Genomic DNA, 54600 nt, shown 5'->3' on the forward strand with positions numbered 1-54600 from the left:
GGCCGCGCGGCTGCTGCCCGGGGTCGACGACGTCCTCGTGTACGACGCGCCGTGGGTCGGCCTGGAACCGCCCCCCGTGACCCGGAGCGGCACCGACGCGCTGGTCGAGGCCGTCGCCGCGGGCCGGTTCGACCGGGCGCTGGTCCTGGCCTCGTACCACCAGAGCCCGCTGCCCGCCGCCCTGCTGCTGCGGATGGCGGGCGTCCCCTGGATCGCCGCCGACAGCGAGCACTACCCCGGGGCGCTGCTCGACCTGCGCCACCGGCGGGCCCCGGAACAGCACGAGGCGCGTGCCGCGCTGGCGCTCGCGGAGGCCGCCGGCTTCGCCCTGCCACCCGGCGACGACGGAGCCCTGCGGGTGCGCGACGCCGCCGACACCACCCACTTGACCGGCGAGGATCCGTACCTCGTGATCCATCCTGGAGCCGCCGTGCCGGCCCGTGCCTGGAGCCCCGAGCGGGCCGCGCGCGCCGTGGCGGCCCTCGACGCGGCCGGGCACCGGGTGGTCGTCACCGGAGGCCCGGGGGAGAAGGAACTCACGGCGGCCGTCGCGGGGGAGTGCGGGCTCGACCTCGGCGGCCGTACGGACCTGCCCGAACTGGCCGGGGTCCTGGCCCGCGCCCGGGTGGTGGTCACCGGCAACACCGGACCCTCGCACCTGGCGGCGGCTGTCGGCGCGCCCGTCGTCTGCCTGTTCGCACCGGTCGTGCCCGCCGGGCGCTGGGCGCCGTACCGGGTGCCGCACATGCTGCTGGGACGGCAGGACGCGCCGTGCGCCGGGACCCGGGCCCGCGAGTGCCCCGTGGCGGGGCATCCGTGCCTGGACTCGGTGACGGACGCCGAACTGCTGTCCGCCGTGGGTGCGTTGACGGAAGGCCCGGCGCGCCCGGGGCCGGCGGCGGCGTCCCGGCCGGCGGCCGCACCGGAGCCCGCCCCGGCCCCGGCCGCCCCGGCCCGTGCACCCGCCCCGTCCCGCGACCCCGCGGCGCCGCCCGTACCCGCCGCGCCGCACCGCCCCACGGCATCGACCGCCTGCCCGGCCGGGCCGACCGCACCGGCCACCGGAGACCCGGAGTGGAGGACCGCATGAACATCCTGCTCTGGCATGTGCACGGCTCCTGGACAACGGCGTTCGTCCAGGGACCGCACACCTATCTGGTGCCCGTCCTGCCCGGCCGCGGACCCGACGGCCTCGGCCGCGCCCGCACCTGGACCTGGCCGGACTCCGTCCTCGAACGCACCCCGGAGCAGCTGCGCGACGAGCCCGTGGACCTCGTCGTCCTGCAGCGGCCGCACGAGGCGGACCTGGCCGAACGCTGGCTCGGCGGGCGGCGCCCCGGCCGCGACGTCCCCGCCGTCTACCTGGAGCACAACGCGCCCGACGGCGACGTGCCCCGTACCCGCCACCCCGCCGCCGGCCGGGACGATCTGACCCTCGTCCACGTCACCCACTTCAACCGGCTGTTCTGGGACAACGGCTCCACCCCCACCGCCGTGATCGAACACGGCATCGTCGACCCCGGCCATCTCTACACCGGCGAGGTGGAACGGGCGGCCGTCGTCGTCAACGAGCCCGTCCGCCGCGGCCGCACCACCGGCACCGACCTGCTGCCGCACCTGAGCGCCGCCGCCCCCCTGGACGTCTTCGGCATGCGCACCGAGGGACTCGCCGCCCACCTCGGCCTGGACGAGGACCGCTGCCGCGCGCGGGACCTGCCGCAGAGTGAACTCCACACCGCCCTGGCACGGCGGCGCCTCTACCTCCACCCGGTCCGCTGGACCTCCCTCGGCCTGTCCCTGCTGGAGGCCATGCACCTCGGGATGCCGGTGGTGGCCCTCGCCACCACCGAGGCCGTCGAGGCCGTCCCCGCAGGAGCCGGGGTCGTCTCGACGAGACCGGAGGAACTCGCCCGCGCCGCCCGCGCCTATCTGAACGACCCCGCGGCGGCCGCCGAGGACGGGGCACGGGCCCGCACCGCGGCCCTCGAACGCTACGGCCTCAAGCGCTTCCTGAGTGACTGGGAGCACCTGATCGAGGAGGTGACCCGATGACGGCCACGGTGCGGCACGGCGCCCTCGCCATCGCCCTCATATCCGAGCACGCCAGCCCGCTGGCCGTCCTCGGCGGAGTCGACGCGGGCGGACAGAACGTCCATGTGGCGCACCTCGCCGGCGCCCTCGCGGACCGCGGCCACCAGGTCACCGTCCACACCCGGCGCGACGCGCCCGGCCTGCCCGACCGGGTGCCGCTGCGCCCCGGCGTCGAGGTGTGCCACGTGCCGGCCGGGCCCGCGCGGGAGATCCCCAAGGACGAACTGCTGCCCTACATGCCCGAGTTCGGCCGCCACCTCGCCCGGCAGTGGGAACTGGCGCCGCCCGACCTGGCGCACTCGCACTTCTGGATGTCCGGGCTGGCCACACTCCAGGCCGCCCGCGAACTCGGCGTGCCGGTGACCCACACATACCACGCCCTCGGTGCCGTCAAGAAGCGCCACCAGGGCAGCGCCGACACCAGCCCGCCGGAGCGGATCCTGCTGGAGACGGAGATCGGCGAGAGCAGCGACCGGATCATCGCCACCTGCCGCGACGAGGTCGCGGAACTGGCCGCCCTGGGCATCCCGGCCGGGCGGATCTCCGTCGTCCCCTGCGGCGTCGACACCGAGCGGTTCACGCCCGACGGCCCCGCCGCGCCCCGCGGACCGCTGCCGCACCGGCTGCTGCAGATCGGGCGGCTGGTCCCGCGCAAGGGTGCGGCCGTGTCGATCGCCGCGCTCGCCCTGCTGCCCGACGCCGAACTCGTCATCGCGGGCGGCCCGCCGCCGGACCGCATCGGCGCGGACCCGGAGGTGCGCCGGCTGCGCGCGCTGGCCCGGAAGGCGGGCGTGGCCGACCGGGTGCGCTTCACCGGCGGAGTGCCGCCGGAGGACGTTCCCGCGCTGCTGCGCAGCGCCGACCTCGTCCTCTGCCCGGCCGACTACGAGCCGTTCGGCATCGTGCCGCTGGAGGCCATGGCCTGCGGGACACCCGTGGTGGCGAGCGCCGTCGGCGGCCAGATGGACTCCGTGGCCGACCCGGGCACCGGGCGGCTCGTCCCGCCCGGCGACCCGGCGGCCCTCGCGGCGGCCGCCTCGGGGCTGCTGCGCAACCCGCAGCTGCGCGAGACGTGCGGGCTCGCCGGGCGCCGCCGCGCCCTGCTCCGCTACGGCTGGAACCGGGTCGCGGCCGCCACCGAGACCGTCTACCGGGACGTGCTCGCCCTGCGTCCCGCCGCCGTCAGCGGAGCGGCCTGAACCGCGCCGCTCCCAGGGCCGCGCGACCGAACTCTTGTTCTTCCAGGAGGACGAACCATGTCTGACACGCTGCGGGCAGCACACGAGCACTGCCAGTCGCTCCAGGACGCCCTCGGCCGGCTCCGCGACCGGGAGCTCGGCCTGATCACCGCCTGGGGCGAGCACCTCGCCGCCGTCCTCCCCGTGGGCGGCCGGCTGCTGGCCGCGGGCAACGGCGGCAGCGCCGCGCAGGCCCAGCACCTCACCGCCGAACTCGTCGGCCGCTTCCAGCGCGAACGCCCGGCCTACTCGGCGATAGCCCTGCACGCCGAGACCTCCACCGTCACCGCCATCGGCAACGACTACGGCTTCGACGAGCTGTACGCACGGCAGGTCGCCGCGCACGGGCGGCCGGGCGACGTCCTCGTCCTGATGTCCACGTCCGGGCGCAGCCCCAACCTGCTCGCCGCCGCCGACACCGCGCGCGCCGCCGAGCTGCGGGTCTGGGCGATGACCGGGCCCCGGCCGAACCCGCTGGCCGCCCGGGCCGACGAGGCCCTGTGCGTCGACGCGGACAGCACGGCGACGGTGCAGGAGGCGCACCTGGTGGCGCTGCACCTGCTGTGCGCGGCGTTCGACTCGGCCGCGGCGGTGCCGGCGACGGCCCCCGCCGCCGCTGTGCCCGCCGCACCGGCACCGGCCGCCCGCGCCGCGCGGAACGGGAACGGGGACAGGCACGGGAACGGCTACGTGAACGGTGTCCGCACGGCGGCGGTGCGCCCCTGGCGGGACATCGCGTGAGCCGCCCCGCCGCCCCGGGGACCGACAGCGCAGCTGCGAGGTGATCATGAACCACCGTCAACCCCTCGTCGTCGTCGGTGACGTCCTGCTCGACCGGGACATCGACGGCACGGCGGAGCGCCTGGCCCCCGACGCGCCCGCGCCCGTCGTGGACGTCACCGGCGACCGCAGCCGCCCCGGCGGCGCCGGACTGGCCGCCGTCCTCGCCGCGGCGGACGGACGCGAGGTCGTGCTCGTCACCGCCCTCGGCGACGACCCGGCGAGCCGCACCGTCCGCGCCGCGCTCGCCCCGCGCGTCCGGCTCGTCGAACTGCCGCTCCACGGCACGCTGCCCGAGAAGATCCGGGTCCGCGCCGACGGCCGTCCGCTGGTCCGCGTCGACCGGGGCGGCGGCCGTCCCGGCGAGCCGGACGAGGCCGTACGGGCCGTGCTGCGCGCGGCGGGCACGATCCTCGTCGCCGACTACGGGCGCGGAACGGCCACCGCCGTACGGCCCTGGCTCGCGGAGGCCGCCCGGCGCGTACCGCTGGTGTGGGACCCGCATCCGCGCGGGGACGAGCCCGTGCCCGGCGCCCGGCTGGCCACACCCAACGCCGCCGAGGCCCGCGCCCTGGCGTCCGGCGGGGCGGAATCCGGTCCGGGGCGGCCAACTGATCCTGCGGACTGGCTTGTTGACGGCACCGGCCGTGACGGTACGGACCGGCCCGGTGCGGACGCCCCGGCCGGAACCGCCGGCCCGCGGGGCACGAGCGGCACGCACGGCGAGGACACCGGCCCGGACACCGCCCGCGCCGCCTCCCCCCACACCGCCACCGGTGACGACTCCCTCCGCGCCCACGGGCTGCGCGGCGCCCGCCTCGCCGGACGCTGGCGGGCCGCCGGCGTGGCCGTCACGCTCGGCGCCCGCGGCGCCCTCCTGACCCGCTCCGGCAGCGACAGCCCGATGCTCGTCCCGGCACCGCAGACGTCCGGCGGCGACCCGTGCGGCGCGGGCGACCGCTTCGCGGCGGCGGCCGCCGCCGCGCTCGCCGACGGCGCGCTCCCCGAGGAGGCCGTCCAGCGCGCGGTCGCCGAGGCCGCCGGGTTCGTCGCGGCGGGCGGCGCCGGAAACCCCGCGCTGTGGCGCGGCCGCCCGGCCGCCGCCGGCCGCCCGGCCCGCCCCGACGACCCGTTCGCGCTCGCCGCGGCCGTTCGCGCCCGCGGCGGTACCGTCGTCGCCACCGGCGGCTGCTTCGACCTCCTCCACGCCGGCCACGTCGGCCTGCTGGAGAACGCCCGCCGCGTCGGCGACTGCCTCATCGTCTGCGTCAACTCCGACGACTCCGTCCGCCGCCTCAAGGGCCCCGGACGGCCGCTCAACCACCAGGCCGACCGGGTCCGGGTGCTGGCCGGACTGGGCTGCGTGGACGCGGTGGCCGTGTTCGACGAGGACACCCCCGAGGCGCTGCTGCGCGCCCTGCGCCCCGACATCTGGGTCAAGGGCGGCGACTACAGCGTCGACGCGCTCCCCGAGGCGGCGGTCCTGCGCCGGTGGGGCGGGCAGGCGCTCGTCCTGCCCTACCTGGACGGCCGCTCCACCACCGAGATCGCGCGGCGCGCCGCGCTCGCACCCACAGCGCCCACAGCTCCCGGAGCCGCCGGATGACCTCCCGCGACATCATCGACATCACGGCCCCGCCCGGCACCCCCTCCCTGCTGGTGCTGCGCGCCCTGGGCCTCGGGGACCTGCTGACCGCCGTGCCGGCCCTGCGTGCCCTGCGCCGCGCCCACCCGGCGCACGAACTGGTGCTCGCCGCGCCGGCCCGGCTCGCCGAGGCCGCCTTCGCCACCGGTGCCGTCGACCGTCTGCTGCCCGCCGCCGCGCCGGGGCGCGCGGTCCCCGAACGCATCGCCTGGACGGGCCCGCCCCCCGGCATCGCCGTCGACCTGCACGGCAACGGGCCGGAGAGCCACCTGCCGCTGCGGGACCTGCGCCCGGACCGCCTGATGGCGTACGCCCACCCGGACACCCCCGGCATCCCGGGGCCGCAGTGGCGGGAGGACGAGCACGAACGCGTCCGCTGGTGCCGCCTCCTGGACTGGTACGGCATCCCCGCCGACCCGGACGACCTGCGCATCCCCCTCCCCGGCAGACCCTCGCCGGCCCCCGGCGCCGTGGTCCTCCACCCCGGCGCGGACGCCGGCGCGCGCTGCTGGCCCGCCGACCGGTACGCGGCCGTGGCCCGCGCGCTGCTCGCCGCCGGGCACCGGGTGGTCGTCACCGCCGGAGCGGGCGAGGGCGCGCTCGCCCGGTCGGTCGCCGGACGCGCGGGGCTGCCCGCCTCCGCCGTGCTGGGAGGCGACGCCGACGTGCCGTTCCAGGACCTGGCCGCGCTCGTCGCCCGGGCCCGCGCGGTCGTCGTCGGAGACACCGGCCTGGCGCATCTGGCCACCGCCCTGGGCACCCCCTCCGTCGTGCTGTTCGGGCCCGTCGCCCCCCGGCTGTGGGGCCCGCCGGACGACCCGCGCCACCGGGTGCTGTGGCACCCCGACGGCCCCGGCGCCCGGCCCGGCGACGCCCACGGGGAACGGCCCGACGAGCGGCTGCTGCGCATCACCGCGGACGAGGTGCTGGCAGCCCTGGCGGCGCTGCCCGAACCGGTGGCGGGTTCCCTGCCCGGCAGCGGACCACGGCCCCCGGCGGCCGCGGCGGCGGTGAGCGGATGACGGACCGATGCGGGCGGGTGTGACCGGTGCGGGCGGGCGAGGCCGGTGCCGGAGGGTGGCCCGGGCAGCCCGGCCCGTCCGCACCGGGCGGCCCGGCGCGGCCGGTCCTCGGCTCGGGCTGCTCCTTCCGGGCGGCCCGGCCGTCCTCCGCCGGACGGACGGCCTCCGTTCGGGGCGTCCGCGACGGACCGGGCGGGGCAATCGTCGTGAAACGGCGGTTTCGGGGCACCTGCATCTGTGGGCCCGCCGTCATCGGGCACACCCCGCCGGAATCCCGGCGGGCCACCGGCGCACCGCCCGCCCCGGCGCCCCGCCGGCCCGGGCACCCGGGCCGGCGAACGGAAGGAGACCGGACGATGAGCGACACCTACACCACCCCGTCGCAGGCCGAGGGCGACCGGGACGACGACCCGCTGGAGCAGCAGCACGAGATGACCCCGCGCACCACGCCCTCCCAGGCGGAGGGCGAACGGGACGACGAGGACGAGGAGTAGCCCGGGGGAGGCCGGCCCGGGCCGGCCCCGGCCGGGAGTCACCGCCCTCCGCCGGGACGCCCGTCGCCCGCCGGGACGCCCGCCGGGCGGCAGGCGGGCGCCCACCGCTGCCGTCGCACCCCCGGCGGCACTGAGCGGCAGGACACGGCGGAGCACCGCGGGAACGGGCCGCGAAACCGCACGAGCGGCGGATGCCGGAGCAGAGGGAGCCGACCATGACGCGCCACACCACACCACCGGGCCCGCCGGGCGCCGCCCACGAGGCCCGGGGCCGGGGGCTGCGCATCGTCGTCACCGGCGCCACCGGCAACATCGGCACCGGGCTGCTGGAGCTGCTCCGCGAGGACGACCGGGTCGGCTCGGTCCTGGCCATCGCCCGCAGACCGCCCGGCACCCCGCGGGAACGCCGGCCGGCCGGGTCCGGAGGCACGCACGGCTCGGAGGAACGGGCGGGAGACGGGGAGGGCCCGGCCGGCGCGACGGCCCGGGACGACAAGATCACCTGGCTGCGGGCCGACGTCTGCCAGGCCGACCTGGTCGACCACTTCGAGGGCGCCGACGCAGTCGTCCACCTCGCCTGGCTGTTCCACCCCTCCCACCGGCCGTCCGTGACCTGGCGGACCAACGTCCTGGGCAGCACCCGGGTGTTCCGCGCGGCGGCCGCCGCCGGGGTGTCCGTCCTCGTCCACGCCTCGTCCGTGGCCGCCTACTCGCCCGGCCCCAAGGAGCGCGCGGTCGACGAGAGCTGGCCCACGCACGGCTGGCCGGCCTCCGCCTACTGCCTCGAAAAGGCTTATGTGGAACGGGTCCTGGACGCCTTCGAACAGGACCACCCCGCGATGCGGGTGGTCCGGCTCCGCCCCGGCATCGTGTTCCGGCGCGAGTCGGCGGCCCAGCAGCGCCGGATCTTCGCCGGTCCGCTGCTGTCGCGCCGTATGGTGCGCCCCTCGCGCTACCCGGCGATGCCCGATGTGCCCGGGCTGCGCTTCCAGACCCTGCACACCGACGACACGGCCGACGCCTTCCGCCGCGCCGTCCTGACGCCCGTACGCGGCCCGTTCAACCTCGCCGCAGACCCGCCCGTCGACGCGGAGATGCTCGCCCGGGTGTTCGGGACCCGGACCGTGCGCGTCCCGGCCCGGCCCGTGCTGGCCGCCGTGGCCGCCGCCTGGCGGCTCCATCTGGTTCCCACCCCCGACGGACTCCTGGAGGCCGTGCTCCGGATGCCGCTGATGGACACCACCCGTGCCCGGACCGAACTCGGCTGGCAGCCGCGGCACTCGGCGGAGGAGACCGTCGAGGAGTTCGCCGCCGGGCTGCGCCGGGGCGCCGGCGGCCCGACCCCGGCCCTCGCCGCCCGCCTCCCCGGCGGGGGCCGCGCCCGGGAACTCGCCACCGGCGTGGGGGAACGCACATGACGCCCGGCGGGACGGACCGGCCCGCATGGCGGAGCGAGCCGCCCCCGGACACCGCCCGGGCCCCGTGCCCGACCGGGACGGCGCCCACGGCCGCGGCGGCGCACCCGCGCCCCGCCACGGCCGGCGACGCCGACGCCGACGCCGTGGTGATCGGCGCCGGACCCAACGGCCTCGTCGCCGCGAACGTCCTGGCCGACGCGGGCTGGCGGGTCCTCGTCCTCGAAACGCAGCCCGCGCCCGGCGGCGCCGTCCGCAGCGACCGGGGCGTCCACCCCGACTACGTCAGCGACCTGTTCAGCTCGTTCCACCCGCTGGCCGTCGCCTCCCCGGCCATCGGCGCGCTCGGCCTGGAGCGGTACGGACTGCGCTGGAGCCACGCGCCCGCCGTCCTCGCCCATCCGCTGCCCGACGGCAGCTGCCCCGTCCTCCACCGGGACGCCGAACGCACCGCCGAGAGCCTGGAGGAGACCGGCGCGGGGGACGGCGAGGCGTATCTGCGGCTGGTCGGCCTCTGGGACCGCCTCGGCCCCGAACTGATCCGGGCCCTCTTCACGCCCTTCCCGCCGGTGCGCTCCGCGGCCGTGCTCGCCGCCCGGCTCCGCGGGGCGGGCGGTCTGCGGCTGATGCGCACCCTGCTGCTGCCCGTACGGCGGCTGGGGGAGGAGGAGTTCACCGGCAGCGGCGGCCCGATGCTGCTCGCCGGCTGCGCGCTGCACGCCGACTTCCAGCCCGAGTCGCCCGCCTCCACCGCCTTCGGCTGGCTGCTGGCGATGATCGGCCAGCGGCACGGCTGGCCGGTGCCCGAGGGCGGCGCCCAGGCCCTCACCGACGCCCTCGTCCGGCGGCTGGAGGCCAAGGGCGGCACCGTGCGGTGCGGCACCGAGGTCCGCCGGGTGGTGGTCCGCGAGGGGCGGGCGCTGGGGGTGCTCACCGCGGACGGCGAACCGGTACGGGCCCGGCGGGCCGTCCTCGCCGACGTACCGGCGCCCGCCCTCTACGGCGGCCTCGTCGGCTGGGAGCACCTGCCCGCCCGGCTCCGCGACGACATGCGCCGCTTCCAGTGGGACCACGCCACGTTCAAGGTCGACTGGGCCCTGTCCGGGCCGATCCCCTGGGCGTCACCCGCCGCGGCCGGCGCCGGCACCGTGCACCTGGCCGACGGCATGGACCATCTCACCCGCCACACCGCCCAGTTGGCCACCGGCCACCTCCCCGACCGGCCGTTCACCCTGCTCGGCCAGATGACGACGGCCGACCCCGGCCGGTCACCCGCCGGCACGGAGTCGGCCTGGGCGTACACGCACGTACCGCACCAGGTGCGGGGCGACGCGGGCGGCGAGGGACTGGACGGGGACTGGGGCCCGGCCGCGGCGGAGACGATGGCGCGGCGCGTCGAGGCCGAGGTCGAACGGCGCGCGCCGGGCTTCCGGGACCGCATCGCCGCCCGCCGCATCCTCGCCCCGCCCGATCTGGAGCGCCGCGACCAGAACCTGTGGCACGGAGCCGTCAACGGCGGCACCGCCGGCATCCACCAGCAGCTCTTCCTCCGCCCGGTACCGGGCAGCGGCCGCCCCGAGACCCCCGTCGGCGGCCTCTACCTGGCCTCCGCCTCCGCGCACCCCGGCGGCGGCGTCCACGGAGCCTGCGGCGCGAACGCCGCGCGGGCCGCGCTCCGTGGCCGGGGCGGTGCCGTCCGCCAGGCCCTGGCACCGGCGCTGTCCGCCCTCCAGCGGTCGCTGACGGGCGGCGGCGGAGCGGCGGGAAGCCGCCCGGGCGGCACCTGAGCGGCCGCCGGCGACCCGGGCGGACGCCCGGGCGGCCCCCTCGGCCGCCGGCAGCGCCCGGCGCCCCTGGCCCGTAACCCGTCCCGTCCCCACCCACCACCCCAACCAACTGATCCGACCCGGACCCCGACCCGGCCGGAAGCCCGATCCGGCCCGGCACGCAGAGAGTGGAGAGTTCCATGGCCGTTCGGTACGCGCTGATCCGCCGCCCGCCCGAGGCGGTGTGGGCCGTCCTGTGCGACGGCGCCAAGTACGAGGACTGGGTCATCGGCACCGACGAGACCGAGGAGGTCGACGCGCGCTGGCCCGCCCCGGGCTCGGAGATCCGGTACACCGTGCGCCTGGGCCGCCTGACGCTCGGGGGCCGCACGATCGTCCGGGTCTCCGAGCGGAACGAGCGGCTTGAACTGGAGGCCAAGGCCGGGCCGCTGGGCTCCGCGCGCGTCGCGATCGAACTGCGCCCCTGGGGCGAGGACTGCCTGGTGATCGTGGACGAGCATCCGCTGACCGGGCCGGGCGCCAAACTGCACGGCTTCGCCACCGAGGCGTTCCTCAAGCTCCGCCACCGCCGGATGCTCCACCGGCTGGCCGGTGTCGTGGAGGCCGGCGAGAGCGCCGGGCGGACGGCCCCGGCCTGACCCGCGGCCCGGCCCGCGCGGCCCGCCGCCGGGCCACACCCCGGCCGGAGTGCCGCCCCGCCCCGCCGTCCCCGCCCCGGCTCGGCTGTGCGTCACGGGGCGGGGACGGCGGGGCGGTGGGGGCGGCGAGGCGGGGCCGGACACGCCACCGGCGGCCGGTCCGGTGACCGGCCGCCGGTGGCGGTCCGTGGTCCGGAGCGGGCGCGGGCCCCGGTGGGTGGTACCCGGCGCGCCCCTCCGGCCAGCCCGGCCAGACGGTCAGATGCGGTCGTCGTCGACGATGTGCACCGCGTCCTCCTCGGCCGAGAGCCCGTGCGTCGACCCCTCCTGCGAGTAGACGTCCTGCTCGCGGGGCCGGTCGGGGTCGGGCTCGTCGTAGAGCAGGCCCGCGCGCGGGTCCTCCTCGCCGTTCTCGTCCTCGTCCAGCGGCCGCTGGTCCGCCTCCGGGTCCTCCCAGGCGGCGGCCCTGCGCGGCTCGGCGAGCTCCGCCGGGTCGGGTTCCGGCACCTCGTCGGAGAGCCGCTCGTCGAGCGTCTCGCCCTCGCGGACCTCGTTCGGGGTCGTCTCGCGGAACTCGGCGAACGTCGGCCGGTCGCCCGGCACCGGCATCTGCTGCGGATCGGACGCCCGCTGCTGCTGAGGGGTGCCGTCCTGCAGGTCGGGGATGCCCTCATCCTCGGGATCCACCGCAGGGTCGTGTGGCGTTGTCACGGCACCGGCTCCTTCCATCGTCTGTCCGTCCCCCGGTCTCCCCCCACGCCGCTCGGGTGCCCGCGCGAGCGGTGGTCATGCGGCGCGGCCCGTCCGGGACGGCGCGGGGAACAGCGGCAACGGGCCCGCGGGGACGGGAGGACGGGGGGGGACGGCGGCGGCCCCGCCGGGCCGGGGCGCGGACGTCCTGCGCCCGGTCCCGGCGGGGCCCCGCACCGGCCCGGCCGGGACCGGCCACGCCCGCCACCCCGGGCCGCGCGGCCGGGCCCGCCCCGACGGAGGGGCCGCGCACGGCGGCTCCGCGCCCGGGGCCGGGCGCCTTCGTCCCGGCTCCTCCGCGCCGTGCCGCCGTCCGCGCCGCCGTCCGGGCCCGGGCCGGGCCCGGATGGGGTCGTTCAGGTGAACCGGTCGTCCCGGCCGCCTCGGCCGGTCCGTCCGGGCGTCTCCTCGGAGCCCTTCCCCCGGCCGCTGTCGTAGTCGACCTGCTCCTTGCGGACCTTGGTGCTCACCTCTTCCTCCTCGGTGACCTTCTCGGCCTCCAGCCGGACCCGCTCGACGGGGACGGTCTCCTTGCGGACGACGGGACGCTCCTCGTGGAGGGTGAGCTCCACCTGCGCCTCCTCGATCGGGGAGGCCGAGGAACGGGTGCGCTCCTCGGGGCCGACGGGCTCCCGGGTGACCCGGACCTCCTCGTGGCTGACCGGGACCGTGGTGCGCACGTCCTCGGTCACCACGTGCTTGCGCAGCCGGGCGCGTCCGCTTTCGTGCTGCTCGGTGTCGATGTACGCGCGCTCCTCGGAGCGCGTGATCTCCGGCGTGCCGCGGACGCGGGCGGTCTCCCGCTCGCGGGCGGCTGGTGCCGGGGCTCCGGCCGGGGCGGGCGTGCCGGCCGAACGCGAGGGTTCGGCGGTCCGCGGGGCGCCGGCGGTGTCCTCGGGGCGCCGCCCGGTGCGGCCTCCCGACGCGCTCATGTCGTAGTGCCGGTAGAGGTTCTCCTCCTCGGCGGGGTCCAGATGGCCGCCGGCCTCGATGCGCGGGGCTTCCTTGATGTCCTCCTTGCCGTACGGGACCTGCAGCCGGTCCGGGGAGATCTGCGCTCCGCCCAGCGGCACGAAGGTCTCCTTCGTCCCGAACATGCCGGTGCGCACCGTGACCCACTCCGGCTCACCGGAGGCGTCGTCGAGGTACACCTGCTGGACCGAGCCGACCTTCTGGCCGTCCTTGTCGTACAGGGAGCGGCCGGACAGTTCCTGCGGGCTTGTGCTGTGGGGTGCGGTCATCGCTGACTGCTCCTTCCGTGTGATGGCGAGACGAGCAGGCGTGCTCCTCTCCATTGCGCCTCGCCTCGCACACCCCTGCGACCGCTGCAAGCGGCCGTCGCCGTACCGCATCCCCACACCGGCATGCCCGTGGGCGGATACGGCTTCGGGTTCTCCGGCGGCATTGCGCCATACGGGTGAAGCGGCCGTCCCGGAGCCGTCCCCGCCCCGCCCCGTCCCGGGCCCGTCCCGCCGCCGGACGCTCCGCCGCCGGACGCCCCGCCGACCTCAGCCGACCTGTCCCTTCACCGCCGTCAGCAGGGCCAGCGGAGCGGCGGCGGCCCAGGCCTGCGGCCGGCAGGAGTGCGGATACGGCACCGGGGCCGGCTGGTCACCCCGGGCATAGCCCGCCATGACCTCCGGCAGCCGCCAGCCGTGGGCCGCCGCGGCGTCCACCAGCCCCCGGGTCACCTGGAGCACCTGTTCGGTCAGCCCGTACTGCGCCAGCCCCAGGACGGCCAGCGCGTTGTCGTGCGGCCGCACGGCGCCCTTGTGGTACGAGAGCGGGTGGTAGGCGGGCTGGTCCGCCGCGAGCGTCCGGATGCCCCAGCCGCTGAAGAAGTCCGGCTCCAGCAGGCGCCGCCCGACCGCCTTGCCCCGCTCGCGGTCCAGGATCCCGGACCACAGCAGATGCCCCGCCTCCGATCCCAGGGCCTCGGCCCGCCGCCCCGCCGAGTCCACGGCCTGCGCCGGGAAGTTCCGCCCGTCCATCCAGAACTCCCGGTGGAAGCGCTCGCGCAGCGCGGCCGCCGCGGTCTCCAGGCGCCCGGCGAGGCCGGGGTCCTCCCAGACGGTGCGGGCCAGGGCGGCCGTGCGGACCAGCGCGTCATAGGCGTACCCCTGAACCTCGGCCACCGCCACCGGGCCCTTCGTCCGCACCTCCCGGCCGAAGCAGAGCGCGCCGGGGGTGTCCTTCCAGCTCCGGCCGGCCGCGGCGGTGCCCTCCACCCCGCCGGGCGCGGCGCAGGCGAGCCACCCGAGTCCGGACAGGCCGCCGTCGCGGAACATCCAGTCGACCGCGGACCGCGCCGGCTTCTCCAGCGCCACCGCGAGACCGGTGTCCGAGGTGCGCTCGGTGTAGGCGTGCAGCAGGACGAGGAACAGCGGGGTGGAGTCGACGGCCCCGTAGTAGCGCCCGTACGGCACCTGCCGGAAGCAGGACAGCTCACCGTGGCGCAGCTCGTGCACGATCCGGCCGGGCTGCTCCTGCCGTTCGGGGTCGTAGGTACCGCCCTGCGCGGCGGCGAGCGCCGGGAGGGTGGCGGCGGCGAGCCCGGGCCGGTACGGCAGCGCGAAGAGGGAGGTCAGCAGGGCGTCCCGGCCGACCAGGGCCAGATACCAGGGGATGCCCGCGGCGGGAACCCGCAGCGGCTCGCCGTCCGGCCCGGTGGCCGGGGCGCGCAGCCCCGCCAGATCGGCCAGCCCCTGCTCGCAGGCGCGGGCCAGTTCGGTCCAGCCGATGACGTCCCGGGGCCGCGGATAGGTGCCGGCGAAGGACTCGTTGTCGGCGGCGACGCGCGCCAGCGCGTCGCCCGGCGGCCGGATGTGCGGGGGAGAGGAGGGGGTCGTACCGGACGGCAGGGCACAGGCCTGGACGAGGATCTCGGCCTCCCCGTGCGGCGGGAGCTCCATCCGCCACTCCAGGATCCGCGCGGTGCCCTCGCCGGGCCGGGCCACCGCCTCCGGCGAGGGCACCGCGCGGACCACGGTCCGGGAGTGCCAGGAGGGCTCGCCGGAGGGCGCCACCCGCTCGTAGCCGAACTCCACGCCGTCGGGGCGCTCCAGCGCGGAGCGGACGGCGCCCGGCTTCTCGTAGACGCGGTTCTCGAAGCGCAGCTCGAACTGGTCGGCGAAGTCGGCGTCCACGGTGAGCGCGATCCGGGCGACGGTGCGCGCGGGACGGTTGCTCGTCACCCGCAGCAGCTCCAGCAACGACCGCTCGGCGACGGCCTGTTCGCGGAAGACCGTGTACGCCGGCGGTTCGGCGCGGCTGCCGGGCGGGGCGAGGACCGCGGCCAGCGGCCGGTCGGGCCCGGCCTGCCCGGCGGGGACGAGCACCTCCGGGGCGGCGCCCTCCAGGGCGAGCCGCCAGCGGCTGAGATGGCGCGCGTCCCGGGCGAACAGCCCGCCGGGTGAGGCGCCGCGCGCCTCCGTGATGTCGCCGGAGTCGTTCACCGCGGCGAACGTGCCGTCGTGTACGAGGAGATGGTGTCCGGTCATCGGGGGAACTGCCCTTCGTCGGGCTCCCTGCGGAGCGGGTTCCAGGAGGCCGGGGGCGCGGACCCCGCCGCGGTGGGGATCGGCCGGGGTCTCGCGGGAAATCGGTATCACAGGCGGGGTCCGGCACCCGGTGGCGCGCGAGCCGCGCCGCGCGAGTTCGCCGTACCGGTCCAGCCCCCGCCGCGGACCGCCGGGCACCGGGGCCGGCAGCCGCCGAACCGGGGTGCGGGGCGCGGGATACGCCACCGGGAACGGGGCACGCGGGGAGGGGGCCGCCCGTGTGCCGTCCGGCTGATCCGAACCGGTGGCACGCGTCACGGCCCCTGCGGGTCGGGCGGTGTCCGCGCGCACCGGCGCCCCGCGTCTCCTACGGTTCGCAGGACGGACCCGCAGCAAGCACACCCCGACGGGCAGAGGAGCGCCGCCGATGAGTACCGAGCAGAGGCCGACCCATGTCAGCGTCCAGCTCACCGACTGTGCCCGGGACGACGCGCAGGCGGTGTTCGCCGCCCTCGGACGGGCCTTCCCGCTCGTCGTCGAACCGGCCGGACACGGTGCCGGGGCCACGGACGGCCGTCCCACGGTGTGGTCGACGACCGTGGACGTGGCGCGGTCGGGCGGCCATGCGGACGGCGGCCCGCTGACGGCTGCCGTGATCGCGGACCTCTCCGGCGGCTACCAGGCGGTCGGCAAGGTGCGCGAGGCGCTGGAGGAGTGCTTCCACGCGGAGGACAAGGGCAGCGCCTCCGGCGACCAGGAGATGGAGATCCGGCTGCGCATCACCCCGCGCGACTGAGCGGCGGGAGGCTGCCCGGGAAGGTGGGTCCGATGGGGAAGGGAAGCATCGCTGATTCGTGGTTAAACTATTTACAGCGCCGTTGACCGAACACGGATACGGTTCCGCCGCCATGAGGCGGTCGCGCTGACGGCGCTCCCCATACGGTCCCGGCCAGGTCCCCCCGTCCTGGCCGGGACCTTTCCGTGTCCCGGACGGCGCCCGCGCCCGGAGCGCTCCGCAGAACCGACCGGGCACCCGGGTGGAGCCCTGACGGCCGGGAGGGTGCACCATCGGCAGATGGAAGCTGAACGACAGCAGGAGGGCGGCGACCCGGCGTGCTGGCTCGACCGGGTCTGTGACGAGTGCGGCCGGATGCGCGAGGGGCCGGACCCCACGGTCTGCGAGAACTGCGGCGCGACCGACGGGGCCCCGGCGGACGCGCCCGCGCCTCTCCCGGGCGGGTCCGGCGGCGGCACCGGACGCGCGGGCGGTGACGGAGACGTGAGCGGTGACGGAAACGCGGGAGGTGACGGAAACGCGGGTGGCGACAGCGGTGCCGCGGGAGCCGGCCGCGACCGCGACGAGGCCGGCCGCGACCGCGACGAGGAGGGACGGGCGCGCAACGCCCGTCCGCGCGACGGGCTCGGCAGGCCGCTGCCCTATGGCGCACCGGGCGTCGAACGCCAGCCGGAGGGGATCCCCCGCACACCCGGCCAGACGCTGGAGGAGGCGCAGCGGCTCCTCGACGACGGCAGGCCCTTCCACGCCCACGAGGTTCTGGAGGACGCCTGGAAGGCGGCCCTGGAGAAGCCCGAGCGGCCGCTGTGGCGGGCCATGGCCCAGCTGGCCGTCGGCGTGACCCACGCGGCCCGCGGCAACACCAAGGGGGCGGTGGCCCTGCTGGAGCGGGCGGCGGACGGCATCGAACCCTTCGCTGCCGCACCGCCGTTCGGTATCGATGCGGCCGGACTCACCGCCTGGGCCCGCCGTTTCGCCGCCGGTCTGGCCTCGGAGGGGACGGCACCGGAGGCCGGCCGGCCCCCGCGCCTCCGCGTGACCGGTGCGACCGACCCGGCCGGCGAGGGATCCGGGCAGTCCGAGGACACCGGGGAAACCGGCCGCTGAGCCCCGCGCCGGCTCCGCCCCCGGGCACACGGAAGGGCCGCGGCAGGGAAACCGCGGCCCTTTCACCGGCTCCTCCCCGCGGGTCGCCCACCCGCGGGGAGCCGGCCTCGGCTCAGCTCAGCTCCGCCAGGATCTTCTCCAGGAAGGGCACCGTGCTGCTCGGCTGGTCCGCCTCCGCGCAGAGCCGGTCCATGACGGCGAGGTAGTTGTCCAGGTCCTCCTGCTTGTCCAGGTACAGCGCGCTGGTCAGCTGCTCCAGGTACACGATGTCCGGCAGGTCCGGCTCCAGGAACCGCAGGATGGTGATGGGGCCGCCCGCGGCGGAGACGCCGCCGATGCTGAACGGCGCCACCTGCAGCACGATGTTGGGCCGCTGCGACATCTCGATGAGGTGCTCGATCTGCTCCCTCATCACGGCGTTGCCGCCGAGCGGCCTGCGCAGCGAGGCCTCGTCGAGCACCGCCCACAGCCGGGGCGCGCCCGGCCGGTGCAGCAGTTCCTGACGGGTCATCCGCAGCCGGACGCGGCGCTCGATCTCCGAGGCGGCGGCACGCGGGTGCCCGAGGTAGGTGACGGCGCGGGCGTAGCCCTCCGTCTGCAACAGGCCCGGCACGAACTGGTTCTCGTAGGTGCGGATGACGGAGGCGGCCTCTTCCAGGCCGAGGTGTGTCTCGAACCAGCCCGGCAGGATGTCGCTGTACTGGTGCCACCAGCCGGGCTCGGTGGCCCGGCGCGCGAGGGCGAGGAAGTCCTGCCGCTCGCTCTCGTCCGTGACGTCGTAGAGCGTCAGGAGGTCGGCCACATCGCGCTCCTTGCAGCCCACGCGCCCCAGCTCCAGCCGGCTGATCTTGGCGTGCGAGCCGCGGATCGCCTCGGCGGCGGCCTTCACGGAGACGCCACGCGCCTCGCGCAGCTTGCGGAGTTGTGTGCCGAGGACGATCCGCAGGACGGTCGGTCCACCCTGCGGATGCTCGAGAAAGCGCCTTATCGATGGTTCAAGGCCCGGCCGAGCGGCGGTCATGCTGGCTCCCCTGAGTGAATGGGCGAGTGCCCAGTGTTCCACCACCGGGGCCGTCCCGTACAGCAACAGAGAGTCACCGCGCGGCGGGCCGTCACCTCTCGCCGACCATGCCGTCGAACTCGCCGTCCTTGGCGCCGAGGAGGAAGACGGCGATCTCGTCGGGCGTGTAGACGAGGGCGGGGCCCTCGGGGTCACGCGAGTTGCGCAGGGCGATGCTCCCTCCCGGGAGCCTGGCCAACTCCACGCAGTTGCCGCTGGGGTTGCTGTAACGGCTCTTCTGCCAGGCCGCCCCCACCAAGCGCGCCGCCGACACGCCGTTCTCGTACTGCTGTTGCACCATTCGCCTCTTCTCTTGATTTTTCCGGCACAGGCGTGACCTACCGTCACCCCGTACTGAAGTCGCCCGTGAATGCAATTGCAAGTGTTCTTGCAGATGTACTTGCAGTGACTGCGCGACTCCCGCGATAGTGAGAGCGGACACGGTCGCGCCGCTCGCCGGGAAGGCGGGCGGGGGACGCCGGCGGCGCGGCCGTGTCCGAGCACGCCCCTAGCAGGCAGTCGCCGGCGCGCGGACACGTCCGGCGGAGCACAGAGGAGTGGTGAGCGTCAGCAGCAACCGCAAGCCCGCTTCGAGCTGCGCCATCGGCGAGCTCGCCCTGGACGCCAGGCAGGGGCGGGTAGGAGTCGTCATGGACACCCAGGGCGGTCGCATGTATCTGCGCCGGCCCGAGGGGGGCCGCGAGTGGGAGGCGGCACCCCAGGACGTCCGGCCAGCCACCCCCCACGAAGCGGCGGAGGGCGCGGCCTACAGCGCGTACCCGCAGCAGAGAGGTTCCGTATGAGCGCGGAGACCATCCACCGCCACGCCGACTGGGTGCTGCGCAGAGAGCCGGCCCCCGAGGCGCCGCCCGCCGTCTACGAGGTCGAGTGCACCGGCTGCACCCACTCCTCCGGCGCCGCCGACGAGTCCGGCGCCGTCTACGAGTGGGCGGCCCGGCACGCCGTCCTCGGCCCCGGGCACACCGGCTTCCGGGAGATCGTCCACCACTTCTGGCGGGCCTTTCCCACCTCCTGACCTGCGCCCGGACCCGGGGCCCCGCACCGCACGGGCCCCCGGACCGGCCGTTACGACCCGTTCTCCCCGGGTACGCGGGTGGCAGCCCGCCCACCACGTGCCAGGAGGCGAACGATGCACGATCCACAGCCCGAGGCCGGTCCCGCGGAGCCCGTGGAGACCCGGCAGCGCGCGGACGCGGAGCGGCGCGAGGAGCAGCACATCCGCCCCGAGGGCACCCCGGAACAGGACGGCGCCGCCGCCCCGGGAGACCTCCCGCTCGGCAAGGCCGACACGCCCAACGTCGCCGGCAGCGACGAACAGCAGCCCGAGATCGCCCAGGGGCCGGTGCCGGGCGTGCAGCCCGGCGAGAAGGAGCACGCCGAGTGGCGGCCGCCCCTGGGGGAGGACCCGCCGCCCCGGGGCGCCGCCCCGGCCTCCGGCGACTACGAGGCCGTCCGCCGCCAGAAGAAGGAAGGCGGTCCCTGACGGGCGCACCGCCCCCGCTGAACGCTCCGCCCGGGGCCCCGGCCGTCGTCACGGCCGGGGCCCCGGGCGCGCCGCGTTCCCCCGAGCGGACGCACTTCCCCGCCCCGTCCGCCGGGTCGCCGCCCCCCGGTGCCTCCTCCGGGTCAGGATCGTCCGGTCCGTCACGGCCGTCCGCCCCCGGACGTCCGCCCAGAACCGGGCATCAGGAGGCGTCATGAAGATTCTGCTGGTCGCGAGCGCGTTCAACAGCCTGGCGCAGAGGCTGTTCACCGAGCTCCGGGAACACGGCCACACGGTGGAACGGCCGGCGGCCGACGGTGACGAATCCGTACGCCGTGCCGTGCACCGCTGCGCCCCGCAGCTCGTCATCGTGCCGGACCCCGCCCCGCCGCTCCCCGAGGACATCCGCTCCTCCCACACCTGTCTGCTGGTCCGCACCGCCCCGCCGGGCGACCACGGCCCGTCCCCGCTGGACTGGGCGCTGCGGGAGGGCGCCGACCGGTGGGGCGTCACCGTGCTGCGGGCGGCGGGGGAGCCGGACGAGGGCGACATCTGGGCCTCGGTCCCGTGCGAGGTTCCGCCGGCCGGCAAGGGGGACTTCCTGCGCGGTGAGATCGCCGACGCGGCCGCCGAGGCGGTGCTGCTCGCCGTGGCGAGATTCGCCTCCGGGACGTACCGCCCCGTACCGCAGGCGTCCCTGGAGACCCGGGTCGTCCGCCGTCCCCCGTTCACCCAGGAACTCCGCCGGATCGACTGGGAACGGGACTCCACCGCCACCGTGCTCGCCAAGCTCCGCGGCGCGGACTCCCGCCCCGGCGTCCTGGACGAACTCCTCGGCGGCGAGTGGTTCCTGCACGGCGGCCACCCCGAGGACCGGCTCGCCGGGCGCCCCGGCCATCTGCTCGCCACCCGCGCCGGCGCGATCTGCCGCGCCACCGCCGACGGGGCCGTGTGGATCCCCGAACTCCGCCCCAAGCGGCGCCCCGGCGCCCCCGCGGCCGTCCGGCGGCCCGCCACCCTGGCGCTCGGCGGTCTCCTCCCCGACCTCCCCGAGGTGCACGCACCGCTGCGGCTCCCCGCCCAGCGCCGCACCTGGACCGACATCCAGTACGCGGAGCGCGGCCCCGTCGGCCACCTGCGGTTCTCCTTCCCGGGCGGTGCGATGAGCACCTCGCACTGCCGGCGGCTCCTCGCCGCCTTCCGCTTCGCCCGCAACCGGCCCACCTCCGTCATCGTCCTCGGCGGGGCCCGGGACTTCTTCTCCACCGGCCTGCACCTCCACGTCATCGAGGGCGCGGACGACCCGGCGAAGGAGTCCTGGACCAACCTCACCGCGCTCAACGACCTCGTGGAGGCCGTGCTCACCACCACCGACCGGCTGGTGGTGGCCGCCCTCGGTGGCAACGCCGCGGCGGGCGGCGCGATGCTGGCCCTGGCGGCCGACGAGGTGTGGTGCCGCTCCGGCTCCGTCCTCAACCCGCACTACGGGCGCACGGGGCTGTACGGCTCCGCGTTCTGGACGTACGTGCTGCCCCGGCGCGCCGGGGCCGACCGCGCCGCCGCACTCATGGCGGAAGGGCTGCCGGTCGGCGCGGCCGAGGCCCGGCGGACCGGACTCGCCGACCGCGTCCTGGCCTGCGCGCCGAGGGAGTTCGGCGGCGAAGTCGTGCGGATGGCCGCCGAGCTGGCCGGCGACCCCGGTCTCGGTGCCCGCATCGCCGACAAGAAGCCCGCCCGCGAACGCGACGAGGAGATCCGGCCGCTCCGCGCCCACCGGGAGGAGGAACAGGAGCGCATGCGCCGGGCCTTCTTCTCCGACAGCGACCCGTACCACGAGCGCCGCGCCGCCTTCGTCCGCCCCGGGCCCGCCGCGCTCACCCCGGCCGGCCGCACCGAGATCCCCGCTCCGCCGGTGAAAGACATGACATGCGCGTAATGCTCGTCCACCCGAGCGCCCTGATGTACTCGGAGCTCTTCCTGCGGCTGGAGCCGCTCGGGCTGGAGCGGGTCGCCGCCGCGATCCGCGAGGCCGGGCACGAGGTGCGCGTGGTCGACCTCCAGGTGCTCTCCCGCGACCTGCTCGACCGCGAACTCGTCTCGTACGCGCCCGAAGTCCTCGGCATCGGGCTGAACTACCTGGCCAACATCCCGGAGGCCATCGAGATCGCGCAGATGACCAAGACCGTGCTCCCGCACTGTTTCGTCTTCTTCGGCGGGCACAGCGTCTCGTTCATCGCGGACCACGTCCTGGAGCAGGCGGACGGCGCCGTCGACGCCGTGGTGCGCGGGGAGGGCGAGCCGGCCATGGCCCCGCTCATGGCGGCCGTCCGGGACGGCGGGCTGAAGAGCGTGCCGGGCCTCGTCTCCACCGCGGGACGCGGCCCGGCGCCGCTGCTCCTGGACAGCCTCGACGAGCCCCGCCCGGCCCGCGATCTGATGCGGAAGCGGAACCGGTACTTCATCGGCGAGCTCGACCCGTGCGCCTCCATCGAGTTCACCCGCGGCTGCCCCTGGGACTGCTCCTTCTGCTCCGCCTGGACCTTCTACGGGCGCAGCTACCGCAAGGCGTCACCGCAGGCCGCCGCCGAGGAGATGGCCTCCATCCGGGAGCCGAACGTCTTCATCGTCGACGACGTCGCGTTCATCCGCCCCGAGCACGGCGACGGCATCGCCGCCGAACTCGAACGCCGCCGCATCCGCAAGCGCTACTACCTGGAGACCCGCAGCGACGTCCTGCTGCGCAACGAGGAGGTCTTCGCCCGCTGGCGGCGGCTGGGGCTGAAGTACATGTTCCTCGGCATGGAGGCGATCGACGCCGAGGGGCTGGACCTCTACCGCAAGCGCGTCAGCCCCGACGACAACTTCCGCGCCCTGGAGCGCGCCCGGAAGCTGGGCATCACCGTCGCCATCAACCTCATCGTCGACCCGGCCTGGGACGAGGAACGCTTCCGCGTGGTACGCGAGTTCGCCCTCTCCGTGCCCGAGATCGTGCATCTCACGGTGATGACCCCGTATCCCGGCACCGAGGTCTGGCACACCGAGGCCCGGCAGCTCACCACCCGCGACTACCGGCTCTTCGACATCCAGCACGCCGTCGTCCCCACCACCCTCCCGCTGGACGCCTTCTACCGCGAACTCGTCCGCACCCAGGCCGTCATCAACCGCAAGCACCTGGGCCTGCGCACGGCGGCCGGCGCGCTGGGCGTCCTCGGCCGCAACCTCGCCCGAGGCCAGACCAACTTCGCCCGCATGCTGTGGAAGTTCGGCAGGGTCTACAACGCCGAACGGCAACTCGCCGACCACGCCCGCCCGGTCCGCTACCACCTGCCGCTGCCGGAGCGCCGCGTTACGCCCGGACGGCGCGAACTCTACGTCCACACCCGGCCGGTCAGGACCCGCACGGCGGACGGCAGCGCCCCCGCGGAGCCGGACGGCGCCCCCGCGCCCGAAGCGGACGGCAACGCCCCGGCGGGCTGAACGGCACCCCGGCCCCGGCCTCCCGTCGTCACCCGTACGGGCGTTAGACCCCCGGCGGCCCGGGTACGCGGTCCGCACCCGGCACCGTCCGGGGACACACGGGACGACAGCCAGAAGGAGAGATCCGGGCATGGGACACGGCGGAAACGTCATCGACGAACTGACCACCGACCACCGCGAGGTCGACGAGATCTTCGGACGGATCGAGGCGCTGCCCCCGGGCGACGCCCGGCGCAAGGAACTCGCCGAGGAGGCCGTCATCGAACTGGTCCGGCACTCCGTCGCCGAGGAGATGCACCTCTACCCGGCGGTGCGCCAGTACCTGCCGGACGGCGACTCGATCGCCGACAAGGAGATCGAGGACCACACCTCCGCCGAGCGGACCATGAAGCAGCTCGAAAGCCTGGAGGCGGACGACCCCGACTTCGACCGCCTCATCGGCACCCTCATGCGGGAGATCCGCCTGCACGTCGACGACGAGGAGAACAACCTCTTCCCCCGGCTGCGCGCGGCCGCGGACGCCGAGGAACTCGACCGGCTCGGCGACAAGGTCCGCCAGGCCAAGCAGACCGCACCCACCCGGCCGCACCCGGCCTCCCCGTCCAAGCCCCCCGCCAACAAGCTGCTCGCCCCGGGGGCGGGCCTCGTCGACCGCGCCCGTGACGCCCTCACCGGACGCGGAAAAAGCAGCTGACCCCTCCGAGCGGCCCGCCGCCAGAGCACAGGAGAACCGATGAGCCAGGTCGCCGACTACGTACTCGACCGACTGACCGCATGGGGCGTCCAGCGGGTCTACGGCTATCCCGGCGACGGGATCAACGGCCTGCTCGGCGCCTTCGACCGAGCCGCCGGCAAACCCGAGTTCATCCAGGCCCGGCACGAGGAGATGGCCGCCTTCATGGCCGTCGGCCACGCCAAGTTCACCGGCGAGGTCGGCTGCTGCGTGGCGACCTCCGGGCCGGGAGCCGTCCACCTGCTGAACGGCCTGTACGACGCCAAGCTCGACCACCAGCCGGTGGTCGCGATCGTCGGCCAGCAGAAGACCCTCTGCCTCGGCTCCCACTACCAGCAGGAGATCGCTCTCGAACAGGTCTTCGCGGACGTCTCCGAGTTCTGCCAGATGGTGGTCCACCCCGGGCAGGCCCGGCACGTCATCGACCGGGCCTTCAAGACCGCCCGCACCACCCGCGGCGTCGCCACGGTCATCATCCCGGAGGACATCCAGGAGGCCGACGCCCAGCCCTCGCCGCCCAAGGCGCACGGCTCCGTCTTCTCCAGCGTCGGCTGGAGCCCGTCCCGGATGCTGCCCGACGAGGACGAGCTCCGCCGCGCCGCCGCCGTGCTCAACGAGGGCGAGAAGGTGGCGATGCTCATCGGGCAGGGCGCGGCCGGCGCCGAGGGCGAGGTGATCGAGACCGCCGAACTCCTCGGCGCGGGGGTCGCCAAGGCCCTGCTCGGACGAGACGTCCTCCCCGACGACCTGCCCTGGGTCACCGGCCCCATCGGCCTGCTGGGCAGCAAGGCCAGCGACGAGATGATCCAGAACTGCGACACCCTGCTGATGGTCGGCAGCAGCTTCCCCTACTCGGAGTGGCTGCCCGACGAGGGGCAGGCCCGCGGGGTGGAGATCGACATCGACGGGCGCATGATCGGCATCCGCTATCCGATGGAGGCCCACCTCGTCGGCGACGCCAAGGAGACCCTGCGCGCCCTCATCCCGCTGCTCAGGCGGAAGGAGGACCGCGGCTGGCGGGCGGAGATCGAGAAGAACGTCGAGGAGTGGAACCGGATCTGCGACAAGCGGGCCGGACAGCACTTCGACAACACCATCAACCCGCAGGCCGTCGCGAGCGAACTCTCCTCCCGGCTCCCGGACGGCGCCATCGTCACCGCCGACTCCGGGTCGGGCACCAACTGGTGGGCCCGCCACCTGAAGCTGCGCGAGGGCATGCGCGCCTCCCTCTCCGGAACCCTCGCCACCATGGGGCCCGGGGTGCCGTACGCGATCGCCGCCCGGTTCGCCCATCCGGACCGTCCCGTGATCGCCTTCGTCGGGGACGGCGCGTTCCAGATGAACGGCATGAACGAGATGATCACGGTCAAGCGCTATCTGGACCGGCTCGCGGGCGGCCCGCCGTTCGTCTTCTGCGTCTTCAACAACCAGGACCTCAACCAGGTCACCTGGGAGCAGCGCGCCATGGGCGGGGACCCCAAGTTCCCCGGCTCCCAGACCATCCCGGACGTGCCCTACGCGGCCTACGCCGAACTCCTCGGCCTGCGCGGCATCCGCTGCGAATCGCCGAAGAAGATCGGCAGCGCGTGGGACGAGGCGCTGTCCGCGGGCGGCCCCGTCGTCCTGGAGTTCAAGGTCGACGCGGAGATCGCGCCGATCCCGCCGCACATCATGCTCGAACAGGGCAAGAAGGCGGCGGAGGCGGCCGTCCACGACCCCGAGCGGAGCGGCATCGTCAAGCGCGGCGTCCGGCAGAAACTCACCGAGTACGCGGAACGGCTGCCGGGCCGGGACGGCGGCTGACCGGACGGAAACCGGCGGCGGGCGGGGCGCCCAGGGAACGGGCCCGGCGCCGGTCTCCCGGACCGGCCCCGGGGCGGCGGCCGGTCCCCCCCCGCCGCCGCCTCACGCCGCCGTGCGGCGGGCACCGTGCACACCCGCACCCGGCTGCCGTCCGCCCGCAGCTCCGTGCGCACCGACTCGCTGAACCCCACGATGGCGTGCTTGGCCCCGCAGTACGAGCTCTGCAGCGGAATGCTGCGCGCGCTCATGGCGGAGCCGACGTTGACGACCACGCCGCTGTCGCGCGGGCACATCCTCCGCAGCGCGGCCCGGGTGCCGTTGACCTGGCCGTGGTAGGTCACATCGGTCACGCGCCGGAACTCCTCGTCGGAGACGTCGAGGAACCGGGCGAGGAAGCCGCTGAAGGCCGCGTTGGCCCAGACGGCGACCGGCCCCAGCTCGCGTTCCACCCGGTCGGCGGCCTCCTCCACCGCCTCCGCGTCGGCCACGTCCGCCGGCACGGCGAGCGCCCTGCGGCCCGGACGTCGCCGGCGGCTCCCTCCAGACCGGCCCGGCCCCGGGCCAGCACGGCGACGTCGTAGCCGCCGGCGGCCAGTTGGCGGACCGTGGCCCGGCCGACGCCGGCGGTGCCCCCGGTGACCACGGCCACCGGGCGGTGGGTGTTCTCTGCCACGGGCTTCTCCTCTCGTTGCCGCACGGGATTCAGCGGGCCCGGTCGCGGTGGAACCAGCGGCTCAGGGCCACCCTCAGCCGGCTGCGGCGGGAGGGGAGGCCGCCGTCCTCCGGCGGTGTCAGCCGCAGTGGCCGCGGGACGCGCCGGCGGTTCATCAGCAGGGTGTAGCGCCGCTCCGGGGAGAGCGGTTCCGTCCCCTCGGCGAGCCCGCCCTCCACGCTCTGCCGCACCTCGCCGGTCTCCTCGCCCTCCTCCAGCAGTTCGGTGTCGTGGTCCTGCAGCCCCAGGCAGAGCCGCTTGGTCAGCATGAAGACGAGTACCGGAAGCAGCACGAGGGCGAAGCGGAAGATCCAGGTGAGCCAGTTGAGCGGGATACCCAGGGTGAGGGAGATGACGTCGTTGCCGCCCGCCATCAGCAGGACGGCGTAGAAGGTGATCCCGGCGGCGCCCAGACCGGTCCGGGTGGGCCGGTCGCGGGGCCGGTCGCAGAGATGGTGCTCGGCGGAGTCACCGGTCACCCACTTCTCCAGGAACGGATAGAGATACAGGACGAGGAAGAGCAGCCCGGGGAGAATGGCGGTGGGCACCAGGACGTTCCACATGAGGGTGTGGCCCCACAGCGTCGTCTCGAACGGCGGCATCAGCCGCAGCGCGCCCTCGAGGAAACCGACGTACCAGTCCGGCTGGGAGGCCATGCTCACCTGGTCGGGCCGGTACGGGCCGTAGTTCCACACCGGGTTGATCTGCGCCAGTCCGCCCAGGAGCGTCAGGATGCCGGAGACCGCCAGCGCCAGGCCGGTGGAGGTGGTGGCGAACTGGGGGAAGGACGGCTTGCCGACGACGTTCCGGTTGGTCCTGCCCGGGCCGCCCCACTGGGTGTGCTTGAGGTACACCACCAGGATCAGATGGATCACCACCAGGGCGATGAGCAGGGCGGGGATGAACAGGACGTGGCCGATGTAGAGCCGGGGGATGATCTCCGTCCCGGGATACTCGCCGCCGAAGAGGAAGAAGCTGAGGTAGGTGCCGGCCACCGGGATCGACAGCAGCAGGCTCTGCACCACCCGCAGCCCGGTGCCCGACAGGAGGTCGTCGGGGAGCGAGTAGCCGGCGAAGCCCTCCACGACCGCCAGCAGGAACAGCGTCACCCCGATGACCCAGTTGACCTCCCGCGGCTTGCGGAAGGCGCCGGTGAAGAAGACGCGCAGCATGTGCAGGCCGATGGCGGCCACGAAGACCAGCGCCGCCCAGTGGTGGATCTGCCGGATCAGCAGCCCGCCGCGGATGTCGAAGCTGATGTCGAGCGTGGAGGCGTAGGCCCCGGACATCAGGGTGCCCTGAAGAGGCTCGTAGGACCCGGTGTAACGGACCTCCGTCATCTCCGGATCGAAGAAGAGGGTCAGATAGGACCCGGTCAGGACCAGCACCACCAGGCTGTAGAGCGCGAGTTCGCCGAGGAAGTACGACCAGTGCTCGGGGAACGCCTTGCGCAGCAGCGATCCCCCCTCCGCGAGGGGCAGGCGGTGGTCGAGCGCGGTGAAGCCGGTCTCGGCGGCGGTTCCGGCCCTGGCCTTGAGCCCGGCCTTCTTCCGCGGAAAGAGCATCCGTTTCTCTCCTCTTCCTGTCCTCTGCCGTGGCGGGTGCGGTGTCAGCGGTCGTTGTGCTGGAAGACGAACCCGGCGACGCCGGGGATCAGGACCCCGACGCCCACCAGGAAGAGCCACAGACCGTAGACGACGCCGACGCCCAGCAGTGCCGCGCCGGCGGCGGTGAGCACCGGGTAGTAGCTGCGGGGGGAGAAGAACGCCAGGGGGCCGGCCGACTCGTGGACCGCCGCCCGCCTGCGGTCCTGCGGTCGTGTGCCGCGCTGCCGGTACTGGATCCAGAGGAAGAGGGAGACGAGCGAGGCCATCAGGAAGGAGATCAGCAGGACCGCCGTGCCGGCCGGTTCCACGGACCCCCAGATGACGTAGACCGTGGTGACGACGCCGAAGAAGGCGGCCACACCGGTGAAGACCAGGGCCTCCGCCCTCATCGCCGGTCTCCTCTCTCCGGCCGCTCCGCCGGGTGGTCGCCGGACGCGGTCGGCGGACGGTGGCCCACCCCCGACGTCCGCGGATGGTGCAGGTCGAACGCGGGGGACTCGGACCTGATCCGGGGGAGGGCGTGGAAGTTGTGCCGGGGCGGCGGGCAGCTCGTCGCCCACTCCAGGGAACGGCCCCAGCCCCAGGGGTCGTCCGTGGTGACCTTCTCGCCGTACTGGGTGGTCTTCCAGATGTTGTAGAGGAACGGCAGCGTGGAGAGGCCGAGCAGGAACGAGCTGAGCGAGGAGACCGTGTTGAGCGCGGTGAACCCGTCCGCCGCCAGATAGTCGGCGTAGCGGCGGGGCATCCCCTGCTGCCCCAGCCAGTGGTGGACGAGGAAGGTGCCGTGGAAGCCCACGAAGAGCGTCCAGAAGTGGATCTTCCCGAGCCGTTCGTCGAGCATCCGGCCGGTCATCTTCGGCCACCAGAAGTAGAAGCCGGCGAAGGTCGCGAAGACGATGGTGCTGAAGAGGACATAGTGCAGATGGGCGACGATGAAGTAGGTGTCGGTGAGGTGGAAGTCCAGTGGCGGCGAGGCGATCAGCACCCCCGTGAGGCCGCCCAGCAGGAAGCTCACCAGGAAGCCGATCGACCACAGCATCGGTGTTTCGAAGGACAGCGAGCCCTTCCACATGGTGCCGATCCAGTTGAAGAACTTCACGCCGGTCGGCACCGCGATGAGGAAGGACATCAGCGAGAAGAACGGCAGCAGCACCCCGCCGGTGGCGAACATGTGATGCGCCCACACAGTCGCGGAGAGGCCGGTGATGGCCATCGTGGCGCCGATGAGCCCGAGATAGCCGAAGATCGGCTTCCGGCTGAAGACCGGGATGATCTCGGTGATCACCCCGAAGAACGGCAGCGCCACGATGTAGACCTCGGGGTGGCCGAAGAACCAGAAGAGGTGCTGCCACAGCAGCGCCCCGCCGTTGGCCGGGTCGAAGATGTGCGCCCCGAACATGCGGTCCGCGGCCAGCCCGAAGAGCGCGGCGGTGAGCACGGGGAAGGCCAGCAGCACCAGGATCGAGGTGAACAGGACGTTCCAGGTGAAGAGCGGCATCCGGAACAGCGTCATGCCCGGCGCGCGGAGCGTGATGATCGTGGTGATGAAGTTGACGGCGCCCAGGATGGTGCTGAGACCGGCCACGATCAGCCCCATGACCCACAGGTCCCCGCCCGCCCCCGGGGAGTACTCGGCCCGGCTCAGCGGTGTGTAGGAGAACCAGCCGAAGGGCGCCGCGCCCTCGGAGGTGAGGAACCCGGCGACCACGGTCAGCCCGCCGAAGAGGAACACCCAGTAGGTGAAGGCGTTGAGCCGGGGGAACGCCACATCCGGGGCGCCGATCTGCAGCGGCATGACGGCATTGGCGAAACCGGCGAAGGTCGGCGTCGCGAAGAGCAGCATCATGATCGTGCCGTGGATCGTGAACAGCTGGTTGTACTGAAACGGCGTCATGAGCTGCATCCCGGGCCGCATCAGCTCCGCGCGCATCAGCATCGCCATCGCCCCGGCGGCCAGGAAGAAGCCGAACGAGGTGACCAGGTACAGGTTCCCGATCACCTTGTGGTCCGTGGTGGTGAGCCAGCCGAGCACCCTCCGGCCGGTGCTCACCCGCCGTTCCGTCGAAGGTGCGGGGTCCGTGTCCCCGTGCCCCTCCCAGCGGCCTTCCCGCGGCACCCGCTGACGTTCCTCCACCCGTTCCTCCCTAGCCTCGCCCGGCCGCCTTGGTGCCCGGTGCCCGGAGCGGAGTCATGTATGCCCGGAAACCCCGGGGGGACACGGCGATCCCGCCCGGGGCCCCCGATATGGCCGTTACGTCCCTCCGCTGCCGGGGCCGGGGCGCCGGGCGGCGGAACCGCGGCGGCGCCGTACCGGGCTGTTTCACGGCGCGCCGCCGGGTACCCGGTCCGCGTGTCACCTTCCCTATCGGCGCGAGGAGGCTTTCGCATGGTGCGCAAGAAGGTCGAGGGCGACGAGGAACAGCGGCGGGCCGCCGGGCGCGCGGCGCACCGGGCGGGGGAGTCCCCCAGTGCCTGGGGCGCGACGACCGGGGCCTCCAAGCAGCGGACCCACCTCACGGACCGGTCCACCCGTACGCACGAGGAGCGGCTGGCCACCCCGCACAAGGGCAAGCAGCGGTGGCAGGGCGAGCAGGCCGAGGCCGCCGGTGAACCGTCCGGGCCGGAGAAGACCGAGTCCGCTTTCGCGGGCCGGGGCCGGCCGCCGTACACGGATGATCACGAGGTGCTCTTCCGCGCCCTGGTGGAGGCCGAGGAGGCCCACGAGGGCGGGGTCGCGCTGGACGAGATCGCGCGGATCGCCCGGATGTCCCACGACAAGGCCCGGGTCCTGATGCACGACCTGGTGACCACCCACCGGCTGGCCCGCCAGGTCCCCGACACCGGCAGGACCGATCTGGGCCCGCTGTACGAGGTCAGGCCCGGCGGCTGAGCCGCCGTCGCCCCGGGTCCCACGGGCCCGGGGCGGCACGGCCGGAGAACCGCCGCCCGTATACCGAGGTGCCGAGGTGCCGCTGTGCCGCTGTGCCGCTGTGCCGCTGTGCCGCACCGGTGTACGGGCCGTGGACGGGTGCGGCTTGCCGCGCGGCGGGCAGCCCTCCGGCGGACGCCCGGTGGCCAGGAGCCGGAGCACGGCCTTCTCGGCGGCGACCCGGGTGCCGGGCCCCCGAGGCGCCCCGGCCGCCGGGGCGGGAGCTCCCGGGGCCCGCCCGCCGGGCGTGGTCAGGCCGCCTCGGCCAGCCCGTCGTGGAGGCGCTCCAGGAGCGGGGCCCGGTGCAGAAGGGCGACCGGTTCCAGCAGGTCCGGGTGGCGCAGCAGCGGGGCGGCCCGCCGGTCGCCGTCGTCGGGCTCGGTCAGCCGCCGGAAGCGGTACGGGAATCCGGACGGGTGCTCCCCCTCCGCCACGGCGGCCACCGCCGCCCCGGCCAGGGCCGGGTCGGTCAGCAGACACGCGGCCCAGCTCGCGAGCACCTCGTCGACCCAGGTGCGCCAGGCATGGTCCTCCGGATCCGGCTCCGCGGCGTCCGCCCCGGTGAGCCGGTCCAGGCGGCCGGAGCCGCCGGGGCCCGTGAGGACGAGCAGTCCGGCGTCGAGTTCGGTCGGATAGCGCAGCATGGCGGCCACCGAGACGGCCTGGCGGGCCTGGATCTCGGCGTACGCGGCGTTGAGGGCGCCGCCCGCCGCGGGATAGGAGCGGGTGAGCCACCGGGTGGTGGCCGCTATGACGGAGGAGAGGCCGGCGGGCATGGGGCATCCGCGCTTTCGGTCCGCGGGGCAGGGCGCCGGGGGCGCGCCGGGCGGCCCCGCCGTGACGGGCGGTGGTCCCGGACGCCGCCGGTCCCTCAGGGTAGCCGCCGCCCCGGCCGGACGAACATGACGCTCATCACCCCCGTCCCGTCTCGTACGGGGCCGGGCCGGCCGTGCTTCGGGACGGCTTGCGGACGGGTGACCGGGGAGGGACGGACGGGGCCGGACGGCACCGGCGGCCGGGCCGAGTCGGGGGGCGGGGCGAGCCGAGCCGGCGCGGGGCCGCGCGGGGCCGCCCGGGCGGCCCCGCGCGGGGCGCATACCGGCATCGGGCGCGGGTACCCCGCGCACGGGTGGCGCAGGGTCACCGTCCCGGCGGCCCGGAACCCCGGAACCAGCAGGAGGAGGGCCGATGGTCTTCGACACCGTTCTCATCGACGCCGGAGAGGTGGACCTCCGGGGCGACCTCGTCTCCCCGGACCCGACCCACGGGGTCGTGGCGTTCGCGCACGGCAGCGGCAGCTCGCGGCACAGTCCGCGCAACCAGGAGGTGGCGCGCGTCCTCCAGCAGGCGGGCCTGACCACCCTCCTGTTCGACCTCCTCACCGAGGAGGAGGACCGGGTGGACGCCGTCACCGCCGAACTCCGCTTCGACATCCCCCTGCTGGGGCGGCGGCTGGTCGCCGCGGTCGACTGGCTCGGACGGCACCCGGGCACGGCCGGGCTCCCCGTCGGCCTCTTCGGTGCGAGCACCGGCGCCGCCGCGGCGCTGATCGCCGCTGCCGAGCGGCCGGACCGGGTACGGGCCGTGGTCTCGCGCGGTGGCCGCCCCGACCTCGCGGGCCCCGCGCTGCCCCGGGTCCAGGCGCCCGTCCTGCTCGTCGTCGGCGGCGAGGACCACGAGGTGCTGCGCATGAACCGGGACGCCGCCGAGCGGCTCGGCGGGCCGAACACCGTGCACGTCGTCCCGGGCGCCACCCACCTCTTCGAGGAACCGGGGACGCTGGAGCAGGCCGCCGCGGCCGCGCAGGAGTGGTTCGTCCGCACGGTGGCCGGCAAGCGCCCGACGACCGCCGGAGCCGGCCCGTGACGGCCACCGGTCTCCGGACGGAGGACGAGCGCGCGGTGCGGGCGGACGCGCTGCCGCTCACCGGGCCCGCCTCGCTCGACCCGCTGCTGGACCGGATCGGCGACGCCCGCTTCGTCGCCGTCGGCGAGGCCTCGCACGGCACCTCCGGCTTCTACCGGTGGCGGGCGGAGCTGACCCGCCGTCTCATCGCCGAGCGCGGTTTCTCCTTCGTGGCCGTCGAGGGCGACTGGCCCGACTGCGCGGCCCTGCACCACTGCGTCACCGGCGCGCCCGGCGCGCCGGGCGACCCGGCGGAGGTCCTGCTGTCCTTCCACCGCTGGCCCCGGTGGATGTGGGCCAACACCGACGTGCTCGACTTCGCCCGGTGGCTGCGGGCGCACAACCTGGGACGGCCCCCGGGCCAACGCGCGGGCTTCTTCGGCCTGGACGTGTACAGCCTCTGGGACTCGCTCCGCGCGGTGCACGACCACCTGCGCCGCCACGACCCCGGGTCGGCCCGGCACGCCCGCGCCGCCGAGCGGTGCTTCGAGCCGTACGGCGGGGACCCGCAGGCCTACGCCCGGGCGACCCGGCTGGTCCCGGGCGGCTGCGAACAAGAGGTGGTCTCCCTGCTGGCCCTGATGCGGAACCGGGCCGCGGGAACGGCCGCCGGGGGCGGGGAGTTCGCGGACTTCGCCGCCCGGCAGAACGCCGAGGTGCTGGCGGGCGCGGAGCGCTACTACCGGGAGATGGTGCGCGGCGGCCCTGAGGCGTGGAACGTCCGCGACCGCCACATGACCGACACCCTCGACCGGCTCGCGGAGCACCACGGGCCGGACTCCCGGGCCGTGGTCTGGGAGCACAACACGCACGTCGGAGACGCCCGCGCCACGGACATGGCTCGTGCCGGGATGGTCAGCGTCGGGCAGCTGCTGCGGGAGCGGCACGCCGCGGACGGGGTCGTCCTCGCCGGTTTCGGCTCCTACGAGGGCACGGTGATCGCCGCCGGGTCCTGGGAGGACACCCCGCGGGTCCTGCGGGTGCCGCCCGCCCGCGAGGGCAGCGTGGAAGATCTGATGCACCGGGCGCTGCCGGAGCCCGCCGCGCTCTTCCTCCTCGGGGACCGCGCCCCCGCCGGCGGGGAGGACGGCGCCGGGGCCGGCGGCTGGCAGCGCCGGCCGCTGGACCACCGCGCCATCGGCGTCGTCCACGACCCCGGCCGCCGGGACGGTACCTATGTGCCGACCGTCCTGGCCGGCCGCTACGACGCCTTTCTCCACCTGGACCACACCGAGGCCCTCACCCCGCTCCACCCGGACGGCCCGGGCCGGGGCGAGGAGGAGACGTACCCCACGGGCTTCTGACACGCCCGGCACCACCGCCCGGCACCACCGCCGGGCACCGGCCGGCGCCGGAGAACCGGAAGGAAAGCGATCATGAACTACCACGACCGCAGGTCGGCCGGGCGCGAACTGGCCGGAGAACTCGTACAGCGCGGGCGCGCGGGCCTGCTGGAGAAGCCGGTGGTCCTCGCCCTGCCGCGCGGCGGCCTGCCGGTCGCCGACGAGGTCGCCCGGGAGCTCCACGCGCCCCTGGACGTCGTCGTCGTCCGCAAGATCGGCGCCCCGTTCAACCCCGAGTTCGCCGTCGGGGCCGTCGCGGGGGAGGACGAGCCCTGGTACGACGGGCAGACGCTGGAGATGCTCGAACTGACCCCCGAGCGGCTCGCCCCCCGCGTCGAGGAGGAACGCCGGGAGATCCGGCGCCGCGAGCACCTCTACCGCGAGGGCCGCCCCCCGGCGGACCTGGCCGGCCGCACGGCGGTCGTCGTCGACGACGGGCTCGCCACGGGCAGCACCGCGCGGGTCGCGCTCCGCGCCGTACGCCGCAGGGGCCCGGCGCGGCTGGTCCTCGCCGTGCCGGTCGGCTCGCCGCAGGCGGTCGCCGCGCTGAGCCGGGAGGCGGACGACGTGGTGTGCATGTGGCAGCCGCCGTACTTCCAGGCCGTCGGGCAGTTCTACGACGACTTCGCGCAGACCCGCGACGACGAGGTCGTGACCATCCTGCGGGAGTCCCTGACCACCCGCTGACGGCCGGGGCCGGCCGGGGCCGGAGCCGGTGGGCGCGGGGTCCCGCGCCGGGCCCGCGCCCGGCGGCCCGCCCCGCCCGTACAGCGGTCAGTCCGTGCCCAGGACGCCCGGCCCCAGCTCGGCGAGCCGGGCATGGCCGGTGAGCGCCAGCGAGAGGTCCAGTTCCGCCAGCAGGCAGCGCAGCACGTGCCGGACGCCCTCCTCGCCGCCCAGCGCCAGCCCGTACACATACGGCCGGCCCACCAGCACGGCCCGGGCGCCCAGCGCGAGCGCCTTGAGGATGTCGGCGCCGCCGCGCACCCCGCTGTCGAAGAGCACCGCGAGGTCGTCGCCGACCGCCCCGGCGACCGACGGCAGCACGTCCAGCGACCCGGCCGCCCCGTCCACCTGCCGGCCGCCGTGGTTCGAGACGACCACCCCGTCCATGCCCGCGTCCCGGGCGCGGCGCGCGTCGTCCGGGTGCTGCACCCCCTTGAGCACGATCGGCCCGTCCCAGTGCGCCCGCAGGAACGCCAGGTCCTCCCAGGTCTTGGTGGGATCGGCGAACATCCCCGCCCAGTGCGCCACCGCCGCCAGCGGGTCCTCCTCCGGCGGTGTGGTCAGTCCGGCGAGGAACGCCGGGTCGCTGAGGTAGTTGGCGATCCCGATCCGCTGGAGGAACGGCAGATACGCCCGGTCCAGATCGCGCGGGCGCCAGCCCAGCAGCCAGGTGTCCAGGGTCAGGACGAGCGTGGTGTAGCCGGCGGCGCGGGCCCGCCGCAGCAGGCTGAGCGTCACCTCGCGGTCCTTCGGCCAGTACAGCTGGAACCAGCGCGGCCCGTCCCCGGACGCCTCCGCGGCCTCCTCCAGCGGGACGGACGAGGCGGTGCTCAGCACCATGGGCAGCCCCAGCCCGGCCGCGGCCCGGGCCACCGCCGGCTCGGCGTCCGGATGCGCGATCGCCAGCACCCCGACCGGCGCCAGCAGCACGGGCGCCGGGAGATCCGTCCCCAGCAGCGAACACGACAGATCGCGTACGCCGACGTCGCGCAGCATGCGCGGCACGATCGTGCGCCGTTCGAAGGCGGCCCGGTTGGCACGTATGGTCGCCTCGCCGCCCGCGCCCCCGGCCACATAGCCGTACGCCTCGGCGGTCATCCGCTCGCGGGCCGCCGCCTCCACGGCCGCCGCACCGGTGGGGAAGCGGGGCGGTTCGCCCGTCAGCAGGCCGTTCAGATAGATCTCGTCCTGGTAGGAGGCGAAGGCGGTCTGCGTGTGCGCGAGGTCCCGCGGGCGTTCCTGGCTCATGTCCGGGCGTCCCTTTCCTGCGACCGGCCGGATGAGCGGCCGGTGAGCGGCTGGTGTTCGGCTGGGGAGACACCGTACCGACCGGACGGTGCCCCGGCGGGAGAACCCGGTGGCCCCCGCCATTCCCACGCCGGACCAGGGCTGATAGAACGGTCCGCACTCCGGCGGCACGCCCGCCCGACCAGGGCGGCCGCGGAGGGCACCGGGGGGAAGCAGACGGCGCGCGACCGCGAGAGGTCCCGCGCCGTACCGAGGGCAGCGCGGAAGGTGGGCCGCAGTGGCGTACGACGCCGATGTGATCGTGGTGGGAGCGGGACTGGCCGGGCTGGCCGCCACCGCCGAGCTGGCGGACGCGGGCCGCCGCGTGATCCTTCTGGACCAGGAGCCGGAGGCGTCGCTCGGCGGCCAGGCGCACTGGTCCTTCGGCGGACTGTTCCTCGTCGGCTCGCCCGAGCAGCGGCGGCTGCGGATCCGCGACAGCCGCGACCTGGCCTGGCAGGACTGGCTCGGCACGGCCGGCTTCGACCGGCCCGAGGACCACTGGCCGCGCCGCTGGGCCGAGGCGTACGTCGACTTCGCCGCCGGGGAGAAGCGGTCCTGGCTGCACGGCATGGGCGTCCGGTTCTTCCCCGTGGTCGGCTGGGCCGAGCGCGGCGGCTACGACGCCCGGGGCCACGGCAACTCCGTACCGCGCTTCCACATCACCTGGGGCACCGGCCCCGGGCTCGTCGAGCCGTTCGAGCGGCGGGTCCGGGAGGCGGCGGACCGCGGCCTGGTCGAGCTGCGCTTCCGGCACCGGGTGGACGAACTCACCGTCACGGACGGGCGCGTGGACGGCGTCCGCGGCACGCTGCTGGCGCCCAGCGTCGCCGAGCGCGGGCAGGCCAGCTCCCGTACCGCCGTGCGCGAGTTCGACCTGCGGGCCGGGGCGGTCGTGGTGGCGTCCGGCGGGATCGGCGGCAACCACGAACTCGTCCGCCGCAACTGGCCGCAGCGGCTCGGCACCCCGCCCGAGCGGATGCTCTCCGGCGTCCCCGCGCACGTCGACGGCCGGATGCTGGAGATCACCGAACGGGCCGGCGGCAGCCTGATCAACCGCGACCGGATGTGGCACTACACCGAGGGCATCGAGAACTGGAACCCCGTCTGGGCGCGGCACGGCATCCGCATCCTGCCCGGCCCCTCCTCGCTCTGGCTGGACGCCCTCGGACGGCGGCTGCCGGTGCCGCTCTTCCCCGGCTTCGACACCCTCGGCACGCTCGAACACATCATGCGGAGCGGCTACGACTACACCTGGTTCCTCCTCAACAAGCGGATCATCGGCAAGGAGTTCGCCCTCTCCGGCTCCGAACAGAACCCCGACCTCACGGGCAAGAGCGTCCGCGACGTCCTCGGACGGGCCCGCACCGATGTGCCGCGGCCGGTGAAGCGGTTCATGGACCGCGGCGCCGACTTCGTCGTCGAACGGGACCTCGCGGCGCTGGTGCGCGGCATGAACCGGCTCGCCGGGCAGCCGCTCATCGACGAGATGGAGCTGCGCCGCGAGATCACCGCCCGGGACCGGGAGATCGCCAACCCGTTCACCAAGGACCTCCAGGTCACCGCCATCCATGGGGCGCGCCGCTACCTCGGCGACAAACTCATCCGCACCGTCGCGCCGCACCGTCTCCTCGACCCCGCGGCGGGCCCGCTGATCGCCGTGCGGCTGCGCATCCTCACCCGCAAGACCCTCGGCGGCCTGCACACCGATCTGAGCAGCCGGGTTCTCGGCGGGATGGGCGAGCCGGTGGCCGGGCTGTACGCGGCCGGTGAGGCGGCGGGCTTCGGCGGCGGCGGGATGCACGGCTACCGCTCGCTGGAGGGGACCTTCCTCGGCGGCTGTCTCTTCTCCGGCCGCACCGCCGGGCGGGAGGCGGCGCGGGAGACCGGCTGAGGCGGCCGGCGGCCGGGCCCGCCGGCCGGCCGTCAGGCGCCCGTGCGGTCGGTGTGCTCGGTGTGCTCGGTGGCGCCGGCGCGGCCGCGGTCCGCACCGTCGCACGGGCCGTCGGGTCCGGTGCCGTCGGTGCCGCCGGGGACGCCGCCGGTGGTGAAGCGCGGGGAGGCACCGGCCTCCCCGTCCGGGCCGGGCTCCCCGCCCCCGACCCCGGCGGCGGTGCCGGGGCCCCGGCCGTCCCCCTCGCTCCCGGGGACGGCGGCGGGGACGCGGTGCAGGGCCAGCAGGGCGATGTCGTCCCGCTGGTTGTTCCCGGTGAACCGCTGGAGGTCCGCGGAGATCGTCGCGGCCAGTTCGGAGGCCGGGATGCCGGACCACTCGCGCAGCCGCTCCCGCAACGGGTAGAAGACCCCGAAGGGGTCACGGGCGTCCGTCACCCCGTCGGTGAAGAGCAGCAGCGTATTGCCCTCCGGCAGGTCGAACTCCTCGATGCGGCGCGGCTCCGGGGAGAGGCCGATGAGCCCCAGCGGCACCCCGGGGTCCGCCAGCGGCACGGGACCGCTCTTCTCCGGGTCCTCACAGACCAGGCACGGCAGGAGATGCCCGCAGTTGACGACGAGACCGCACGACCGTTCGTCGAAGGTGAGGACCAGCGCGGTCACGAAGCGCTCCGGCTCGCCGGTCCGGCTGGCGAAGCTGTTGTGCCGTTCGACGGCGGACTCCAGGGCGTCCACGACCCCCAGCAGGCCGGGCTCCCGCTGCGCGGCCTCGCGGAAGGCGCCGAGGACGGAGAACGCGGTGCCGATGGCGGGCAGCCCCTTGCCCTGCACATCCGCGATCAGCACCCGGGTGCCATAGGGCGACATCGCGATCTCGTAGATGTCACCGCCCACCATGCTGTCCTCCTCGACCGGCTGGTAGAGGCCGTCGATGATCACTTCGGGGGTGCGGAAGGGCAGGGGGCGCAGCAACTGCCGCTGGAGCGCGGCCGCCGCCGAGCGGAGCCGGCTGACCTCCGCGTTGCGGTGGATGCGGTACCGGCAGGCGCCGATGCTCAGGGCGCTCATCAGGGCGGTGGCGAAGGTCGGCGGAATGACCTCCCCGATGTCCAGGCGGATACCGAACAGTACGACGAACAGCGTGGCGGTGCTCCACACGGCGGTGAGCACGGTCTGCCGGACGGATCCGATGACCGCCACGATGGGCGGCAGGAAGGCCATGAGCGACACCACGCGCCCTTCGTCCTCCACCAGACGGCCGACGGTGAAGAGGACGAGGGAGGCCAGGAAGACCATCAGCAGCAGTACGGGCGTCTCGAGCAGGGCGTCCCGCCGCAGGGTGGACGCCGGCTGCCAGGGGGACACCGTCATGGGGCCCGGACTGTCGCTCTTCGGCACCGTGCTTTCCGTCCGCGTGATTCAGTCGGCCGTGGCCAGGACCTGGGGGGCGGTGTTCTTCAGCCGCGTCGTCAGCCAGCCGATCTGGCCGAGGGTCTCGGGGTGCAGCTCCTCCGCGTCGTCCAGCAGCTCCTGGTCGCGGACGGCCCGCGCGACCTGGCCGAGCAGCAGCCACAGGAGGCTCACCTCCTGGGCGGCGAGGAGGAGATGGCGCAGATCGCGCAGGAGGAGCTGCCCGGCGGAGGTGTGGTGGCCCCGCCGCTCGGAGGACTTCCGCCGCACGGCGTCCAGGAGATGCGACAGGGGCTCGCTGTGGCGGGGCTCGGAGAGGTCCCGTCCGTGGCGTCCGGCGGCGGTCCGCAGCCGCGCGGCGTGCTCCTCGCACTGCGCGGCCAGGGTGAGGCAGGGGTAGTGGGTGCCGTGGTCGGCGGCCTGGCGCTCGGCGACCCGGTGGAACTCCCGGGCCAGCGCCTCCTCGGCCTCGTGCAGTTCGGCGAGGAGGGTTCCGGTTCCGGTCCTGGTCATGGTGGTCCTCAGCCCTTCCCCGCCGGCCCGGCCGCGGTGCTCCCCGCCGCCGTGCTCCCCGTGCCCGTGGTGTCCCGGGTCTCCCCGGCGGGGGCGCCGGGCTCCGCGGTCAGGGTGCCGGGCGGTGGGGCGTCGGTCTGCCGGTCGGAGTCGGCCAGCCCGTGGGCGAGCGCGGTCGCCGCCGAGGAGATCTTCTGCACCCTCACCGCGCTGTACTTGTAGAGCGGTTGTTTGGACACCGGGTCCCACTCGGTCCGGGTGGTCTCGTTGGCGGCGCGGGTGTGCCGGCCGGGCTCGGTCTGGTCCCAGTAGCCGTAGTGGAACGGGGCGAAGACGACCCCCCGCCGGGTGCCGCGGCACACCGCGGGCGCCTCGATCTCCCCGCGCCGGGACACCACGCGCACCAGGTCGCCGTCGGCGATGCCCAGCTCCCCGGCGTCCTCGGCGGAGAGCTGCACCCAGATGTCGGGGGCGGCCCGCCGCAGCTCGGGCGCGCGGCCGGTCCTGGTACGGGTGTGCCAGTGGTGCACGGTGCGGCCGGTGGTGAGCTGCAGCGGATAGGTCTCGTCCACCGGTTCGTGCGGCGGGAGGTACGCGGCGGGCCGCAGCCGGGCCCGTCCGGCCGGGTCGTGGGCACGGTACTCGCCCGCCCCGTACTGGGCGCCGGTGGTGAGGTCGTGCCCGTAGTCCTCGCACTGGCCGGCGCGGGTGGGGAAGACGTGGTCGGTGTAGAGGCGCTCGGTGCCGTCCGGCGCCCCGGGGGTGCAGGGCCACTGGACGCCGCCGGAGCCGCGCAGCCGCTCGTACGTCAGCGCGCTCTGGTCGCAGGGCCGGCCGCGGGTGAGGGCGGTGAAAGCCCGCCAGGCGTCCTCCGGGCTCCGCCAGGTGAGCAGCGGGCCGCCGTCCTTGTCGCGCAGGTCCATCCGGCGCGCGTACTCCAGCAGGATGTCGAAGTCGGAGCGGGCCTCGCCGGGCGGTTCGACGGCCTTCTCGGAGAGATGGACCGTCCGGTCGGCGTTGGTGCAGCAGCCCGTCTTCTCGCCCCACAGGGCGGCGGGCAGCACGACGTCGGCGAGTTCGGTGGTCTCGGTGCGGAAGGCGTCGGAGACGACGAGGAACAGCCCGTCCCGGCCGAGCACCGAGCGGATGCGGCGCAGCTCGGGGAGGGAGACCGCCGGGTTGGTGCCGGTCACCCAGAGGAACTTCACCGAGCCCTCCTCGCAGTACCGGAAGATCTCCATGGCGGGGGTGGGCGGTGCCCAGTGCGGGATGCGGAGCGGCTCGACGTTCCACGCCTCGGCGATCTCGCGGACATGGGCCTCGTTCTGCCAGTTGCGGAAGGCCGGCAGGGCGCCGTTGGCGCCGGTCTCGCGGGTGTTCTGGGCGGTGGGCTGGCCGTTCATCTGGAAGACGGTGCACCCGGGGCGGCCGATCATCCCGCGCAGCAGATGCAGGTTGTTCACCTGCACGGCGGCGGCGGTCGCCTGGTGGGACTGGTAGACGCCCTGCAGCACCGTGGACACCAGCCGCTCGCCGGTGCCGAGGATCCGGGCGGCGGCGCGGATGTCCTCGGCCGGCACGCCGCAGATCCCGGCCGCCCGCTCGGGGGACCAGTCCGCGACGGCGGCGGCGAGCTCCTCGTAGCCGGTGGTGTGCGCGGCGACGAACTCCCGGTCCAGCCGCCCGTGTCCGACGATCTCGTGGAGCAGTGCGCTGAGCAGCGCCACATTGGTGCCCGGACGGAGTGCCAGATGGACGTCGGCCTCGCGGGCGGTCGGGGTGAGCCGGGGGTCGGCGACCACCAGCCGGGGGCGGTCCGGGCCGTGCAGCCGGTCGAGCACCCGGGACCAGAGCACGGTCTGCGTCTCGGCGGTGTTGTGCCCGACCAGGAAGAGGGTGTCGCACAGGTCGACGTCGGTGTACGAGCCGGGGTCGCCGTCGCTGCCGAAGCTCTCGATCAGCGCCCACTCGGCGGTGGCGGTGCACAGCCGCGTATTGCCGTCGAGATGGGGGGTGCCGATGCCGCCGCGGGCGATGACGGTCTGCGCGTAGTACTCCTCGGCGAACAGCTGTCCGGACGTGTAGAAGGCCATCGCCAGCGGCCCGTGCTCGGCGAGCACCTGCCGGGAGCGGTCGGTGACGGCCCGCAGGGCGGTGTCCCAGTCGGCGGGCTCCAGCCGGCCGGCGACCCGGACCAGAGGACGGGTGAGCCGGTCGGGGGAGTTGACGGCCTGCCAGCCGTACAGCCCCTTGGGCCCCAGCCGGCCGTGGCTGACGCGGTCACCGGCGCGCCCCCGGACGCCCACCATCCGGCCGTCGTGCGAGACGGCGATGTCCAGGCCGCAGCCATTGGAGCAGAGGACGCAGACCGAGGGGGACCAGGCGTGGACCTCCGCCTCGTCCACGGTCAGATGGCGGTCCACGCGCTCGGGCCAGCGCTCTCCGGCACCGAACGGGGTGCGTGCTCCCCAGATGTCGACGGTGCGGTCGGTCACGGAACGCTCCTGTCAGCTGTGGTACGGGCGGCTGTTCTCAGGGCTGCGTCTTCCGGGTTTTCCGGGGCCGCGATCTCCGGGGGACGGACCGACGCTAGCCGCACCGCCGTCCGCGCCCGGCCCTGCCACGCCTGTTCACCCGGCCGATGCCCCGGCCGGCGGACAGTGGCGACGGCCCGCGAGCCGCCGGGGGCGCGGGAATATCCCCCGGCGTGGCGAGCAGGCGCAGCGGAGACCGCCCGGCGGCGGGCCGGGACCCGGTCCGCCCCGCGGCACCCCACGACACGGAAGGAGCCCGCCATGACGGAACGGAACGAGCGGCAGGAGCCGGATCACAAGCCCGGCACGGCGGCCGAGGAGGTCGAGGCGGAGATCCTGCGGGCCCAGAGAGAAGTGGTGCCCGACCAGGACGCCGCCGGGCGCGACGGCGAGAGCGGCGACGCGCTGACCACCAACGTCGAGGCCCAGCGGGACCCGGGGGACCCGCACCGGTGACCGTACCGCCGGCGCGGCGGCGGGCCGTCCCCGCGGCCGCGCCGCCGGGTCCGGCAGCGGACCGGCCGGGCCCGCCGTCCGACCGGGTGACCGTGGGCGCGTGGCCTCAGCGCCGGGGCGGCAGGCGGTGCAGCCGTACGCCGGTGAGCCGGCCCTCCCCGGCCTCGGCCGTCATGAACGTGCAGTGCGGCTGCCGGCGGCGGTCGGTCGGCGAGTCGGGGTTCAGCAGCCGCAGCCCGCCGGGCGCCTCGGTGTCCCACGGGATGTGGCTGTGGCCGAAGACCAGGACATCCAGATCGGGGAAGCGCCGGGCGCAGCGTTCCTCCCGGCCCCGCGCCGCCCCGGTCTCGTGGACGACGCCGAAACGCAGGCCGCCCAGCTCGGCGCGGGCCACCTCGGGCAGCCGGGCGCGCAGCTCCGGGCCGTCGTTGTTCCCGTACACGCCGACCAGCCGGCGGGCCCGGGACTCCAGGAGGTCCAGGGTGGCCGTGTCCACCCAGTCCCCGGCGTGGATCACGACATCGGCCCCGGGCACCAGTTCCAGGAGCCGGGCCGGCAGTTCTTTCGCCCGCTGGGGGAGATGGGTGTCCGACATCAGGAGCAGCCGCAGGGGGCCGCCGCCCGCCGTGCCCGCTCCGTCCGCCCCGCGCGCCGTCCCGGTCCGCGAGTCCGGCCTCCGCCGCCCGTCCGTGCGCCGCCCGTCCGTGCGCCGCCCGTCGTCCGTCCTCCGGTCCGTGTCGCTCATCGCGTCGTCCACCGCGCCGCACCGTCCAGGGCCTCGGTGAGGCCGGTGAGCAGACCGGTCCCGGGAGCCGCGCGGAATTCCTCGCTCCGCTGCCGGGCGAGTTCCCGGCCCTCGTCCAGGCACCAGGCCCCACCAGCGGTCCAGCTCGGCGGTGTCCGCCTCCTTCACCGGCACCAGCGCGGGCCAGTCGCACGCCTGTGCCTGGGCGGTGAGTTTCGCCCCGCCCGCCACGGCGTCGACGGCGAGCACGGGCACACCGGCGCGCAGGCCGGTCACCAATCCGTGCAGCCGGTTGGTGACGAGGACGTCGAGCCGCGCGACGACGGCCTCGAACTGGGCGGCGGTGGCGGCCAGTCGCCAGTCGCCGGGGTCGAGCCGGGTCTCCACGTCGAGCCGCGCGCAGTCCTTGCCGTTCAGCCAGCCGGTGAGGGTGTCGCCGGCCGCCTCGTGCCGCCGCCGTCCGCCGTACTCGCCCTGGCCCCGGGTGAGCGCCACGCCGACGACGGGCGGGGCGGGGGAGCGGGGCGCGGAGACGGCCAGGTCGCGGCGGGGCGGCGCGCCGGGCGCGTCCCGGGCCAGTACCCGGTGGAAGCCGCGGACCGCCGGATCGGCGGTGTCCAGGACGGAGACGCCCACGGCGATGCGCAGGCAGTGCGGGAAGCGCCGGTGCAGATCCTCGATCTGCGGCCCGTGCAGCGGGCCGCAGATGAACACGACCGCGCGGTAACGGGCGGGATCGGCCGCGTCGAGCCGCAGCCCCCGCGGATGGAAGCCGCCGCTCCAGGCGGTGTCGTACGCGGTGCCCCGCCGGTCCAGGGCGGCCCGGACGCGGTCCAGCGCCAGCACGTCGCCCACCGTGGCCTCGCCGTGCAGAAAGCTGAACCAGCCGGTCAGCAGGACCCGGCCGCCCCGCGGTGCGGCGTCCGGCCCGTCCGTCGGCGTGCTCACTGGTGTGTCCCTCCCCCTGGGGCTGCTGCGGATGTGCTCTCGGGTGCGGCGGGGCGCGCGGGGCCCGCCGCTGCCGGTGACCGTGCGCGCGGTCACTCCCGCGGGTCCTCTGCCGTTCGAACCGGTCCCGGCGGGTGCGCCGGACACTACGGTGGGCCGCTGAGGCCTCCGGTGCGGTGTGGTCCCGACAGCTCCGTCACACCGGAGGCCTCGCCCCGCGCACGTCGCCCGGGGACCGCTAGGGGCGGTTGCCCTTGGGCTTGGCGCGCTGGTCGGGGGTGCCGTGCGGCGGCGGGTGGATCGGCTCGGGCGAGGTCGCGGGTGTGACGGGAGAGCCGCCCGCGGTGTGCCGCGCCGTCTGCCGGAGATCCTCGCCGCCCGGCGAGGGGGTGCCGCCACCGGCCAGCTGGAGCTGACGGGTGTTGATCATCTCCAGGACCCGGGTCCGGTTGGCGTGCTCGTGCTCGTAGTGGCGCAGGACCTCCAGCTCGGCGGAGTCCAGGGTGCGGAGGCGGTGCTCCAGTGCGCCGACCGGCAACTCGTCGTAGTCGGCCAGCGGGAGCGCCTCGCCGTCGTGCTTGCTCATGGGCAGCCTCCTGCGTTCGGCGTTCGGACTCGGAAAGCCTCCGGGTTCCCGGCGGCTGACCGCCGAAACGGGATGAGCCGCCCCGGATGTCCGGGACGGCTCCGGTCCGGCGAGGCCGTGCCCAGGGCGGGCCGGGCGGGCCGGGAGGGCCGGGGGTCAGTCGTCGGCCAGGCGGGGCGGAAAGCCGCCGGTGGCGACCGGGCCCCAGCCGGTGATCGTCACCCGGATCAGCGACTTGTTCTGGACCCGCATCGCCTCCCGGTACTCGTCCCAGTCGGGGTGCTCGCCGGAGATGCAGCGGAAGTACTCCACGAGAGGCTCCAGGGCCTCCGGCATGTCGAGGACCTCGGCGGTGCCGTCGACCTGCACATACGGGCCGTTGAACGCGTCCGAGAGGACGCACAGCGAGACCCGCGGGTCGCGGCGGGCGTTGCGGGCCTTCGCCCGCTCGGGATAAGTCGACATGACGATACGGCCCTCCGGGTCCACACCGCAGGTGAGCGGGGACATCTGAGGCGAGCCGTCCCGCTTGCGGGTCATCAGGACCGCGTGGTGGCGCGGCCGGAGGAAGCCGAGGAGCTCGGCGCGGCTGACACGGTCGGCGGTGGCGACGGAACGGGGCACGTTCTCTCCAGAGGTCGGTCGGTACGGGGCCGGGCGGGCCCCGCGCGACGTTCACCTACCCGGCGGGCGGGAGAACCCACCGGCCCGGCCCGCGCTCTCAGCCCCCGGCGCGGCCGCCCCGCACCCCGCTCCCGCCCGGTGCCGCGGCCTGTCCCCGGGCCCCGCCGCGCCGTTACGGCCGGACGGCGGCGCGAGGGTCTGTACGGTGCAGGGAAGGGCCCGCCGCCGACCGCGGGAAGACACAGCGCTGGAGGTGCACGGATGTCGGGAGTGCCGCAGACCCCGGTGGAGGACCACCGGGACGCGCGGGAGGCCGGCCGGCCCGAGCCCGGTCCGACGGCCGCACCCGGCTCCGGGGGCTCCGAACGGGACCCCTTCTTCGACAACGCGAAACTGCTGGCGATGGTGCTGGTGGTGGTGGGCCACGCCTGGCAGCCGCTCAAGGACAGCCGCGCCGTCTGGGCCGCCTACTTCTTCCTGTACACCTTCCACATGCCGGTCTTCATCCTGCTCTCCGGCTATTTCTCGCGCACCTTCCGCGGCCGGCCCCGGCAGGTGCAGCGGCTCGTCGCGGCCGTCCTCGTGCCGTACGCCGTCTTCGAGACCGTCTACACCCTCTACGGCAACGCCGTCGACGACCGCGGCAACGACATCAGCCTGCTGACCCCCTGGTACCTGACCTGGTTTCTGATCGCCCTCTTCGTCTGGCGGCTCACCGCGCCGCTGTGGCTGGTGCTCCGCCCGTCCCTGGCCATCGCGCTGTCCGTCGTGATCGCCCTGCTCGGCGCGGCCTTCGACGCGGACCCCGTCCTCAATCTCGACCGGGTCCTGCAGTTCCTGCCGTTCTTCGTGCTCGGTCTGCTGATGCGCCCGGAGCACTGGGACCTCGTCCGGTCCCGGTGGATGCGGATCGTCGCCCTCCCCGTGTTCGCGGCGGGCGCGGTCACGGCCTACTGGGCCCGGGACCGGGTCACCTCCGAGTGGGCGGTGCGCAGCAAGACCTGGGAACAGCTCGGCGCGGACTGGCCGGCCGGCGTCGCCATGAGCCTGGCCCTGCTGGTCTGCTCGCTGCTGCTCGCCGCGTCCTTCCTCGCCTGGGTGCCGCGCCGGCAGCACTGGTTCACCGCCTTCGGCGCCGGGACGCTGGTGGCGTATCTGCTGCACGGTCTGATCATCCGCACCGCCGCCTGGGAGGGCTGGTACGAGCCGCGGTTCTGGCACACCCCGGCCGGTGAACTGCTGGTCACGGTGTTCGGTGCCGGCCTCGCCCTGGTGCTCACCTCGCCCCCCGTGCGCCGCGTCTTCCGCCCGGTCGTCGAACCGAAGCTGGACTGGGCGTTCCCCGGCCGGCCCGGTGCCGCGCCGGAGACGCCGCCGGGAGCGCGGAAGGCACCCGGGACGGGCGCGCGGGGCGGCACGGAGACGGAGGACGGGGCGGAGGACGGCCCGGAGACCCGCCCGGAGGGCGGAGGCCCGTCGCAGGGCACGGCCGCCCCCGGGACACCGGGGTCCCGGCCCGGACACGCCGGGGCCGGAGCGGCGGCGGGCGCCGGCGCCGAGCCGGGAACGGGAAGGGGAGCCGGACCCGGGAAGGCACCCTGAGCCCGTCCGGGCGCGGGGGCGGCGGGCAGCGGGACGCCCCGGCCGCCGGTGAGCGCCGGCCGGCGCTCAGAGGTGCGACAGCGTGAAGGACAGCAGGAAGCCGCACACCAGGATCAGCCCGCTCGCCAGATGCGCCCGGTCGAACGCCTCCGGGATCATCGTGTCGGCGATCATCGCCAGCATCGCGCCCGCCGCGACCGCCGTCACCGCGGCCACCACCGCGGTGGACAGGCCGCCCACCACCGTGTAGCCGAGGACCGCCGAGACCGCGCTCGCGGCCGCGATCACGCCCCACACACCGAACACATAGCCCTTGCCGCGCCCGGCCTCCCTCATCCCGGCCGCGCTCGACAGCCCCTCCGGCAGATTGCTGAGGAAGACCGCCGTCACGGTGACGAGGCCGACCGTCCCGCCCTCCAGCAGGCCCACCCCGATGACGGCCGACTCCGGCACCCCGTCGAGCAGCGCGCCCAGCGCCAGCGCCCGGCCGGACCCCGCCTGCTCCGCCTCCGAGGGCTGCAGCCGGTGGTGGCCGGACCGCTTGCGGTGCCGCGCGCCCCGGCGCGCCAGCACCACGTTGCCCGCGGTGTACGCGACCGCGCCGCCGGCGGTGCCGATGACGGCCGGGGCCGGCCCGGCCAGCCCGTACGCCTCGCCCAGCAGCTCGAACGAGACCGCGGACAGCAGCACACCGGCGCCGAACGCCATCACCGAGGCGATGAGAAGCCGGGGAACGCGCAGGGTGTAGCCGATGAACGCGCCGATCAGCAGCGCGGAACCGGCGACCAGGCCCCACCAGCCCGCTTCGAGGACCTGCGGCATGGCGCCCGGTCACTCTCCCCGGTCGTTCCGGCCGGTCCGGTGCCGGGCGCTGTCCCTCGCCGGGCCGGGAGCATCGCCCGGGGCGCGGGCCGGGCCCCCGTCCGTGAAGTCGTGCGGCCTGCGCAGCGGCCCCCAAGGGCCCCGCTGCCGCGCCACCTCGGCCCGTGCCTCCGCGATGACCTCGGCGGCGATCCACGCGACCGGACGGACCCGCGCCACCAGCGGCTCGTTGTCCGGACCCCGCCCGGCCTCCTCGCCCGTGAGGACCCAGGGGCGCACCCGGGGTCCCTCGGCCTCCCGCAGATGGCTGTAGTCGTACAGCCGCCGTGCCACCCACAGCAGCGTCGGCCGGTCCCCCCACCACGCCTCCACCCGCAGCGGATTGGCCGACAGCCCGGCCAGCGGAACACCCGTCAGGCTGTCCCTGCTCACCCCGCCGTGCCCCCGCAGATCCGTCCGCGGGCCGCTCGACCAGCGGACGAAGACCGGATCGACGCGCTCGACCAGATCCGCCAACCGGTGGAGCGAGGTGAGGACCGGAAGCTCTGCTGACGCCATGAGGCTATCCGTTACCCGGCGCCAGTCCGGGGCAATCCGGGCCCGGCGGCCTTGGGCCGACCGGGGAACACAGCGCCGATCCCCCTTTCGCGGGGACGAGCCCGGGGTACCCAGCACTCTCGTCACTCCCCGCAACCGGAGGTCCGATGTCCTTCAATCCCCTGGAGCAGCGCGGCATTCCCCTGGACCGCCAGCTCCGCACCTGGCGCGAACTGGACGTGGAACCGATCGACCCCGACCACACCGACCCGTACACCCGCTGCCGGATCATCACCATGAACGGGATCGAGGTGGAGGCGATCCTCTTCAGCCACCAGTTCGCCCGGCACTGCCCGGACCCGCAGGTGAAGCAGCAGCTCGCCCGGACCCATGTCAGCCCCGGCCGGGCCCCTCCCCGGTGCCCGAGCCGGGACGGGCCATCAGCCGGTGCGCCGCCGCCTTGACCGAGTCGGGCAGCACTCCGCTCGCGGCCTCCTGCACCTTCGTCCGCGCCGAGCCCGTCACGGCCTTCGGTTTCCCCTTCATCAGCGCGGCGAAGGCCTGCTCGGCCACCTGCGCCGGATCGTCCTTCGGCCCCTGCGCGATCCGGGTGTCCTCCATGCCGGCGCGGCGGAAGAAATCGGTGTCCGTCGGGCCCGGCATCACCGAGGTGACCGTGACCCCGGTGTCCCTCAGCTCGTCCGCCAGCGCCTCCGCGAACGACTGGAGGAAGGACTTGGAGGCGTTGTAGACGGCCTGGTGGGGGCCGGGCATCGTCGAGGCGACGGAGGAGGTGATGAGCAGCCGGCCCTCTCCCCGGGCGGCCATGCCGCGCAGCAGCCGCTTCGCCAGATGGACGGTCGAGGAGATGTTGAGGTCGATGATCTCGGCCTCGTCGGCCAGGTCCGTCTCCAGGAACGGGCCGCCGCGGCCGACACCGGCGTTGAGCGCCGCGGCGCTCACCGGCCGCCCGGCCGCGGCGGTCTCCGCGTACAGCTGCTCCACCCCGTCGTATGTCCGCAGATCGGCCCGGACCGCGCGGATGTCCGCGGCCGGGGCGGCCGACCGCAGCCGGCCGGCCGCCCCGGCCAGGCGCTCGTCCTCGGAGTTGATGAGAAGGTCGAAGCCGTTGGCGGCGAACTGCCGGGCCAGTTCGAATCCGATGCCGCTGGAGGCACCCGTCACCACGGCCAGGGGCCGGTCGTCGTCACTCATGCGTGACGGGTACCCGCACTCCGTCTCCCAACCCCGCCGCGGCGGGGCGCCCGGGCCCTGCGCCGGTGGGCGCGGGCTCAGCCTTCCTCCCGGTAGTCCTCCGGGGAGACACCGGCTTCCTCCAGGGCCTCCCGCATGTTGCGGCCCGCCCCGTCCCGGGTGCGGTCCCTCGCCTCCTCCGCGGACGCGTCCAGCACGTCGTCGGTGGACGCGGTCTTCTCCTGGCTTTCCTCGGGGGTGGTCATCCGTTCTCCTCATGCGTCTGTGTCCTGGCGGTCCGGCTCTCCCGGTGGCTGCCCGGCCGGGGCCCGGCACGCGCCACCCGGCGTCGTGATGCGCCCGGGTACCCGGGGCCGGGACACTCATGTGTCCCCGGTGCGTCAGGCACCGCGCTCGGCCGCCAGGGTCTGCAGGCGGCTCGCGACCTCCGCCAGCTCGTGGTCGGAGGGGTCGTCCCCGTCCGTGATGAGCGCGGCGAGGTCGTCCCGCGAGACGATCTCCACGGCTCCCCGGTAGCGGTCGCCGTCCAGCTCGGCGGCGGGCACGACCTGCTCCCGGCCCTCCAGCAGAACGAGTACGGGCTGCCGGTCCGGTGACCCGAGCAGGTCCCGGACATGCTTCTGGGTGATCACATGTGATCCTTTCCGCGGGATTCCCTGTCGGCACGGGGCGGCGGTCCGTCGCTGCCGCCCCGCCTGTGCCGGGGCCGCCCGGACGCCGGCGCATCACCGGAACCCGTGGCAGTCCCTGCCCGACGGGTGTCCGCCGCACGCCGCCCCATGCCTCGGCCGAGGACCCGGAAGGGAGCGCGGGCCGGGCACGGGCCGGGCACGGGCCGGCCGTGAGCAGGCCGGGACGGGCGCCGGGCCGGACGACGCGGCGCACGCGGGGGCGGCGCGGAAACGCGCGGCGGGAAGCGGGTGGGACGGGGGGCGCGCACGCCGTGCCCGTCCGCACACGGACAGGGGCCCCGGGACCCGGGCCGGGCTCGGAGCCCGGCCGTGGGGCCGTCCGGGGCCCTCCGGGGCCGTCCGGCCTCCGGGGGCGGAAGCCGCAGCCGGGGCCGCCGCCGGACCGGGGGAGCGGCCCGGCGGCGGCCCCCGGTCAGGCGAGGCGCAGGGCCCGGAGCGCGGACCGGGCCTGCTGGGAGGTGACGCCCTCCAGGGCGCCCTCACCCCGGGCCAGGCCGTCCGCGATCGACTCCAGCAGATGGCGGAGCGTGGCGCACTCCCCGTCCGGGGTGCTCAGGCAGACCAGTCCTTCGGGGCCGCGCCGTACCGTCAGCCCCGGCTGGTCCGTGCTCATCCACTGACCGTAAGTGGTGTTGTCCATCGGACCATTCTGCAAAACGGCCGGCCCGCCGCGCAGCAACACGGCACGACATCACCCGCGAACGGTAGGGCCGGGCGGCGGAACGGGCCGGTCCCGGCTCACGCCGCGGCGGTATCCGGCGGGACCGCGAATGGCGGGCCGCCCGTATTGGACCGGCCGGATTCGGGCAGCTGTTCGGTACAGTCGGCTGGAACCCCCGGCCCCCGACCAGCACCGAGGCCACACGATGAGCACCGTCCAGGACAGACCCGAGCCCGCACTCCCCGCCGGGGAGAACGGCGGGACGGCGGACCGCAAGCAGCGGATACGCCGCAGGCTGGAGCGGCTGCTGGGCATCGCCGCCACCGAGGGCAACGAGCTCGTCCCGCTGCGCAACGGTGACCGGATCTTCCCGGCGATGCTGGAGGCCATCCGCTCCGCGGAGCACACCGTCGACATGATGACGTTCGTCTACTGGCGCGGGGAGATCGCCCGCCAGTTCGCCGAGGCGCTCTCCGAGCGGGCCCGGGCCGGTGTGCGGGTGCGGCTGCTGCTCGACGGGTTCGGCAGCCGGCCCATCGAGAAGGACCTCCTGGAGATGATGGACGAGGCGGGCGCGCAGGTGGCCTGGTTCCGCAAGCCGCTGTGGATCTCGCCGTTCAAGCAGAACCACCGCTGCCACCGCAAGGCCCTGATCGTCGACGAGCGGACCGCGTTCACCGGCGGCGTGGGCATCGCCGAGGAGTGGTGCGGCGACGCCCGCAACGAGAACGAGTGGCGCGACACCCACGTGCGGATCGCCGGCCCCGCCGTGGACGGCATCGCCGCGGCCTTCTCCCAGAACTGGGCCGAGTGCCACGACCTGCTCTTCGACGAGCGCGACCGGTTCACCGCGCAGGACGCGCCGGGTGACGCGGTGGTGCAGGTCGTGCGCGGCTCCGCGAGTTACGGCTGGCAGGACATGCAGACCCTGATCCGGGTGGTCCTGGAGTCGGCGGAGGAGCACGTCCGGCTGGCCACGGCCTACTTCGCCCCGGACGAGTACTTCGTCGACCTGCTGTGCGCCGCCGCCCGGCGCGGGGTCGCGATCGACATCCTGCTGCCCGGTCCGCACACCGACCAGCGGGTGTGCCAGCTCGCCGGCCAGCGCTACTACGAGGATCTGCTGGCCTGCGGAGTGCGGATCTGGCAGTACCAGCCGACGATGATGCACGCCAAGGTGATCACCGTCGACGGGGTCGCCTCCCTGACCGGCTCCACCAACTTCAACCGCCGCTCCCTCGAACACGACGAGGAAGTGATGCTCACCGTGCTCGACGAGACCTTCACCGGCCGGCTGAACGCCGACTTCGACGAGGACCTGAAGGTGAGCGAACGCATGGTGGCCGGCCGCTGGAAGAGGCGGCCCGTCGCCCAGCGGGCGCGGGAGGCGCTGACCGCCCCCCTCCGCCGCTTCCTCTGACCCGGGACGGCCCTCGGCCCCGGGTCGTTCAGCGGCGGACCGCGTGGAAGAGCCCGCTCATCTCCTCGGCCGTCAGCTTCGCCCCGAAGACCCTGGTGCCGGGCTGGTGCCGGCGGCCGCCCTGGCCGAGGTTCCCGGCGTCGACCGGGTCGAAGCCGATGTCCCGGATCAGGCCCGCGACCACGGCCTTGGCGTCCTCGTCACTGCCCGAGACGGGGATGGCGAGCCGGTCCGGCGCGCCCTTGGGACGGCTGCCCGCCCGCAGGTTCTCCCAGTAGACGGCGTTGAACGCCTTCACCAGATTGGACCCGGTGTGGGCGCGGATCTTCTGGCTGGAGGTGATGCGGTCCCGGTCGAGATCGGGGTCGTGCCCGTCCCGCTCCGGGAAGTAGTTGCAGGTGTCGATGACGATCTTCCTGCTGAGCGAGTCGGACGGCAGCTCGTGGTACCTCCCGAACGGGATGGACACCACGACGACGTCGCCGAAGCGCGCGGTCTCCTCGGCCGTCAGGGCCCGGGCCCGGGGGCCGAGCTCCGCCACCAGGTCCCGGAGGGTGTCCGGGCCCCGGGAGTTGCTGACGGCCACCTCGTAGCCGACCCGGGTGAAGTGCTGGGCCAGGGCGGAACCGATGTGCCCGGCGCCGATGATTCCGATCCGCATAGCGTGTCCCTCTCTCGCGGGCTCTCGCTGGTCGCTTCGCTCCGCCGGCACGCGGACGAGCACGTGCCTCATGCCCGGAGTGCCCGTGCCCCGTGCCAGGAAACCTGGCCCACCGGCCTCTCGGGCCTCTCCGGCCTCTCCGGCCTCTTGAGGGGCCCCGGTGCCTTGCGCCGCTCCCGCCCATCCCGCCCGGCTTACCCGCCGCCGGCGCGCCGACCGCTCCGCGGACGCGAGGGCGGCGGCGGATCAGGGGACCCGGAAGGTGGCGCGGTAGGCGCTCGGCGAGACACCCAGCGCGGCCCGCAGATGCTGCCGCAGTGAGGCGCCCGTACCGAAGCCCGCCTCCGCCGCGATCCGGTCCACCGGCCAATCCGTCTCCTCCAGCAGCTCCCGGGCCCGCTCCACGCGGCGCCCCGTCAGCCACTGCACCGGGGTCAGCCCGGTCTCCTCCCGGAACCGGCGGCTGAACGTCCGCACGCTCATCGAGGAGCGCGCGGCCAGCTCGTGGAGCGCGATCGGCCGGCCGAGCTGTTCCTCGGCCCAGGCCCGGGCCGGCGCCGTGGAGGAGAGCCGCGGTTCCGGGACGGGGCGCGGCACGTACTGGGCCTGGCCGCCCTCGCGGTGCGGCGGTACGACGGTGTGCCGGGCGAGCGAGGCCGCCACCGCCGCACCGTGGTCGCGGCGGATCATGTGGAGGCACAGATCGATGCCCGCCGCCTCGCCCGCCGAGGTCAGGACGTCCCCGTCGTCGGTGTAGAGCACGCAGGGATCGAGGACGACATCCGGGAAGAGTTCCCGGAACCGCGCCGCGGACTTCCAATGGGTCGTCGCCGGGCGGCCCTTCAGCAGTCCGGCGGCGGCGAGCACGAAGGCGCCGGTGCACACGGAGGCGATCCGCGTCCCGGGCCGGATCCCGGCCAGGGCCGCGGCGG

50 protein-coding genes and 3 pseudogenes (2 of these 53 running past the window's edge) are annotated in these 54600 nt (G+C 75.2%); 28 read left to right on the forward strand and 25 right to left on the reverse strand.

Going from position 1 to position 54600, the window contains the following annotated elements; translation table 11 throughout:
- From LIX60_RS29595 to LIX60_RS29640, 10 genes and pseudogenes are all read left to right on the forward strand, one after another.
- Positions 1-874: pseudogene (locus tag LIX60_RS29595) on the forward strand (glycosyltransferase family 9 protein) (its annotated part extends 122 nt beyond the left edge of the window); the annotation flags it as partial.
- 212 nt (positions 875-1086) lie between these two features.
- Positions 1087-2052, forward strand: coding sequence for a glycosyltransferase (locus tag LIX60_RS29600; RefSeq protein WP_227962313.1), 966 nt, complete (start codon positions 1087-1089; stop codon positions 2050-2052).
- On the forward strand, positions 2049-3290 hold the full coding sequence (locus LIX60_RS29605) for a glycosyltransferase (protein WP_227962314.1): 1242 nt from the start codon (positions 2049-2051) through the stop codon (positions 3288-3290). The genes LIX60_RS29600 and LIX60_RS29605 overlap by 4 nt, the downstream gene beginning before the upstream one ends.
- A gap of 57 nt (positions 3291-3347) precedes the next feature.
- A complete protein-coding gene (locus tag LIX60_RS29610) occupies positions 3348-4070 on the forward strand; it encodes an SIS domain-containing protein (RefSeq protein WP_227962315.1) in 723 nt (240 codons plus the stop codon).
- 46 nt (positions 4071-4116) lie between these two features.
- Positions 4117-5715: a D-glycero-beta-D-manno-heptose 1-phosphate adenylyltransferase gene (rfaE2, locus tag LIX60_RS29615; protein ID WP_227962316.1), complete on the forward strand. Its 1599-nt coding sequence runs from the start codon at positions 4117-4119 to the stop codon at positions 5713-5715.
- Positions 5712-6776 (forward strand): glycosyltransferase family 9 protein, encoded by a 1065-nt coding sequence (locus LIX60_RS29620; RefSeq protein ID WP_227962317.1) that lies wholly within the window; start codon positions 5712-5714, stop codon positions 6774-6776. The genes rfaE2 and LIX60_RS29620 overlap by 4 nt, the downstream gene beginning before the upstream one ends.
- 356 nt (positions 6777-7132) lie before the next feature.
- On the forward strand, positions 7133-7270 hold the full coding sequence (locus tag LIX60_RS29625) for a hypothetical protein (RefSeq protein ID WP_167466201.1): 138 nt from the start codon (positions 7133-7135) through the stop codon (positions 7268-7270).
- A 215-nt stretch (positions 7271-7485) separates the two neighbouring features.
- Positions 7486-8688 carry an NAD-dependent epimerase/dehydratase family protein gene (locus LIX60_RS29630; protein WP_227962318.1) on the forward strand — a complete coding sequence of 401 codons (1203 nt, stop codon included), beginning with the start codon at positions 7486-7488 and terminating at the stop codon, positions 8686-8688.
- Positions 8685-10472, forward strand: a complete 1788-nt coding sequence (locus LIX60_RS29635; protein WP_227962319.1) for an NAD(P)/FAD-dependent oxidoreductase — start codon at positions 8685-8687, stop codon at positions 10470-10472. The genes LIX60_RS29630 and LIX60_RS29635 overlap by 4 nt, the downstream gene beginning before the upstream one ends.
- Before the next feature lie 179 nt (positions 10473-10651).
- A complete protein-coding gene (locus tag LIX60_RS29640) occupies positions 10652-11110 on the forward strand; it encodes an SRPBCC family protein (RefSeq protein WP_227962320.1) in 459 nt (152 codons plus the stop codon).
- Positions 11111-11368: 258 nt separating this feature from the next.
- On the opposite strand, the gene LIX60_RS29645 is transcribed toward LIX60_RS29640, so the two are convergent.
- The 3 genes from LIX60_RS29645 to LIX60_RS29655 all read right to left on the reverse strand — a co-directional run bounded on the left by LIX60_RS29645 (position 11369) and on the right by LIX60_RS29655 (position 15360).
- Complete coding sequence (locus LIX60_RS29645; RefSeq protein WP_039819058.1) at positions 11369-11821, reverse strand: DUF5709 domain-containing protein; 453 nt, start codon at positions 11819-11821, stop codon at positions 11369-11371.
- 395 nt (positions 11822-12216) lie between these two features.
- Complete coding sequence (locus LIX60_RS29650; RefSeq protein WP_227962322.1) at positions 12217-13101, reverse strand: DUF2382 domain-containing protein; 885 nt, start codon at positions 13099-13101, stop codon at positions 12217-12219.
- 267 nt (positions 13102-13368) lie between these two features.
- On the reverse strand, positions 13369-15360 hold the full coding sequence (locus LIX60_RS29655) for a glycogen debranching N-terminal domain-containing protein (protein WP_227962324.1): 1992 nt from the start codon (positions 15358-15360) through the stop codon (positions 13369-13371).
- A 427-nt stretch (positions 15361-15787) separates the two neighbouring features.
- On the opposite strand from LIX60_RS29655, the gene LIX60_RS29660 reads away from it, so the two are divergent.
- Together LIX60_RS29660 and LIX60_RS29665 are read left to right on the forward strand one after the other, a co-directional pair.
- Complete coding sequence (locus LIX60_RS29660; RefSeq protein ID WP_227962326.1) at positions 15788-16156, forward strand: hypothetical protein; 369 nt, start codon at positions 15788-15790, stop codon at positions 16154-16156.
- Positions 16157-16435: 279 nt separating this feature from the next.
- The gene (locus tag LIX60_RS29665; protein WP_374117944.1) at positions 16436-17263 is read left to right on the forward strand and encodes a DUF309 domain-containing protein; all 828 of its coding nucleotides are present in this window, start codon (positions 16436-16438) and stop codon (positions 17261-17263) included.
- A 112-nt stretch (positions 17264-17375) separates the two neighbouring features.
- On the opposite strand, the gene LIX60_RS29670 is transcribed toward LIX60_RS29665, so the two are convergent.
- Together LIX60_RS29670 and LIX60_RS29675 are read right to left on the reverse strand one after the other, a co-directional pair.
- Complete coding sequence (locus LIX60_RS29670; RefSeq protein ID WP_227962328.1) at positions 17376-18284, reverse strand: helix-turn-helix transcriptional regulator; 909 nt, start codon at positions 18282-18284, stop codon at positions 17376-17378.
- A 91-nt stretch (positions 18285-18375) separates the two neighbouring features.
- The gene (locus LIX60_RS29675; protein WP_019708464.1) at positions 18376-18624 is read right to left on the reverse strand and encodes a DUF397 domain-containing protein; all 249 of its coding nucleotides are present in this window, start codon (positions 18622-18624) and stop codon (positions 18376-18378) included.
- A gap of 259 nt (positions 18625-18883) precedes the next feature.
- Here LIX60_RS29675 and LIX60_RS29680 point away from each other — a divergent pair, with 259 nt between their 5' ends.
- The 7 genes from LIX60_RS29680 (at position 18884) to LIX60_RS29710 (ending at position 25840) form a co-directional block, all read left to right on the forward strand.
- Positions 18884-19126 (forward strand): hypothetical protein, encoded by a 243-nt coding sequence (locus LIX60_RS29680; RefSeq protein ID WP_227962330.1) that lies wholly within the window; start codon positions 18884-18886, stop codon positions 19124-19126.
- Positions 19123-19359, forward strand: coding sequence for a hypothetical protein (locus LIX60_RS29685; protein ID WP_019708462.1), 237 nt, complete (start codon positions 19123-19125; stop codon positions 19357-19359). The genes LIX60_RS29680 and LIX60_RS29685 overlap by 4 nt, the downstream gene beginning before the upstream one ends.
- 114 nt (positions 19360-19473) lie before the next feature.
- Positions 19474-19827: a hypothetical protein gene (locus LIX60_RS29690; RefSeq protein ID WP_227962333.1), complete on the forward strand. Its 354-nt coding sequence runs from the start codon at positions 19474-19476 to the stop codon at positions 19825-19827.
- 214 nt (positions 19828-20041) lie between these two features.
- Positions 20042-21763, forward strand: a complete 1722-nt coding sequence (locus LIX60_RS29695; RefSeq protein WP_227962334.1) for an enoyl-CoA hydratase-related protein — start codon at positions 20042-20044, stop codon at positions 21761-21763.
- The gene (hpnR, locus tag LIX60_RS29700) at positions 21754-23304 is read left to right on the forward strand and encodes a hopanoid C-3 methylase HpnR (RefSeq protein WP_227962335.1); all 1551 of its coding nucleotides are present in this window, start codon (positions 21754-21756) and stop codon (positions 23302-23304) included. The genes LIX60_RS29695 and hpnR overlap by 10 nt, the downstream gene beginning before the upstream one ends.
- Positions 23305-23434: 130 nt before the next feature.
- Positions 23435-23998, forward strand: a complete 564-nt coding sequence (locus LIX60_RS29705; RefSeq protein WP_227962336.1) for a hemerythrin domain-containing protein — start codon at positions 23435-23437, stop codon at positions 23996-23998.
- A 39-nt stretch (positions 23999-24037) separates the two neighbouring features.
- Entirely contained in the window at positions 24038-25840 is a 1803-nt protein-coding gene (locus LIX60_RS29710; protein WP_227962337.1) for a thiamine pyrophosphate-requiring protein, read from the forward strand.
- Positions 25841-26025: 185 nt separating this feature from the next.
- Here LIX60_RS29710 and LIX60_RS31995 read toward each other — a convergent pair.
- The 4 genes and pseudogenes from LIX60_RS31995 to ctaD all read right to left on the reverse strand — a co-directional run.
- Positions 26026-26340 (reverse strand): annotated as a pseudogene (locus LIX60_RS31995) (SDR family NAD(P)-dependent oxidoreductase); the annotation flags it as partial.
- Between the two features lie 202 nt (positions 26341-26542).
- Positions 26543-28117, reverse strand: a complete 1575-nt coding sequence (locus LIX60_RS29720) for a ubiquinol-cytochrome c reductase cytochrome b subunit (RefSeq protein WP_227962338.1) — start codon at positions 28115-28117, stop codon at positions 26543-26545.
- Between the two features lie 44 nt (positions 28118-28161).
- Entirely contained in the window at positions 28162-28548 is a 387-nt protein-coding gene (locus LIX60_RS29725; protein WP_227962339.1) for a cytochrome c oxidase subunit 4, read from the reverse strand.
- Positions 28545-30275, reverse strand: coding sequence for a cytochrome c oxidase subunit I (gene ctaD, locus LIX60_RS29730; RefSeq protein WP_374118000.1), 1731 nt, complete (start codon positions 30273-30275; stop codon positions 28545-28547). The genes LIX60_RS29725 and ctaD overlap by 4 nt, the downstream gene beginning before the upstream one ends.
- Before the next feature lie 270 nt (positions 30276-30545).
- On the opposite strand from ctaD, the gene LIX60_RS29735 reads away from it, so the two are divergent.
- The gene (locus LIX60_RS29735; RefSeq protein ID WP_019708450.1) at positions 30546-31049 is read left to right on the forward strand and encodes a hypothetical protein; all 504 of its coding nucleotides are present in this window, start codon (positions 30546-30548) and stop codon (positions 31047-31049) included.
- Positions 31050-31339: 290 nt separating this feature from the next.
- Here the strand turns inward: LIX60_RS29735 and LIX60_RS29740 are convergent, their stop codons facing one another.
- Positions 31340-31864: a hypothetical protein gene (locus LIX60_RS29740; protein WP_227962341.1), complete on the reverse strand. Its 525-nt coding sequence runs from the start codon at positions 31862-31864 to the stop codon at positions 31340-31342.
- Between the two features lie 412 nt (positions 31865-32276).
- Between LIX60_RS29740 and LIX60_RS29745 the strand changes: the two genes are divergently transcribed.
- The 3 genes from LIX60_RS29745 (at position 32277) to LIX60_RS29755 (ending at position 35023) form a co-directional block, all read left to right on the forward strand.
- Positions 32277-32954 (forward strand): dienelactone hydrolase family protein, encoded by a 678-nt coding sequence (locus tag LIX60_RS29745; RefSeq protein ID WP_227962344.1) that lies wholly within the window; start codon positions 32277-32279, stop codon positions 32952-32954.
- Complete coding sequence (locus LIX60_RS29750; protein ID WP_227962346.1) at positions 32951-34297, forward strand: erythromycin esterase family protein; 1347 nt, start codon at positions 32951-32953, stop codon at positions 34295-34297. Before LIX60_RS29745 ends, LIX60_RS29750 begins: the two co-directional genes overlap by 4 nt.
- Positions 34298-34369: 72 nt before the next feature.
- A complete protein-coding gene (locus tag LIX60_RS29755; RefSeq protein WP_227962348.1) occupies positions 34370-35023 on the forward strand; it encodes a phosphoribosyltransferase in 654 nt (217 codons plus the stop codon).
- 87 nt (positions 35024-35110) lie between these two features.
- On the opposite strand, the gene LIX60_RS29760 is transcribed toward LIX60_RS29755, so the two are convergent.
- Complete coding sequence (locus LIX60_RS29760; RefSeq protein WP_227962350.1) at positions 35111-36310, reverse strand: alpha-hydroxy-acid oxidizing protein; 1200 nt, start codon at positions 36308-36310, stop codon at positions 35111-35113.
- 277 nt (positions 36311-36587) lie between these two features.
- Here LIX60_RS29760 and LIX60_RS29765 point away from each other — a divergent pair, with 277 nt between their 5' ends.
- Positions 36588-38243, forward strand: a complete 1656-nt coding sequence (locus LIX60_RS29765) for an FAD-binding dehydrogenase (protein WP_019708445.1) — start codon at positions 36588-36590, stop codon at positions 38241-38243.
- A gap of 32 nt (positions 38244-38275) precedes the next feature.
- On the opposite strand, the gene LIX60_RS29770 is transcribed toward LIX60_RS29765, so the two are convergent.
- Genes LIX60_RS29770 through LIX60_RS29780 form a run of 3 tightly spaced genes read right to left on the reverse strand, consistent with a single transcriptional unit; the run spans position 38276 to position 42660 of the window.
- The gene (locus tag LIX60_RS29770; protein WP_227962352.1) at positions 38276-39613 is read right to left on the reverse strand and encodes a PP2C family protein-serine/threonine phosphatase; all 1338 of its coding nucleotides are present in this window, start codon (positions 39611-39613) and stop codon (positions 38276-38278) included.
- A 48-nt stretch (positions 39614-39661) separates the two neighbouring features.
- Positions 39662-40165: a hypothetical protein gene (locus tag LIX60_RS29775; protein WP_227962354.1), complete on the reverse strand. Its 504-nt coding sequence runs from the start codon at positions 40163-40165 to the stop codon at positions 39662-39664.
- Between the two features lie 8 nt (positions 40166-40173).
- Positions 40174-42660: a molybdopterin oxidoreductase family protein gene (locus LIX60_RS29780; RefSeq protein WP_227962356.1), complete on the reverse strand. Its 2487-nt coding sequence runs from the start codon at positions 42658-42660 to the stop codon at positions 40174-40176.
- A 300-nt stretch (positions 42661-42960) separates the two neighbouring features.
- On the opposite strand from LIX60_RS29780, the gene LIX60_RS29785 reads away from it, so the two are divergent.
- Positions 42961-43155: a hypothetical protein gene (locus LIX60_RS29785; protein ID WP_227962358.1), complete on the forward strand. Its 195-nt coding sequence runs from the start codon at positions 42961-42963 to the stop codon at positions 43153-43155.
- A 106-nt stretch (positions 43156-43261) separates the two neighbouring features.
- Here the strand turns inward: LIX60_RS29785 and LIX60_RS29790 are convergent, their stop codons facing one another.
- From LIX60_RS29790 to LIX60_RS29805, 3 genes are all read right to left on the reverse strand, one after another.
- Positions 43262-43765, reverse strand: coding sequence for a metallophosphoesterase (locus LIX60_RS29790; RefSeq protein WP_227962972.1), 504 nt, complete (start codon positions 43763-43765; stop codon positions 43262-43264).
- 1321 nt (positions 43766-45086) lie between these two features.
- The gene (locus LIX60_RS29800) at positions 45087-45434 is read right to left on the reverse strand and encodes a hypothetical protein (protein ID WP_227962360.1); all 348 of its coding nucleotides are present in this window, start codon (positions 45432-45434) and stop codon (positions 45087-45089) included.
- Between the two features lie 156 nt (positions 45435-45590).
- Positions 45591-46058: a PPOX class F420-dependent oxidoreductase gene (locus LIX60_RS29805; protein WP_227962362.1), complete on the reverse strand. Its 468-nt coding sequence runs from the start codon at positions 46056-46058 to the stop codon at positions 45591-45593.
- A 261-nt stretch (positions 46059-46319) separates the two neighbouring features.
- Between LIX60_RS29805 and LIX60_RS29810 the strand changes: the two genes are divergently transcribed.
- Positions 46320-47660 (forward strand): acyltransferase family protein, encoded by a 1341-nt coding sequence (locus LIX60_RS29810; protein ID WP_227962364.1) that lies wholly within the window; start codon positions 46320-46322, stop codon positions 47658-47660.
- 66 nt (positions 47661-47726) lie between these two features.
- On the opposite strand, the gene LIX60_RS29815 is transcribed toward LIX60_RS29810, so the two are convergent.
- Together LIX60_RS29815 and LIX60_RS29820 are read right to left on the reverse strand one after the other, a co-directional pair.
- Positions 47727-48482 carry a ZIP family metal transporter gene (locus LIX60_RS29815; protein WP_227962366.1) on the reverse strand — a complete coding sequence of 252 codons (756 nt, stop codon included), beginning with the start codon at positions 48480-48482 and terminating at the stop codon, positions 47727-47729.
- 9 nt (positions 48483-48491) lie between these two features.
- Positions 48492-49040 carry a DUF6098 family protein gene (locus LIX60_RS29820; RefSeq protein WP_308101950.1) on the reverse strand — a complete coding sequence of 183 codons (549 nt, stop codon included), beginning with the start codon at positions 49038-49040 and terminating at the stop codon, positions 48492-48494.
- A gap of 146 nt (positions 49041-49186) precedes the next feature.
- Between LIX60_RS29820 and LIX60_RS29825 the strand changes: the two are divergent.
- Positions 49187-49408, forward strand: a pseudogene (locus tag LIX60_RS29825) (hypothetical protein); the annotation flags it as partial.
- A gap of 4 nt (positions 49409-49412) precedes the next feature.
- Here the strand turns inward: LIX60_RS29825 and LIX60_RS29830 are convergent.
- The 4 genes from LIX60_RS29830 to LIX60_RS29845 all read right to left on the reverse strand — a co-directional run bounded on the left by LIX60_RS29830 (position 49413) and on the right by LIX60_RS29845 (position 51566).
- Positions 49413-50234, reverse strand: coding sequence for an SDR family oxidoreductase (locus LIX60_RS29830; protein WP_227962370.1), 822 nt, complete (start codon positions 50232-50234; stop codon positions 49413-49415).
- 77 nt (positions 50235-50311) lie between these two features.
- Positions 50312-50479: a hypothetical protein gene (locus LIX60_RS29835; protein WP_227962372.1), complete on the reverse strand. Its 168-nt coding sequence runs from the start codon at positions 50477-50479 to the stop codon at positions 50312-50314.
- 135 nt (positions 50480-50614) lie between these two features.
- Positions 50615-50866 carry a hypothetical protein gene (locus LIX60_RS29840; protein WP_227962374.1) on the reverse strand — a complete coding sequence of 84 codons (252 nt, stop codon included), beginning with the start codon at positions 50864-50866 and terminating at the stop codon, positions 50615-50617.
- 472 nt (positions 50867-51338) lie between these two features.
- On the reverse strand, positions 51339-51566 hold the full coding sequence (locus tag LIX60_RS29845) for a hypothetical protein (protein ID WP_227962376.1): 228 nt from the start codon (positions 51564-51566) through the stop codon (positions 51339-51341).
- Between the two features lie 226 nt (positions 51567-51792).
- On the opposite strand from LIX60_RS29845, the gene LIX60_RS29850 reads away from it, so the two are divergent.
- Positions 51793-53007: a phosphatidylserine/phosphatidylglycerophosphate/cardiolipin synthase family protein gene (locus LIX60_RS29850; protein ID WP_227962377.1), complete on the forward strand. Its 1215-nt coding sequence runs from the start codon at positions 51793-51795 to the stop codon at positions 53005-53007.
- A gap of 28 nt (positions 53008-53035) precedes the next feature.
- Here the strand turns inward: LIX60_RS29850 and LIX60_RS29855 are convergent, their stop codons facing one another.
- A complete protein-coding gene (locus LIX60_RS29855; RefSeq protein ID WP_227962378.1) occupies positions 53036-53740 on the reverse strand; it encodes an NADPH-dependent F420 reductase in 705 nt (234 codons plus the stop codon).
- Between the two features lie 174 nt (positions 53741-53914).
- Positions 53915-54600, reverse strand: the 3' portion of a protein-coding gene (locus tag LIX60_RS29860; protein ID WP_227962379.1) for a GlxA family transcriptional regulator. It continues 298 nt past the right edge of the window; only the last 686 of its 984 coding nucleotides appear in the window; its start codon lies off the right edge, out of view; the stop codon is at positions 53915-53917.

The sequence above is a fragment of the Streptomyces sp. S07_1.15 genome (genome assembly GCF_020739505.1).
In the GTDB taxonomy this organism is placed as follows: domain Bacteria; phylum Actinomycetota; class Actinomycetes; order Streptomycetales; family Streptomycetaceae; genus Streptomyces; species Streptomyces xinghaiensis.

What these genes read in the sequence shown, in the direction of transcription:
- LIX60_RS29850 (WP_227962377.1), top strand. Translation starts at nt 51,793, where the DNA reads ATGAGCACCGTCCAGGACAGACCCGAGCCCGCACTCCCCGCCGGGGAG.
- LIX60_RS29630 (WP_227962318.1), top strand. Translation starts at nt 7,486, where the DNA reads ATGACGCGCCACACCACACCACCGGGCCCGCCGGGCGCCGCCCACGAG.
- LIX60_RS29710 (WP_227962337.1), top strand. Translation starts at nt 24,038, where the DNA reads ATGAGCCAGGTCGCCGACTACGTACTCGACCGACTGACCGCATGGGGC.
- LIX60_RS29815 (WP_227962366.1), bottom strand. Translation starts at nt 48,482, where the DNA reads ATGCCGCAGGTCCTCGAAGCGGGCTGGTGGGGCCTGGTCGCCGGTTCC.
- LIX60_RS29665 (WP_374117944.1), top strand. Translation starts at nt 16,436, where the DNA reads ATGGAAGCTGAACGACAGCAGGAGGGCGGCGACCCGGCGTGCTGGCTC.
- LIX60_RS29660 (WP_227962326.1), top strand. Translation starts at nt 15,788, where the DNA reads ATGAGTACCGAGCAGAGGCCGACCCATGTCAGCGTCCAGCTCACCGAC.
- LIX60_RS29650 (WP_227962322.1), bottom strand. Translation starts at nt 13,101, where the DNA reads ATGACCGCACCCCACAGCACAAGCCCGCAGGAACTGTCCGGCCGCTCC.
- LIX60_RS29855 (WP_227962378.1), bottom strand. Translation starts at nt 53,740, where the DNA reads ATGAGGCACGTGCTCGTCCGCGTGCCGGCGGAGCGAAGCGACCAGCGA.
- LIX60_RS29600 (WP_227962313.1), top strand. Translation starts at nt 1,087, where the DNA reads ATGAACATCCTGCTCTGGCATGTGCACGGCTCCTGGACAACGGCGTTC.
- LIX60_RS29635 (WP_227962319.1), top strand. Translation starts at nt 8,685, where the DNA reads ATGACGCCCGGCGGGACGGACCGGCCCGCATGGCGGAGCGAGCCGCCC.
- LIX60_RS29610 (WP_227962315.1), top strand. Translation starts at nt 3,348, where the DNA reads ATGTCTGACACGCTGCGGGCAGCACACGAGCACTGCCAGTCGCTCCAG.
- LIX60_RS29810 (WP_227962364.1), top strand. Translation starts at nt 46,320, where the DNA reads ATGTCGGGAGTGCCGCAGACCCCGGTGGAGGACCACCGGGACGCGCGG.
- LIX60_RS29640 (WP_227962320.1), top strand. Translation starts at nt 10,652, where the DNA reads ATGGCCGTTCGGTACGCGCTGATCCGCCGCCCGCCCGAGGCGGTGTGG.
- LIX60_RS29830 (WP_227962370.1), bottom strand. Translation starts at nt 50,234, where the DNA reads ATGAGTGACGACGACCGGCCCCTGGCCGTGGTGACGGGTGCCTCCAGC.
- LIX60_RS29675 (WP_019708464.1), bottom strand. Translation starts at nt 18,624, where the DNA reads ATGGTGCAACAGCAGTACGAGAACGGCGTGTCGGCGGCGCGCTTGGTG.
- LIX60_RS29775 (WP_227962354.1), bottom strand. Translation starts at nt 40,165, where the DNA reads ATGACCAGGACCGGAACCGGAACCCTCCTCGCCGAACTGCACGAGGCC.
- LIX60_RS29835 (WP_227962372.1), bottom strand. Translation starts at nt 50,479, where the DNA reads ATGACCACCCCCGAGGAAAGCCAGGAGAAGACCGCGTCCACCGACGAC.
- LIX60_RS29745 (WP_227962344.1), top strand. Translation starts at nt 32,277, where the DNA reads ATGGTCTTCGACACCGTTCTCATCGACGCCGGAGAGGTGGACCTCCGG.
- LIX60_RS29845 (WP_227962376.1), bottom strand. Translation starts at nt 51,566, where the DNA reads ATGGACAACACCACTTACGGTCAGTGGATGAGCACGGACCAGCCGGGG.
- LIX60_RS29785 (WP_227962358.1), top strand. Translation starts at nt 42,961, where the DNA reads ATGACGGAACGGAACGAGCGGCAGGAGCCGGATCACAAGCCCGGCACG.
- rfaE2 (WP_227962316.1), top strand. Translation starts at nt 4,117, where the DNA reads ATGAACCACCGTCAACCCCTCGTCGTCGTCGGTGACGTCCTGCTCGAC.
- LIX60_RS29800 (WP_227962360.1), bottom strand. Translation starts at nt 45,434, where the DNA reads ATGAGCAAGCACGACGGCGAGGCGCTCCCGCTGGCCGACTACGACGAG.
- LIX60_RS29735 (WP_019708450.1), top strand. Translation starts at nt 30,546, where the DNA reads ATGGTGCGCAAGAAGGTCGAGGGCGACGAGGAACAGCGGCGGGCCGCC.
- LIX60_RS29725 (WP_227962339.1), bottom strand. Translation starts at nt 28,548, where the DNA reads ATGAGGGCGGAGGCCCTGGTCTTCACCGGTGTGGCCGCCTTCTTCGGC.
- LIX60_RS29605 (WP_227962314.1), top strand. Translation starts at nt 2,049, where the DNA reads ATGACGGCCACGGTGCGGCACGGCGCCCTCGCCATCGCCCTCATATCC.
- LIX60_RS29685 (WP_019708462.1), top strand. Translation starts at nt 19,123, where the DNA reads ATGAGCGCGGAGACCATCCACCGCCACGCCGACTGGGTGCTGCGCAGA.
- LIX60_RS29740 (WP_227962341.1), bottom strand. Translation starts at nt 31,864, where the DNA reads ATGCCCGCCGGCCTCTCCTCCGTCATAGCGGCCACCACCCGGTGGCTC.
- LIX60_RS29625 (WP_167466201.1), top strand. Translation starts at nt 7,133, where the DNA reads ATGAGCGACACCTACACCACCCCGTCGCAGGCCGAGGGCGACCGGGAC.
- LIX60_RS29720 (WP_227962338.1), bottom strand. Translation starts at nt 28,117, where the DNA reads ATGCTCTTTCCGCGGAAGAAGGCCGGGCTCAAGGCCAGGGCCGGAACC.
- LIX60_RS29820 (WP_308101950.1), bottom strand. Translation starts at nt 49,040, where the DNA reads ATGGCGTCAGCAGAGCTTCCGGTCCTCACCTCGCTCCACCGGTTGGCG.
- LIX60_RS29755 (WP_227962348.1), top strand. Translation starts at nt 34,370, where the DNA reads ATGAACTACCACGACCGCAGGTCGGCCGGGCGCGAACTGGCCGGAGAA.
- hpnR (WP_227962335.1), top strand. Translation starts at nt 21,754, where the DNA reads ATGCGCGTAATGCTCGTCCACCCGAGCGCCCTGATGTACTCGGAGCTC.
- LIX60_RS29760 (WP_227962350.1), bottom strand. Translation starts at nt 36,310, where the DNA reads ATGAGCCAGGAACGCCCGCGGGACCTCGCGCACACGCAGACCGCCTTC.
- LIX60_RS29670 (WP_227962328.1), bottom strand. Translation starts at nt 18,284, where the DNA reads ATGACCGCCGCTCGGCCGGGCCTTGAACCATCGATAAGGCGCTTTCTC.
- LIX60_RS29770 (WP_227962352.1), bottom strand. Translation starts at nt 39,613, where the DNA reads ATGACGGTGTCCCCCTGGCAGCCGGCGTCCACCCTGCGGCGGGACGCC.
- LIX60_RS29620 (WP_227962317.1), top strand. Translation starts at nt 5,712, where the DNA reads ATGACCTCCCGCGACATCATCGACATCACGGCCCCGCCCGGCACCCCC.
- LIX60_RS29655 (WP_227962324.1), bottom strand. Translation starts at nt 15,360, where the DNA reads ATGACCGGACACCATCTCCTCGTACACGACGGCACGTTCGCCGCGGTG.
- LIX60_RS29690 (WP_227962333.1), top strand. Translation starts at nt 19,474, where the DNA reads ATGCACGATCCACAGCCCGAGGCCGGTCCCGCGGAGCCCGTGGAGACC.
- LIX60_RS29695 (WP_227962334.1), top strand. Translation starts at nt 20,042, where the DNA reads ATGAAGATTCTGCTGGTCGCGAGCGCGTTCAACAGCCTGGCGCAGAGG.
- LIX60_RS29705 (WP_227962336.1), top strand. Translation starts at nt 23,435, where the DNA reads ATGGGACACGGCGGAAACGTCATCGACGAACTGACCACCGACCACCGC.